At 58.6% G+C, this 44,616-nt stretch carries 54 protein-coding genes, 3 tRNA genes and 2 other annotated features (1 of these 59 only partly in view); of the genes, 32 read left to right on the top strand and 25 right to left on the bottom strand.

What is annotated here, in order from left to right:
• The first annotated feature begins 94 nt into the window (after positions 1–94).
• From ACTNB1_RS12535 to ACTNB1_RS12505, 7 genes are all read left to right on the top strand, one after another.
• A complete protein-coding gene (locus ACTNB1_RS12535; protein ID WP_002578724.1) occupies positions 95–892 on the top strand; it encodes a helix-turn-helix domain-containing protein in 798 nt (265 codons plus the stop codon).
• 24 nt (positions 893–916) lie between these two features.
• Positions 917–1,687 (top strand): nucleoside phosphorylase, encoded by a 771-nt coding sequence (locus ACTNB1_RS12530; RefSeq protein WP_002578723.1) that lies wholly within the window; start codon positions 917–919, stop codon positions 1,685–1,687.
• Between the two features lie 24 nt (positions 1,688–1,711).
• Entirely contained in the window at positions 1,712–2,488 is a 777-nt protein-coding gene (ant(9), locus tag ACTNB1_RS12525) for an aminoglycoside nucleotidyltransferase ANT(9) (RefSeq protein WP_087304113.1), read from the top strand.
• Between the two features lie 199 nt (positions 2,489–2,687).
• Entirely contained in the window at positions 2,688–2,819 is a 132-nt protein-coding gene (locus ACTNB1_RS12520) for a zeta toxin family protein (RefSeq protein ID WP_132587467.1), read from the top strand.
• A gap of 87 nt (positions 2,820–2,906) precedes the next feature.
• On the top strand, positions 2,907–3,944 hold the full coding sequence (locus tag ACTNB1_RS12515; protein ID WP_002837184.1) for an IS1595-like element ISSag10 family transposase: 1,038 nt from the start codon (positions 2,907–2,909) through the stop codon (positions 3,942–3,944).
• 23 nt (positions 3,945–3,967) lie between these two features.
• Positions 3,968–4,462 carry a lincosamide nucleotidyltransferase Lnu(C) gene (gene lnu(C) / locus ACTNB1_RS12510; RefSeq protein ID WP_019543803.1) on the top strand — a complete coding sequence of 165 codons (495 nt, stop codon included), beginning with the start codon at positions 3,968–3,970 and terminating at the stop codon, positions 4,460–4,462.
• Positions 4,463–4,966, top strand: coding sequence for a phosphotransferase-like protein (locus ACTNB1_RS12505; protein ID WP_441169890.1), 504 nt, complete (start codon positions 4,463–4,465; stop codon positions 4,964–4,966).
• A 526-nt stretch (positions 4,967–5,492) separates the two neighbouring features.
• On the opposite strand, the gene ACTNB1_RS12500 is transcribed toward ACTNB1_RS12505, so the two are convergent.
• Positions 5,493–6,074: a hypothetical protein gene (locus ACTNB1_RS12500; protein ID WP_441169885.1), complete on the bottom strand. Its 582-nt coding sequence runs from the start codon at positions 6,072–6,074 to the stop codon at positions 5,493–5,495.
• Positions 6,075–6,229: 155 nt separating this feature from the next.
• Here ACTNB1_RS12500 and ACTNB1_RS12495 point away from each other — a divergent pair, with 155 nt between their 5' ends.
• Together ACTNB1_RS12495 and ACTNB1_RS12490 are read left to right on the top strand one after the other, a co-directional pair.
• Complete coding sequence (locus tag ACTNB1_RS12495) at positions 6,230–6,703, top strand: RNA polymerase sigma factor (RefSeq protein WP_441169883.1); 474 nt, start codon at positions 6,230–6,232, stop codon at positions 6,701–6,703.
• On the top strand, positions 6,700–7,362 hold the full coding sequence (locus ACTNB1_RS12490; protein WP_441169881.1) for an anti-sigma factor family protein: 663 nt from the start codon (positions 6,700–6,702) through the stop codon (positions 7,360–7,362). Before ACTNB1_RS12495 ends, ACTNB1_RS12490 begins: the two co-directional genes overlap by 4 nt.
• 63 nt (positions 7,363–7,425) lie before the next feature.
• Here the strand turns inward: ACTNB1_RS12490 and ilvC are convergent, their stop codons facing one another.
• The 3 genes from ilvC to ilvB all read right to left on the bottom strand — a co-directional run bounded on the left by ilvC (position 7,426) and on the right by ilvB (position 11,077).
• Entirely contained in the window at positions 7,426–8,445 is a 1,020-nt protein-coding gene (ilvC, locus tag ACTNB1_RS12485) for a ketol-acid reductoisomerase (protein ID WP_441169879.1), read from the bottom strand.
• A 349-nt stretch (positions 8,446–8,794) separates the two neighbouring features.
• Entirely contained in the window at positions 8,795–9,352 is a 558-nt protein-coding gene (gene ilvN, locus ACTNB1_RS12480) for an acetolactate synthase small subunit (protein WP_441169878.1), read from the bottom strand.
• 15 nt (positions 9,353–9,367) lie between these two features.
• On the bottom strand, positions 9,368–11,077 hold the full coding sequence (gene ilvB, locus ACTNB1_RS12475) for a biosynthetic-type acetolactate synthase large subunit (RefSeq protein WP_441169877.1): 1,710 nt from the start codon (positions 11,075–11,077) through the stop codon (positions 9,368–9,370).
• 50 nt (positions 11,078–11,127) lie between these two features.
• Positions 11,128–11,347 (bottom strand) — a binding site (T-box leader).
• Between the two features lie 367 nt (positions 11,348–11,714).
• Here ilvB and rsxC point away from each other — a divergent pair.
• The 6 genes from rsxC to ACTNB1_RS12445 are packed head-to-tail and all read left to right on the top strand — an operon-like array spanning position 11,715 to position 16,859.
• On the top strand, positions 11,715–13,061 hold the full coding sequence (gene rsxC, locus ACTNB1_RS12470) for an electron transport complex subunit RsxC (protein ID WP_441169876.1): 1,347 nt from the start codon (positions 11,715–11,717) through the stop codon (positions 13,059–13,061).
• Complete coding sequence (locus ACTNB1_RS12465) at positions 13,058–14,122, top strand: RnfABCDGE type electron transport complex subunit D (RefSeq protein ID WP_441169875.1); 1,065 nt, start codon at positions 13,058–13,060, stop codon at positions 14,120–14,122. The genes rsxC and ACTNB1_RS12465 overlap by 4 nt, the downstream gene beginning before the upstream one ends.
• Before the next feature lie 3 nt (positions 14,123–14,125).
• Positions 14,126–14,683 (top strand): FMN-binding protein, encoded by a 558-nt coding sequence (locus tag ACTNB1_RS12460; RefSeq protein ID WP_441169874.1) that lies wholly within the window; start codon positions 14,126–14,128, stop codon positions 14,681–14,683.
• 14 nt (positions 14,684–14,697) lie between these two features.
• Entirely contained in the window at positions 14,698–15,342 is a 645-nt protein-coding gene (gene rsxE, locus ACTNB1_RS12455; RefSeq protein WP_441169873.1) for an electron transport complex subunit RsxE, read from the top strand.
• Positions 15,342–15,932, top strand: a complete 591-nt coding sequence (gene rsxA, locus ACTNB1_RS12450) for an electron transport complex subunit RsxA (RefSeq protein ID WP_130870965.1) — start codon at positions 15,342–15,344, stop codon at positions 15,930–15,932. Before rsxE ends, rsxA begins: the two co-directional genes overlap by 1 nt.
• Positions 15,933–15,947: 15 nt before the next feature.
• A complete protein-coding gene (locus tag ACTNB1_RS12445; RefSeq protein ID WP_441169872.1) occupies positions 15,948–16,859 on the top strand; it encodes an RnfABCDGE type electron transport complex subunit B in 912 nt (303 codons plus the stop codon).
• A 63-nt stretch (positions 16,860–16,922) separates the two neighbouring features.
• Here ACTNB1_RS12445 and ACTNB1_RS12440 read toward each other — a convergent pair whose 3' ends face one another.
• Genes ACTNB1_RS12440 through ACTNB1_RS12430 form a run of 3 tightly spaced genes read right to left on the bottom strand, consistent with a single transcriptional unit; the run spans position 16,923 to position 18,523 of the window.
• On the bottom strand, positions 16,923–17,093 hold the full coding sequence (locus ACTNB1_RS12440; protein WP_087343945.1) for a DUF1540 domain-containing protein: 171 nt from the start codon (positions 17,091–17,093) through the stop codon (positions 16,923–16,925).
• 57 nt (positions 17,094–17,150) lie between these two features.
• A complete protein-coding gene (locus ACTNB1_RS12435) occupies positions 17,151–17,990 on the bottom strand; it encodes a hypothetical protein (RefSeq protein ID WP_441169870.1) in 840 nt (279 codons plus the stop codon).
• Between the two features lie 14 nt (positions 17,991–18,004).
• Complete coding sequence (locus ACTNB1_RS12430) at positions 18,005–18,523, bottom strand: gamma carbonic anhydrase family protein (protein WP_441169869.1); 519 nt, start codon at positions 18,521–18,523, stop codon at positions 18,005–18,007.
• 126 nt (positions 18,524–18,649) lie between these two features.
• Here ACTNB1_RS12430 and ACTNB1_RS12425 point away from each other — a divergent pair, with 126 nt between their 5' ends.
• Positions 18,650–18,862: a hypothetical protein gene (locus ACTNB1_RS12425; RefSeq protein ID WP_441169867.1), complete on the top strand. Its 213-nt coding sequence runs from the start codon at positions 18,650–18,652 to the stop codon at positions 18,860–18,862.
• Positions 18,863–18,907: 45 nt separating this feature from the next.
• Here ACTNB1_RS12425 and ACTNB1_RS12420 read toward each other — a convergent pair whose 3' ends face one another.
• Positions 18,908–19,450, bottom strand: coding sequence for a putative ABC transporter permease (locus tag ACTNB1_RS12420; protein WP_441169866.1), 543 nt, complete (start codon positions 19,448–19,450; stop codon positions 18,908–18,910).
• Positions 19,451–19,643: 193 nt separating this feature from the next.
• Here ACTNB1_RS12420 and pyrB point away from each other — a divergent pair, with 193 nt between their 5' ends.
• Entirely contained in the window at positions 19,644–20,702 is a 1,059-nt protein-coding gene (pyrB, locus tag ACTNB1_RS12415) for an aspartate carbamoyltransferase (RefSeq protein WP_441169865.1), read from the top strand.
• A gap of 62 nt (positions 20,703–20,764) precedes the next feature.
• Here the strand turns inward: pyrB and ACTNB1_RS12410 are convergent, their stop codons facing one another.
• Entirely contained in the window at positions 20,765–21,196 is a 432-nt protein-coding gene (locus ACTNB1_RS12410; RefSeq protein WP_441169864.1) for a hypothetical protein, read from the bottom strand.
• 136 nt (positions 21,197–21,332) lie between these two features.
• Positions 21,333–21,546 (top strand) — a binding site (T-box leader).
• Between the two features lie 49 nt (positions 21,547–21,595).
• Between ACTNB1_RS12410 and ACTNB1_RS12405 the strand changes: the two genes are divergently transcribed.
• The 5 genes from ACTNB1_RS12405 (at position 21,596) to ACTNB1_RS12385 (ending at position 26,699) form a co-directional block, all read left to right on the top strand.
• Positions 21,596–24,229 (top strand): valine--tRNA ligase, encoded by a 2,634-nt coding sequence (locus tag ACTNB1_RS12405; protein WP_441169863.1) that lies wholly within the window; start codon positions 21,596–21,598, stop codon positions 24,227–24,229.
• Positions 24,230–24,391: 162 nt separating this feature from the next.
• A complete protein-coding gene (locus tag ACTNB1_RS12400; protein WP_441169861.1) occupies positions 24,392–25,132 on the top strand; it encodes a hypothetical protein in 741 nt (246 codons plus the stop codon).
• Positions 25,133–25,227: 95 nt separating this feature from the next.
• Complete coding sequence (locus tag ACTNB1_RS12395; RefSeq protein ID WP_441169860.1) at positions 25,228–25,533, top strand: anti-sigma factor antagonist; 306 nt, start codon at positions 25,228–25,230, stop codon at positions 25,531–25,533.
• Between the two features lie 15 nt (positions 25,534–25,548).
• Complete coding sequence (gene spoIIAB, locus ACTNB1_RS12390; RefSeq protein ID WP_441169858.1) at positions 25,549–25,992, top strand: anti-sigma F factor; 444 nt, start codon at positions 25,549–25,551, stop codon at positions 25,990–25,992.
• Positions 25,989–26,699, top strand: coding sequence for a sigma-70 family RNA polymerase sigma factor (locus ACTNB1_RS12385; RefSeq protein ID WP_441169856.1), 711 nt, complete (start codon positions 25,989–25,991; stop codon positions 26,697–26,699). The genes spoIIAB and ACTNB1_RS12385 overlap by 4 nt, the downstream gene beginning before the upstream one ends.
• Positions 26,700–26,704: 5 nt before the next feature.
• On the opposite strand, the gene ACTNB1_RS12380 is transcribed toward ACTNB1_RS12385, so the two are convergent.
• Positions 26,705–26,983, bottom strand: a complete 279-nt coding sequence (locus ACTNB1_RS12380; protein WP_441169855.1) for a hypothetical protein — start codon at positions 26,981–26,983, stop codon at positions 26,705–26,707.
• 127 nt (positions 26,984–27,110) lie between these two features.
• On the opposite strand from ACTNB1_RS12380, the gene ACTNB1_RS12375 reads away from it, so the two are divergent.
• From ACTNB1_RS12375 to ACTNB1_RS12360, 4 genes are all read left to right on the top strand, one after another.
• Positions 27,111–27,311, top strand: coding sequence for a helix-turn-helix domain-containing protein (locus tag ACTNB1_RS12375; RefSeq protein WP_441169853.1), 201 nt, complete (start codon positions 27,111–27,113; stop codon positions 27,309–27,311).
• 60 nt (positions 27,312–27,371) lie between these two features.
• Entirely contained in the window at positions 27,372–28,337 is a 966-nt protein-coding gene (locus tag ACTNB1_RS12370) for a glycosyltransferase family 2 protein (protein WP_441169852.1), read from the top strand.
• A complete protein-coding gene (locus ACTNB1_RS12365; protein WP_441169850.1) occupies positions 28,321–28,737 on the top strand; it encodes a GtrA family protein in 417 nt (138 codons plus the stop codon). Before ACTNB1_RS12370 ends, ACTNB1_RS12365 begins: the two co-directional genes overlap by 17 nt.
• A 97-nt stretch (positions 28,738–28,834) precedes the next feature.
• Positions 28,835–29,224 (top strand): serine proteinase, encoded by a 390-nt coding sequence (locus ACTNB1_RS12360; RefSeq protein ID WP_441169848.1) that lies wholly within the window; start codon positions 28,835–28,837, stop codon positions 29,222–29,224.
• A gap of 43 nt (positions 29,225–29,267) precedes the next feature.
• Here the strand turns inward: ACTNB1_RS12360 and ACTNB1_RS12355 are convergent, their stop codons facing one another.
• From ACTNB1_RS12355 to ACTNB1_RS12330, 6 genes are all read right to left on the bottom strand, one after another.
• The gene (locus ACTNB1_RS12355; RefSeq protein WP_441169847.1) at positions 29,268–30,422 is read right to left on the bottom strand and encodes a DUF362 domain-containing protein; all 1,155 of its coding nucleotides are present in this window, start codon (positions 30,420–30,422) and stop codon (positions 29,268–29,270) included.
• Entirely contained in the window at positions 30,419–30,820 is a 402-nt protein-coding gene (gene cdd / locus ACTNB1_RS12350) for a cytidine deaminase (protein WP_441169845.1), read from the bottom strand. Before cdd ends, ACTNB1_RS12355 begins: the two co-directional genes overlap by 4 nt.
• Positions 30,821–31,074: 254 nt before the next feature.
• A complete protein-coding gene (locus ACTNB1_RS12345) occupies positions 31,075–32,334 on the bottom strand; it encodes a polysaccharide deacetylase family protein (protein WP_441169843.1) in 1,260 nt (419 codons plus the stop codon).
• A gap of 87 nt (positions 32,335–32,421) precedes the next feature.
• Positions 32,422–32,937, bottom strand: a complete 516-nt coding sequence (locus ACTNB1_RS12340; protein WP_441169841.1) for a Gx transporter family protein — start codon at positions 32,935–32,937, stop codon at positions 32,422–32,424.
• A 51-nt stretch (positions 32,938–32,988) separates the two neighbouring features.
• Entirely contained in the window at positions 32,989–33,396 is a 408-nt protein-coding gene (locus tag ACTNB1_RS12335) for a NusG domain II-containing protein (RefSeq protein ID WP_441169839.1), read from the bottom strand.
• A complete protein-coding gene (locus ACTNB1_RS12330) occupies positions 33,371–34,399 on the bottom strand; it encodes an FAD:protein FMN transferase (RefSeq protein ID WP_441169838.1) in 1,029 nt (342 codons plus the stop codon). The genes ACTNB1_RS12335 and ACTNB1_RS12330 overlap by 26 nt, the downstream gene beginning before the upstream one ends.
• A 196-nt stretch (positions 34,400–34,595) precedes the next feature.
• Between ACTNB1_RS12330 and ACTNB1_RS12325 the strand changes: the two genes are divergently transcribed.
• Complete coding sequence (locus ACTNB1_RS12325) at positions 34,596–35,369, top strand: hypothetical protein (protein WP_441169837.1); 774 nt, start codon at positions 34,596–34,598, stop codon at positions 35,367–35,369.
• A gap of 52 nt (positions 35,370–35,421) precedes the next feature.
• On the opposite strand, the gene ACTNB1_RS12320 is transcribed toward ACTNB1_RS12325, so the two are convergent.
• Both ACTNB1_RS12320 and ACTNB1_RS12315 read right to left on the bottom strand, forming a co-directional pair.
• A complete protein-coding gene (locus ACTNB1_RS12320; RefSeq protein WP_441169836.1) occupies positions 35,422–36,453 on the bottom strand; it encodes a threonine aldolase family protein in 1,032 nt (343 codons plus the stop codon).
• A 62-nt stretch (positions 36,454–36,515) separates the two neighbouring features.
• Positions 36,516–38,198 (bottom strand): glutamine--tRNA ligase/YqeY domain fusion protein, encoded by a 1,683-nt coding sequence (locus ACTNB1_RS12315; RefSeq protein WP_441169834.1) that lies wholly within the window; start codon positions 38,196–38,198, stop codon positions 36,516–36,518.
• A 173-nt stretch (positions 38,199–38,371) separates the two neighbouring features.
• On the opposite strand from ACTNB1_RS12315, the gene ACTNB1_RS12310 reads away from it, so the two are divergent.
• Genes ACTNB1_RS12310 through trxA form a run of 3 tightly spaced genes read left to right on the top strand, consistent with a single transcriptional unit; the run spans position 38,372 to position 39,863 of the window.
• Positions 38,372–38,683: an ArsR/SmtB family transcription factor gene (locus ACTNB1_RS12310; RefSeq protein ID WP_441169833.1), complete on the top strand. Its 312-nt coding sequence runs from the start codon at positions 38,372–38,374 to the stop codon at positions 38,681–38,683.
• Positions 38,665–39,519 carry an NAD(P)/FAD-dependent oxidoreductase gene (locus ACTNB1_RS12305; protein WP_441169831.1) on the top strand — a complete coding sequence of 285 codons (855 nt, stop codon included), beginning with the start codon at positions 38,665–38,667 and terminating at the stop codon, positions 39,517–39,519. Before ACTNB1_RS12310 ends, ACTNB1_RS12305 begins: the two co-directional genes overlap by 19 nt.
• A gap of 29 nt (positions 39,520–39,548) precedes the next feature.
• On the top strand, positions 39,549–39,863 hold the full coding sequence (trxA, locus tag ACTNB1_RS12300) for a thioredoxin (protein ID WP_441169830.1): 315 nt from the start codon (positions 39,549–39,551) through the stop codon (positions 39,861–39,863).
• 43 nt (positions 39,864–39,906) lie between these two features.
• On the opposite strand, the gene ACTNB1_RS12295 is transcribed toward trxA, so the two are convergent.
• The 4 genes from ACTNB1_RS12295 to ACTNB1_RS12280 form a co-directional block, all read right to left on the bottom strand.
• Positions 39,907–40,362 carry an AlbA family DNA-binding domain-containing protein gene (locus ACTNB1_RS12295; RefSeq protein WP_441169828.1) on the bottom strand — a complete coding sequence of 152 codons (456 nt, stop codon included), beginning with the start codon at positions 40,360–40,362 and terminating at the stop codon, positions 39,907–39,909.
• A gap of 14 nt (positions 40,363–40,376) precedes the next feature.
• On the bottom strand, positions 40,377–41,216 hold the full coding sequence (locus ACTNB1_RS12290; RefSeq protein ID WP_441169826.1) for a patatin-like phospholipase family protein: 840 nt from the start codon (positions 41,214–41,216) through the stop codon (positions 40,377–40,379).
• A gap of 60 nt (positions 41,217–41,276) precedes the next feature.
• Positions 41,277–41,364: transfer RNA gene (locus ACTNB1_RS12285), tRNA-Leu, on the bottom strand.
• Between the two features lie 3 nt (positions 41,365–41,367).
• Positions 41,368–41,453: transfer RNA gene (locus ACTNB1_RS12280), tRNA-Leu, on the bottom strand.
• 176 nt (positions 41,454–41,629) lie between these two features.
• Between ACTNB1_RS12280 and ACTNB1_RS12275 the strand changes: the two genes are divergently transcribed.
• A tRNA-Leu gene (locus tag ACTNB1_RS12275) sits at positions 41,630–41,717 on the top strand.
• A 90-nt stretch (positions 41,718–41,807) separates the two neighbouring features.
• Here ACTNB1_RS12275 and ACTNB1_RS12270 read toward each other — a convergent pair.
• Positions 41,808–43,163: a permease prefix domain 1-containing protein gene (locus tag ACTNB1_RS12270; protein WP_441169825.1), complete on the bottom strand. Its 1,356-nt coding sequence runs from the start codon at positions 43,161–43,163 to the stop codon at positions 41,808–41,810.
• Entirely contained in the window at positions 43,150–43,497 is a 348-nt protein-coding gene (locus tag ACTNB1_RS12265) for a PadR family transcriptional regulator (protein WP_441169824.1), read from the bottom strand. The genes ACTNB1_RS12270 and ACTNB1_RS12265 overlap by 14 nt, the downstream gene beginning before the upstream one ends.
• 134 nt (positions 43,498–43,631) lie before the next feature.
• On the opposite strand from ACTNB1_RS12265, the gene ACTNB1_RS12260 reads away from it, so the two are divergent.
• A complete protein-coding gene (locus ACTNB1_RS12260) occupies positions 43,632–44,273 on the top strand; it encodes a YesL family protein (RefSeq protein ID WP_441169823.1) in 642 nt (213 codons plus the stop codon).
• A gap of 38 nt (positions 44,274–44,311) precedes the next feature.
• On the opposite strand, the gene ACTNB1_RS12255 is transcribed toward ACTNB1_RS12260, so the two are convergent.
• Positions 44,312–44,616: the end of a GDSL-type esterase/lipase family protein gene (locus tag ACTNB1_RS12255; RefSeq protein ID WP_441169822.1), read on the bottom strand. It continues 337 nt past the right edge of the window; only the last 305 of its 642 coding nucleotides appear in the window; its start codon lies off the right edge, out of view; it ends in the stop codon at positions 44,312–44,314.

Here is a 44,616-nt window from a genome sequence, read left to right as displayed (position 1 = left end):
TGCGAGAATTGCATTTTGATGAAGTTTACACTTTGGAAATTGCATTTTTGCAATCATTCTGTATAATGGAAGTATGCGGAGGAGGTGCGTATCTATGGCTTTACCCGGAACACCCGGACAGCGGATTTCCGATTTATGCAACGGGAACCACATCACACAAAAGGAACTTGCGGAGAAGATAGGGGTTTCCGCTTCCCAGTTGAGCCGCATTGTCAGCGGCGAAACGAGAACGGTCAGCAGTGATATTCTCATAGGCGTGGCAAAGGAATTTAAGGTATCGACAGACTACATACTGGGCTTATCCACCGTGAGCGTCCGTAAAAGCTACGATATTTCTGAATTAGGCTTGTCCGAGGGAGCCGTGAGGGGGCTCGTGACGGGTGCTGTTGATGTGCAAATCCTCAACCGCCTGTTGGAACACAGGAATTTTCCTAAGCTGATAGATTTGATACGGATTTATTTTCAGGACACAGCGGCAAAAGGCATAACAGCAAGAAACCAGCTTATCGAGATAGCAACGGCTTCCCTGTCCGACCTGATGAAAGAACACCCGGAACACCGGGCGGAAGCAAAGCAGGATTTACAGCTTTTGAACGCCCAGAAGATGGGGGAACATGAGGCGGAGATTGAGAAAATCAAAAATGTGTTCCTTGCTATCCTGCGGGATATTAAGAAAGACATTGACAACGGGGAACAGCCGGGAGAAGCTGTGACCGCCGCGATGTTCCAAGCCATGCGGGACGCATTGGCGGAACAGAAGCAAAACCCGCTTTCCATTGACGATGTAGCGGCGATGGTTGCCGGACAGATCGGACAGCTTACGCCGATGGATGAAGAAACTGCCGACCTGTTCAAGCAGTTGGCAAAAAAGATGATGAAAGGAATAGAATAATAGCCTGTTATTCGAGATAATAATATGCCATTAGTAAAGCATGACTACCCTGTTTTAGAGTACGATACCGCATCAAAAGCTGTTTTTCAGCCGGGAAATGGGAAAAAATGTTTTCCTGCAAAAGCAGTGTTTGCTTTTTTAGGAGACGAGGTTGAAAATTATGCACATACCCATGATGGAATACAGATAGATGAATTTGAAAGTGCAACAAGACGATATCCTATTTATGAATGTCTTTATAATCAGGAGAAAATATGTCTATGTCCGGCTCCTGTGGGAAGTGCTGCTGCCGTCCAAGTTTTAGAATATTTAATTGCAGGGGGTGTAACAAAGATTATTTCCGTCGGCTCCTGTGGCGTATTGGAAGACATCCCGGAAAATAGATTTTTGATACCTGTTTCTGCATTGAGAGATGAGGGAACATCTTACCATTATCTTCCTCCCTCCCGAGAAGTAGAGATTTCAAAGGCTGGTATAAATGCGATTGAATCTGCTTTAAGCCAAAAGAATATACCATATTGGGAAGTTAAAACATGGACAACAGACGGTTTTTATCGAGAAACAGTAGAAATGGTTCAGTATCGGAAAGAAGAGGGATGTCAAGTAGTAGAAATGGAATGTTCCGCATTGGCGGCGTGTGCAAAATTTAGAAAAGTTACATGGGCTATGCTGCTTTTTTCAGCCGATACTCTTGCAGACCCTCATAAATACCAAGAAAGAGAATGGGGAAAAACAAGTATATCCATAGCCTTAGAATTAGCCTTAGACGCTGTTTTATCAGTTGTTGAGGAGTAAAAATAAATACATATAGGAGTTACAATGAATATAAATGAATTTCCACAACAAGTAAATCAAGTTATTTCAATAGCAGAAACCATATTACAAGATCAAATATTGGGGATATATTTATATGGTTCAGCAACAATGAATGGGCTGCGTCCAGATAGTGATATAGATATACTGATAATTACTAAACAAGAATTGAGTAATTCAATCAGAGCAGATCTAACAAAGCAATTATTGAAAATTTCTGGCTCCGTAGGCTGTATTGAAAAAAGACCTTTAGAGGTAACTATTATCAATCAATCTGATATTGTTCCGTTGCAATTTCCGCCAAAATGTCAGTATATGTATGGTGAATGGCTAAGGGGAGAGATGGAAGCAGGAGAATATCCGCAAGCCTGCAATGACCCAGATATAATGATTTTATTATGGCAAGCAAGAAAAAATAGCATAACTTTGAAGGGGGCGGAAAGCAAAGAGCTTATTCCCGCTATCCCATTTCACGAAATTAAAAAAGCAATTCGGTTTTCTTTACCTGGTTTGATTTCCAGCTTTAAGGGTGATGAAAGAAATGTGTTATTAACCTTATCACGAATGTGGTTTACTTTAGTAACAGAAGAAATCACGACAAAAGATGTTGCCGCAAAATGGGTAATTTTAAAATTGCCGGAGAGATTTTCCCCCCTGCTAACAACGGCAAAGGAAGCTTATTTGGGAAATTTGTCTGATGAATGGGAGACAGTAGAAAAGGAAGCGATGGCACTTGTAGAATATATGAAAAAACAAATTGAGGAATTACTTAGAACAGAGTAGCAAAGTTAGCGGGGCCAATCAACGGTCAAGATGAACGGCGCATAAATGCGCCGCCGTTGACAGTCCCGCCCGTCTTTGCTGATGGGCAATCAAGGCGGGAAAGCCCTAAAATGGCTTCCCGCCCATTTCAATCTTGAGAGAAGAAACGCTCCAAAATCAGAAAGAGAGCGGTAAATCTGAATTGCGAGGGAGAATGTAGATGAATCAAGGAAGAATTATTGTGATTACAGGTTCGCCGGGAACAGGAAAGACAACAACTGCGTCGATTGTCGCAAAAGAATCGAACATGGATAAATCTGTGCATATGCACACAGACGACTTTTTTCATTAGGCTCTGTCACAACAAATGGTTGATTTTTGACGAGAAATAGCGTATAATAATAGTAAGAAACAGTACCACCGAAGGAGGTAATTGGATATGCCTACTATCAAAGACGCATTAGATATTATCGGTAAGTTGACTGTCGCAGAGCAGGAAAGCCTTAAAACAATGCTTTTAAGTCCTGCCTTTGTAAAGTCTTTGAATATTGAAGATTTCGTAGCAAAGGAACGCTTTGCAAATGGTCGTGTATGCCCTCTTTGTGGCTGTATCCATGTGGTTCGCAATGGTCATCGTAAAGATGGCACACAGCGATATGTATGTAAGGATTGTGGCAAGTCCTTCGTGATTGCTACGAACTCCATTGTGTCTGGTACAAGAAAAGACTTGTCCGTGTGGGAGCAGTACATTGATTGTATGATGAATGGCTTATCCATTCGTAAGACTGCTGTTGCTTGTGGGATTCACAGAAACACCGCATTCCTTTGGAGACACAAGATTTTGGATGCACTTCAGAATATGGCAGACGATGTTACCCTTGACGGCATTATTGAGGCTGACGAAACTTTTTTCGCCATCTCGTACAAGGGCAATCATAGCAAGAGTAAGACATTTGCTATGCCACGCAAGGCTCATAAGCGTGGTCATTCTACACATATCAGAGGCTTGTCCCAAGAAAAGGTATGTGTTCCTTGTGCGGTTAATAGGAATGGCTTGTCTATCTCCAAGATTACGAATACTGGTAGAGTTTCTACAAGAGATTTACATCATATTTATGATGGTAGGATTAAGACCAATTCCACTCTTGTTACGGACAAGATGAACTCCTATGTGAGATTTACAAATGCCAATGGCATTGACCTTGTGCAGTTAAAGACTGGCAAAGCCAAGAAAGGCATTTATAATATCCAACATATCAATAGCTACCATAGCCAGCTAAAGAGGTTTATGCGTGGCTTTAACGGTGTTTCTACCAAGTATCTGAACAACTATCTTGTGTGGAATAACCTTGTAAATTACGCCAAAGAAAGCGACATGGAGAAAAGGAACATCTTCTTAACTTTCGTTTTGGCAACATTGAAAACTGCTAAATGCAGAGATTTATCAAACAGACCAGCAGTTCCTCTGGTCGCCTAATTAGAATTTGTGGAGATGATAAGATGGTCAATATAACAGATGTAAAACAGATTCTTCAATTTGCAATAGATGCGGAGATTAAAGTCTTTCTTGATGGTGGCTGGGGTGTAGATGCTCTTCTTGGATATCAGTCAAGAGCCCATAATGATATTGACATTTTTGTAGAAAAGAACGATTATCAGAACTTTATAGAAATAATGAAAGCTAATGGCTTTTATGAGATTAAGATGGAATATACAACATTGAACCATACTGTATGGGAAGATTTGAAAAACAGAATTATTGATTTGCATTGTTTTGAATATACGGACGAAGGTGAAATTCTTTATGATGGGGATTGTTTTCCGGTAGAAACTTTTTCGGGTAAAGGAAGAATTGAGGAAATAGAGGTTTCCTGTATTGAACCATATAGTCAAGTAATGTTCCATCTGGGATACGAGTTTGATGAAAATGATGCACATGATGTGAAGTTATTGTGTGAGACACTTCATATCGAAATTCCAAATGAGTATAGATAACTGCAAATAACAGTTTGTAGGGGAGTTCTGATACTCCCCTATAAAAATGGCTATTTATCAACTGTTTGTTGTGACATAGCCTTTCATTATTTAAGCAAAGGAGCAATACCGCCGCATTTACCAGAGTCCAACGAACAAAATTTAGTTGTCATTGAAGCCTTTTTAGAAGCTGCAAAGCGCTATGCCCGCGGCGGATATGATGTAATTGTAGATGGAATTGTCGGGCCGTGGTTTTTAGAACCATGGAGAGCCCTTGTTCGAGAAGATTATGAAGTACACTATATTGTTTTAAGAGCCAGTAAAGAAGAAACTATGAAACGAGCTGTGGAACGCTCAAAATTAGACAGAAAAACAAATGTTGAATTAGTAGAAACAATGTGGGAGCAATTTTGTAATTTGGGGATATATGAATCGAATGTTATAGAAACGACAACCTATTCTATCCAAGAGGCTGTTTTTGCAGTAAAAGAAAAAATTTCAAGTGGAGCCGCATTGCTATCTTAAACGATTTCTAAAAATCGAAATTTCATTTATCAGAGAAATAGCAAAGGCAGCCAAGCCAGTCAACGGTCAAAATGAGCGGCGCATTTCATGCGCCGCCGTTGACAGTCCCGCCCGTCTTTGCAGATGGGCAATCAAGGAGGGAAAGCCCTAAAATGGCTTCCCGCCCATTTCATTATGAGAAAAGAAACGCTCCAAAATCAGAACGAGAGCGGCCAAGCACTTTGAGGGATTGGCCGCCTTGTCCACCCATTCAGCGGGACGGCGGGTGGCGGTCAAGGCCGGGTGTAAACCCGTTCATTTCAGCCTTGACGGTTGCCCGCTGTCCTGTTACTTTTCCGGGAGTGTAGCCACAACTTCGGGACACTTTGTCCACAAGTCGGAGCGTAGGACGAGGGACGGGGGCTTTCATATACGCCCAGTCTGCTGTTGAAACCAGACCTGTGCTTGCGGCTCCACGCCACGCAAGCACAGCCCTGTTTTCCTGCCGCTTCAAATGCCCTTGCCCTCCCCGGCGGCAACGGCATTTTCACGGCAACGCCGGCAGAGCGTATAACACACTACACTTTGCTTCGCAAAGTCGTGTGCCAAATGGGGGCGTTGCCCCCTTTGGAAACCCCCACAAGAAAAGGCGGTACGCTACCCCTCCACGGGGCGCATACCGCCTTTTCTTGTTATCCAGCCCTCCGGCTGTATCGGTTGAGCAAAAGTCCGCGTGGGATTGATGTGGTATCTTTAACTTTGGGAAACTCGGGGAGCGGTCCTGATACCAGTACCAGCCCTGGGTGGGCACCGTGTAGTCCAGCCCATCGTCCTCCAGCAGGGGGATGATGGACTCCATCACAGTGGTGGGCAGGTCGTCCAAAGGCAGAGCCTGCCAGTCCGTCCGCCCGGCCAGCTCCGCCGCCAGAGCCTCCCCGTTCTCCGGGGCGAAAGCCAGGACGATACAGGATTCTCCATCTCCGTGGAAACCTCCGTGGGTGTCAAGGTCAGTGATGACGTCTCCCTCCGGCAGGGACAGGTCCAGTACCTGAGATACCTCTTTGACCGGCGAGGCGGTACATGCTGCCAGCAAAAGCACCGGCAGGAGCAGCAGCAGTCGTTTCAGCATGGGCGAAGCCCCCTTTCTGCCCTACAGGATACCACAGACTATATCATAAATCAATGAAAATTTATTGAAAAACAATATAACATCCGTGAGAGGAATTTGTTTTGTAACGATCGGACGACATGCGCGTCATATAGGCGGAAAGCGAGGTGGTGTGGATGGATTTTGACCAGCTGTATGAGGAGCAATTCCCCATGGTGTACCGCTATCTGATGGGGCTCTGCGGGAACCGGGCGCTGGCGGAGGAACTGGCCCAGGAGACCTTCTGCCGTGCCATTGAACACAGCGGCTCCTTTCAGGGGAAATGCAGGCTGTCGGTCTGGCTGTGCCAGATCGGGAAAAACTGCTGGCTCTCCTATCTGCGAAAAACCAAACGGCAGGCGGGGGACGGGGCGCTGGAGGGAATGACCTCTCCTCAGAATGTGGAGGAGGACTTGCTGGTCCGGGAAAGCGCCCGGCAAATCCACCGGCGGCTCCACGCCCTGCCGGAGCCCTACCGTGAGGTGTTCACCCTGCGGGTCTTTGCGGAGCTGCCCTTTGGACAGATCGGGGAGTTGTTCGGAAAGTCGGAAAACTGGGCCAGAGTGACCTATTACCGTGCCAAACAGAAAATCAAGGAGGGATTAGGATGAAATGTGAGATCATTCGGGATTTATTGCCCCTGTACTGCGACGGGCTGTGCAGCGAGGCCAGCAGGCAGGAGATCGAGGCCCATACGGCGCAATGTGAGGGGTGCCGCACCTGCCTGGCGGAGATGAAGGGTGAGGATGCTCCGGTAACTCTGCCCGACCCGGAGCCGGAGACGGAGGCCCGTGTGCTGCGGGGCGTGAAAAAGAAGTTTTCCCACCGGCGCCGTCGGGCGGTTTTGCTGACTGCGGTGGTCATGCTTCTCTTTTCCATCGTTCTGGTGGGCGCGGCCGATGTGCAGCAGCCGGTGCCCTATACCGACGGTCTGGTGACGGCGGAGCTGGCGGTGGATGAGGTGATCGACCTCTACTATCATGGAGGAAACTATGACTCCTTCCACGGATTCAGCCGGGAGGTGGACGGGCGGAACGCGGTTTTCCTGTATTTTGACCGCACCATCCTTTCCAACGTGACGCCGTCTGGGGAGAACCATTTGTGCATCGGAAACGGGCTGCTGACCGACTTCAGAACGGCCTGCTATCAGGTAGACCGGGAGGTGGACGCGGTCTACTATCTGGTGGGGGACTATGTAGAGCTGCCCGGCCTGAGCCAGGCGGAATTTGAACAGGCGATGGAGGGCGCCGTGCTCCTGTGGGAGCGCTGAAGCGCCCGAAGGTAAGAAAAAAGGGTACGGCCGCGGCCGTACCCTTTTTTGAATGGCTGTCAATTAGTTGGAAGCGGTGTCCAGGTCCTTGTCGCCGCCCCAGATCATGTTCTTGCGCAGCTCCTCGCCCACGATCTCCATCTGGTGCTTCTTCAGCTGAGCACGCTTGGAGTTGAAGAAGGTGCGGCCGTTCTTGTTCTCGGCGATCCACTTGCCGGCGAAGGTGCCGTCCTGGATGTCGGAGAGTACAGCCTTCATGTTCTTCTTGGTCTCCTCATAGGGGAGGACACGAGGACCGGAGACGTACTCGCCGTACTCAGCGGTGTCGGAGATGGAGTAGTTCATAGCAGCCACGCCGCCCTTGTTGATCAGGTCGATGATCAGCTTCATCTCGTGGATGCACTCGAAGTAGGCGTTCTCGGGCTCGTAACCGGCCTCCACCAAAGTCTCGAAGCCGCAGCGCATCAGATCCACCACGCCGCCGCACAGAACAGCCTGCTCGCCGAACAGGTCGGTCTCGGTCTCGTCGTGGAAGGTGGTCTCCATCACGCCGGCCCGGGCGCCGCCGATACCGGCGATGTAAGCCAGAGCGATCTTATAGGCGTTGCCGGTGGCGTTCTGCTCCACAGCAACCAGGCAGGGCACGCCCTTGCCGGCCACATAGGTGGAGCGGACGGTGTGGCCGGGGCCCTTGGGGGCAGCCATGAACACGTCAACGCCGGCGGGAGGAACGATCTGCTGATAGCGGATGTTGAAGCCGTGAGCGAAAGCCAGGGCCTTGCCCTCGGTCATGTAGGGGGCGATGTCCTTCTTATAGACCTCAGCCTGGACCTCGTCGTTGATGAGCATCATCACGATGTCGCCCCACTCAGCGGCCTCGGGAACGGTCTTGACCTGCAGGCCGGCCTGCTCGGCCTCAGCCCAACGCTTGGAGCCCTGACGCAGGCCCACGCAGACCTCGCAGCCGGAATCCTTCAGGTTGAGGGCATGGGCGTGGCCCTGGGAGCCATAGCCGATAATCGCGATCTTCTTACCATTCAGGTAGGACAGGTCACAGTCCTTCTCGTAATACATCTTAGCCATACGCTTTGCACTCCTTTATAATATGGTGTGGATTCTTTGTTCCCGATGATAGCACAGCGGGGACAAAAAGAATGATAAGCATGATACAATCTGCAAAAAGATTTCGCAGGTGTGGAAAAGTTACAGGAAATTCTTGCCCAGGTTAAACTCGGCCTGTTCCTTGTTCTCGTCGCTGATGGTGTAGGCGCCGCGCTCCAGGGCCGTTCCCAAATGCGCAGGCGCATTTGGGAGCCCTCCAGGCGGATTTGACATCCTCGGCGGAAGTGAATTCCGCCTGCGGCAAGGTTTTGCTGCGCAAAACGCTTGGACGCCGCACAGCGGCGGGCCGCCGTTGGCGGCCTGGTGGCCCTTACAGGAAGTTCTTGCCCAGATTGAACTCGGCCTGTTCTTTGTTCTCGTCGCTGATGGTGTAGGCGCCGCGCTCCAGGGCCACCATGCCGGTACGCACCAGCTCCAGAATGCCGAAGGCCTCCAGCAGCTTCTGCATGGCCTCTGCCTTGCTCTCGTCGCCGATGAGGGCCAGAGTGAGGGATTTGAGGGACACGTCGATGATGGAAGCCCGGAAGATGTTGGCGATCTGGATGACCTCGTTGCGGATATCATGGGTCTCGGCCTTCACCTTGAACATGACCAGCTCACGGCGGATGGACCGCTCAGGCAGCAGCTCCTGCACGGAGTAGACGGGGAACTGCTTGCGCAGCTGATTCATGATCTGCTCGATCATGGGCGCGTCGGCCATGACCTCGATGGTGATACGGGACACGGTGGGGTCGTCGGTGGTGCCCACGGCCAGAGATTCGATGTTATAGCCCTTCCGGGAGAACAGCCGGGAGACCTGGCTCAGCACGCCGGCGGAGTTTTCGACCAGCACCGAGAGGGTGCGGCGGGTCACATTGGTTTCACTCATGTTCCACGCCCTCCTTTAATCCAGAATGAAGTCGGTGACCGGAGTACCGGCGGAGACCATGGGGTGGACCATGGCGTCCTTGTCGATGGCGCACTCGATCACGTAGGGTTTGCCCGCGGCCACCGCCCGGCGGAAAGCGGCCTCAAATTCAGGCTGGCTAGCAGCCCGCTCTCCCTGGATGCCGTAGGCCTCCGCCAGCTTCACGAAGTCGGGGCCGCGATCCAGGTCGGTCTGGGAGAAGCGCTTATTGTAGATCAGGTTCTGCCACTGACGGACCATGCCCAGGGTGCGGTTGTTGAAGATCACGGTGATGACGGGGATGTTATAGTGCTCGGCGGTGCACAGCTCATGGCAGTTCATGCGGAAGCAGCCGTCGCCGGTGCACTGGACCACCACCTTGCCCGGGTTGCCCACGGCGGAGCCCATGGCGGCGCCCAGGCCGAAGCCCATGGTGCCGAAGCCGCCGGAGGTGATGAACTGGCCGGGACGGGAGAAGTGGTAGTACTGGGCGCACCACATCTGGTGCTGGCCCACGTCGGTGACGATGATGGCGTCCCCGTCGGTGACGTCCTGGATGGTCTCCAGGATCTCGTGGGGGTGGAGGATGTTGTCCTTTTTCAGCGGGATCTCCTTGTGGGAGAACACCCACTCCTTCCACTCGGGGTAGTCGTGGGCGGGCAGCTTGGCGTTGAGCAGCTCCAGTACCCGGCGGGCGTCGCCGATGATGTGGTGGTCGGTGACCACGTTCTTGTCGATCTCCGCCCGGTCAATATCAATATGTACGATCTTGGCGTTGGGAGCGAAGGTGGCCGGGTCGGTGGCCACCCGGTCGGAGAACCGGCAGCCGATGGCGATCAGCAGGTCGCACTGGTCGCTGGCGTGGTTAGAGGCGTGGGAGCCGTGCATGCCGATCATGCCGGTGAACAGGGGGTGATTGCCCGGGCAGGCGCCGCCACCCATGATGGTGGAGGCCACCGGAGCGTTGAGGGTCTCAATAAACTTGCGGAACTCGGGTACAGCGCCCCGGGAGCGGATCACGCCGCCGCCCACCAGCACCAGGGGCCGGCGGGCCTCCTCGATCATGTCCAGCAGGGTCTGGATATCGCCGGCGTCGGGCTCAGGAGCCTTCAGGTCGTGGCTGGCCCGGCGGAGCATGGCGCCCAGCCGGCCGTGGTTGGCGTGCTCAGCCAGAGGCAGAGGCTCGTAGTCGGCTTCGGCGGCGGTGACGTTCTTGGCGATGTCCACCAGAACAGGGCCGGGCCGGCCGGAGCGGGCGATGGCAAAAGCCTCCCGCAGCACGTCGGCCAACTGGTTGGGATCCTTCACCAGGTAGTTGCACTTGGTGATGGGCATGGTAATGCCGGTGATGTCCACCTCCTGGAAGGAGTCCTTGCCGATGAGGTTCTCGCTGACGTTGCAGGTGATGAACACGACGGGGGAGGAGTCGTAGTAGGCGGTGGCGATGCCGGTGGTCAGATTGGTGGCGCCGGGGCCGGAAGTGGCGAAGCACACGCCCACCTTGCCGGTGGAACGGGCATAGCCGTCGGCGGCGTGAGAGGCGCCCTGCTCATGGGCGGTAAGGATATGGCGGATCTTCTGCTTGTAGCCGTGAAGTTCAAACTCGTCGTATACATTTAAGATCGTGCCGCCGGGGTAGCCGAATACCGTGTCCACCCCCTGCTCAAGCAGGCACTCCATCAAAATCTGGGCAGTTTTCATTCTCATGGGTTGGTAGACCTCCTTTGATCTAGAATAAAACATGGCGGCTTCGTCCCTGATAGGACGAAGCCGCCATGTGCTCCGTGGTACCACCTAACTTCGCGGGCCAGGCCCGCGCACTCGTGCCCCGATAACGGAGGGTGACCGTTTCCGCCTACCGATCTTCGGCGGAACTGCTCCCGGGTGACCTTCCGGATCGGCCTCACGGGAGCTTACACCAGCCGCTCCCTCTCTGCGCTTGCGCGCCGCCCGTACTGTCCCGGTCATCGCTTTTGACCTTCGTGTGGTGCACGAAAGATAGATTGTAAAATATGATAGCCTTCCCCAATAAGTTTGTCAATCCAATCCAGGACAGTTTTTGAACTTCTACATTTTAAACAAGTAAAGTGCGGCTTTAGCGGACAAAAATTTTCGCATCCATCAAAAAGTAAACTGTGCGGTGTAGTGCCTTCTGAGCAGGATATTTTATGGAAAAAACCGAAAAAGAAAATAAAACTAAGCGGTTTAAAAGAAAAACGAAAGAAAAATGTTAGATTTGGCTAGACATTTTCGAGTGATTGCGATATGATTATTCTGTTTGAAATACCGGTCAAACGACTCAGAAAAATGACCCGTGTGTGGGTCAGATTTGCGAGGTGGACCTATGAAGCAAAGCTTTTACGGCGGCGTGCACCCCCATGACCGGAAGGAGCTGGCACGCCACAAGGAGATAGCGCCGCTGAGCGCGCCTCCCAAGCAGGTGGTCATCGCTATGGCGATGCACATCGGCGCCCCCTGTAAGCCCATCGTTGCGGTGGGCGACCATGTCAAGGTGGGTCAGAAGATCGGCGAGATCGCCGGTCTGGGTGCCCCCATCCATGCCTCCGTCTCCGGCGAGGTGAAGGCCATCGAGCCCCGTCCTTATGTGGGCGGCGGCAAGATGATGTCGGTGGTGATCGAGAACGACTTCCAGGATACCTGGGGGAGCGAGCTCGAGCCTCATCCCGACTACTCCAAGCTGAGCACCGACGAGATCGTCAACATCGTCAAGGAAGCCGGCATCACCGGTATGGGCGGCGCCGGATTCCCCGCCCATGTGAAGATCAGCTCCGGTATCGGCAAGGTGGACACTCTGATCCTCAACGGTGCAGAGTGCGAGCCCTACATCACCGCTGACCACCGCCTCATGCTTGAGCAGGGCGAGCGGGTCATCGGCGGCGCCCGGATCCTGATGCAGGCCTTTGGCCTGAAGAGCGCCGTTATCGGCGTGGAGGCCAACAAGGAGGACGCCATCGAGCACCTGAAGGCGCTGGTTGGCGGCAAGGGCGATGTGCAGGTGGAGAGCCTGCGCACCCGTTACCCCCAGGGCGCTGAGAAGCAGCTGATCCAGCGGATCACCGGCCGCGAGGTGCCTCCCGGAGGCCTGCCCGCCCATGTGGGCTGCGCCGTGTTCAACGTGGGCACTGCCGCCGCGGTGTATGACGCCGTGGTGGAGGGCAAGCCTGTGACCCACCGTGTGCTCACCGTCACCGGCGACGCCATCAAGGAGCCCAAGAACCTGCTGGTTCCCCTGGGCACCTCCTTCCAGTACCTGATCGACGAGGCCAAGGGCTTCAAGGAAGATCCCGACCGCATCCTCACCGGCGGCCCCATGATGGGTATCGCCCAGTACAACCTGGACGTGACCTGCATCAAGGGCACCAACGCGGTGCTCTGCCTCACCAAGCATGAGGCCGCTCCCGTTGTGGAGGAGGAGGTCTGCCTGCGCTGCGCCCGCTGCGTCAACGTCTGCCCCATGCACCTGACTCCCGTGTACATGCATCTGTACGCCGAGAAGGGCATGTGGAAAGAGGCTGAGGCCCTCAATGTCATGGACTGCATCGAGTGCGGTTCCTGCAACTACATCTGCCCCGCCCGCATCCACCTGGTCCAGTCCTTCCGCGTGACCAAGGGTGAGCTGCGCAACCTGGCGGCCAAAGAGAAAGCGGCAAAGGAGGCGGCCAAAGCATGAACGAAGAGAAAAAGCTCAATCTGACGGTGGCTTCGTCTCCCCACGTGGCCTCCCCCATTGATACCCAGAACCTGATGCGGGACGTGCTCATCGCCCTGGTGCCCGCTCTGGTGTTCGGCGTGGTGTTCTTCGGCCCCCGTGCCCTGGTCGCCACCATCATCTCCGTGCTGGCCTGCGAGTTCTTCGAGTGGGCCTACCGCAAGCTGATGCACAAATCCTGCTCCAACGGAGACCTGTCCGCCGCCGTCACCGGCGTGCTGCTGGCCTTCGTGTGCGCGCCCACCCTGCCTTACTGGATGCTCATCATCGGTGACTTCTTCGCCATCGTGGTGGTCAAGCAGCTGTTCGGCGGCCTGGGCCAGAATTTCATGAACCCCGCTCTGGGCGGCCGTGCCTTCCTGATGCTGTGCTACCCTGTGGCCATGAGCGCCAACTGGATCGTGCCCGGCATCGGCGCCGACAAGTGGGCCGGTCTGCTCTCCGGCTCCGTCACCATGACCGGCGCCGACGTGGTCACCGGCGCCACTCCTCTGGGCGCCGACTTCATGCACAAGGGCCTGCTGCCCGACGCCTCCATCCTGGACGCCTTCGTGGGCAATGTGGGCGGCTGTATCGGTGAGATCTCCGCCCTGGCTCTGCTGGTGGGCGGCCTGTACCTCATCGCCCGGGGCGTGATCCGGGCCCGCATCCCCGTGGCCTACATCGCCACCGTGGCTGTACTTACCTTTATCTTCCCCAAGGGCGACGCCGACCGCCTGACCTGGATGGCCTATCAGCTGTTCTCCGGCGGTCTGTTCCTGGGCGCCTTCTTCATGGCTACCGACTATGTCACCAGCCCCGTCACCAAGAAGGGCGAGATCATCTTCGGCATCGGCTGCGGCCTGCTGACCGTGTTCATCCGCTACTTCGGCGGCTATCCCGAGGGCGTGAGCTACTCCATCCTGATCATGAACTGCTGCGTGTGGCTCATTGACAAGGTGGGCAAGCCCAACCGCTACGGCGTGACCAAGGAAATGATGGCTGCCGCCAAGGCCGCCAAGAAAGCCGGGAAGGAGGGCTAAACCATGAGCGAAACTGCAACCAAGAAGAAAGAGCCTGGGATGGCCACTCTGGTCGTCGTGCTCTTTGCCATCTGTGCGGTCACGGCCCTGCTGCTGGGCCTGACCAACTATGTGACCGCTCCCTTTATTGCGGCCAACAACGAAAAGACCACCCAGGCCGCCATGGCCGCGGTACTGCCGTCCGACAGCTATGAGAAGGTCACCGATCAGTACACCGGCGGCGACGCCACGGTGGAGGATATCTACAAGGCCGGGGACGCCGGCTATGTAGTGCAGGTGAAGCCTGCCACCTCCTTCAGCGGCACGCTGACCGTCATGGTGGGCGTGGGCCCCGACGGCGCCTGCACCGGCATTTCCATCGTCAAGACCGGCGAGACCTCCGGCCTGGGCTCCAACGCCAGCAAGCCTGACTGGCAGGCCCAGTTTGTGGGCAAGACCGGTGAGGTCAAGGTGACCAAGGACGGCGGCGAGATCAACGCCATCACCGGCGCCACCATCACCTCCCGCGGCGTGTCCGAGGCCGTTACCAGCGCCATCGCCGCCGCGGCCAGCATGGGCTAAGGAGGTAGTGTGAAATGAACGTGAAAAAGCAATTCATGGACGGTATGTTCTACCAGAACCCCGTTACCGTCCAGCTGCTGGGCATGTGTTCCACCATGGCCATCACCACCACGCTGTTCAACGGCCTGGGCATGGGTGTGTCCGTGCTGGTCATTCTGACCCTGGCCAACATCATCATCGCCGCGCTGCGGAAGATCATCCCCAACAACATCCGGATCGCCTGCTTCATCGTGGTCATCGCCGGCTTCGTTACCATCGTTGACCTGTGCCTGCAGGCCTTCCTGCCCTCCCTGTCCGCCAGCCTGGGCCTGTTCATCCCGCTGATCGTGGTGAACTGTATCATTCTGGGCCGCGCCGAGTCCTTCGCCTACAAGAACGGCGTGGTGGCTTCCGCCATTGACGGCATTTTCCAGGGCCTGGGCTACACCGTGATTCTGGTGATCATGTGCGTCATCCGTGAGTTCCTGGGCAACGGCACCTTCGGCGGCGGTATCCTGAACGGCGGCGACGGTATCCGTATCCTGCCCGAGAGCATTCCCGCTCTGGGCATGATCCTGCCGGTGGGCGGCTTCATTACGCTGGCCTGCCTGATCGCCGCCATGCAGTACATGCTCCGCCCCAAGGACAACAAGAAAAAGACTGAGGAGGTGGCCAAGTAATGGATTGGGCACAACTGTTTACCGTGGCCCTGGGCGCCATCCTGGTCAATAACTTCATCGTGGCCCAGTTCCTGGGCATCTGCCCCTTCATGGGCGTCTCCAAGAAGGTGGAGACCGCCTCCGGTATGGGCATGGCCGTTATCTTCGTCATGGGCCTGGCCTCCGCCATCTGCTGGCCCATCAACGCCTTCATCCTGGTGCCTCTGGGCCTGACCTTCATGCAGACCGTGACCTACATTCTGGTCATCGCCGCCCTGGTGCAGTTCATCGAGATGTTCCTGAAGAAGTCCATGCCCTCCCTGTACGAGGCCCTGGGCGTGTACCTGCCCCTGATCACCACCAACTGCGCGGTGCTGGGCGTGGTGCTGCAGAACACCCAGAACAGCTATGATTTCATCACCAGCGTGGTGTACGGCATCACCGGCGGTATCGGCTTCCTGCTGGTCATCGTGATCTTCGCCAGCATCCGGGAGCGGATGGAGTTCTCCGAGTGCCCCAAGGCCTTTGAGGGCTTCCCCATCGCCCTGATGGCCGCCGGTCTGGTGGCCCTGGCCTTCCTGGGCTTCTCCGGCCTGAAGGTCTTTGGTTAAGGGAGGCGGAAGAGTATGAATACAGTTATTTTTGCCGTTGTGGTCCTGGCTGTGCTGGGCGCCATCTTCGGCCTGGTGCTGGCCATTGCCGCCAAGGTGTTCGCCGTTGAGGTGGACCCCAAGGAAGAGGCTGTGCTGGCCTGCCTGCCCGGCGCCAACTGCGGCGGCTGCGGCTACCCCGGCTGCTCCGGCTACGCCGCTGCCGTGGCCAAGGGCATCGCTCCTGTCAACGCCTGCGCCGCCGGCGGCGAGGCTGTGGCCGCCCAGATCGGTGAGATCATGGGCGTGTCCGCCGGCGCTGCGGTGAAGCAGATCGCCCAGGTGCACTGCACCGGCTGCGGTCAGAACTACAAGCAGTACAAGTATGTGGGCCTCCACGACTGCGTGGCCGCCTCCAAGCTGCCCGGCGGCGGCGACCTGAGCTGCTCCTACGGCTGCCTGGGCCTGGGTTCCTGCGAGAAGGTCTGTCCCTTCGACGCCATCCACGTCATCGACGGCGTGGCCAAGGTGGACGAGGAGAAGTGTAAGGCCTGCAACAAGTGCGTGGACGTGTGCCCCCGGCACATCATCGCCCTGGAGCCCTACAAGACCAAGCGTCACGTCACTATTCCCTGCTCCTCCCACGATAAGGGTGTGGATGCCCGGAAGGTGTGCGACAACGGCTGTATCGGCTGCTCCCTGTGTGCCAAGAACTGCCCCAAGGAAGCCATCACCATGGTCAACAACCTGGCCGTTATCGACTACGAGAAGTGCATCGGCTGCGGCATCTGCGCTCAGAAGTGCCCCCGCAAGCTGATCACCGTGGACGGCAAGGTGCCCGAGGTGAAGCCCGCGGCTCCCAAGGCGGCTCCCGCTGCTGCCGCCAAGCCCGCCGCTCCCGCGGCGGAGGCTCCCAAGGCCGAGGCTTCTGCTGAGACCAAGGAGTAAGAAACAATAAAAAATCAGGACCTGCAGATTGACTTGCAGGTCCTGATTTTTTTGTTCAGGCGCTCAGTGCTGGCCCAGCTGGAAGGAGGCGCACTCGGTGGAGGCGCACTTGGTGGCGTTGGGCTCGCAGCAGCCGACCTTGATCTCGTTCAGGGTGCAGTAGTTCTGGCCCTGGCAGTGATGGGCGCAGCTGGACACGGAGCACTTGATGCTGTTGTTAGGGGTCTGATTCATGGAATAATTCCTCCTTGTTTCCGTGGTACGCTACTAGTGTGCCCGGAAAGGGAGGGATTATTCCGTTTCTTTTTTCTCCGGCTCCTGGGGCAGCGCTTTGGGGATAAAGCGCCGGGCAAACCAACCCTTGCCCCGGTTTTTCACATAGAAATAACCGATAAAGGAGAAGACCACCGCGCCGATGAAGTTGACGAAGAGGTCCTTCATGGTGTCCAGAATACCGATATCCAGATAACCGCCCAGCCCCAGGGGGATCTGTGAGCCGTCTGCGGTGACCACGATCACGTCGGTAATGTTATGGATGGCCACGGGATTGTTGCCGCCCTTGGGGTCCAGCATCACCGAGCCGATGGAGTGGACGATGGTGTCCTTCTGCATGTCCAGCAAAAACAGCTGATCCATGGTACACTCAAAAAATTCCCAAAGCACGCCGATGGTCATGGAGAAACAGAATGCCACCACGGCCAGATAGACGGGGGAAAGGCTGAAGGTGAGGCGCTCGTCCCGGTTGAGAATGTCCAGCAGCGAGAAACCGATGGCGGCGCAGAGGAAACCGTTGAGGGTATGGAGCATGGTGTCCCAGTATGGAAAAGTGACGTAATAGGCTCGGATCTCACCCAGAATCTCAGCGGCGAAGATGAACAGAAGGATGATGATCTCCAGCGTGTTGGGGATGTCGATGCGGATCTTCCGCTCCAAAAAGCTGGGCAGAGTAAAGAGAAACAGGGTAAGCACGCACAGGAAGACATTTTCAAAGTTGCGGTTAAAGACCTGAGCCACCAGCATCAGAATAACCAGCAGGCGCAGAATAAAATAAACGGCGGCCAGCCGGGGATTTTCCCGGACCTGTTCCCGGAACCTTCTGCGCCGTTCGGCGCGGTCTGGCTTTCCTTTCATATCAGCCCCTCCTTTTAGGTTTCCGTGGCCAGAGGCAGCTGCAGGGCCGCCAGATGGCGGTACTCTTCGGCAGAGGCAAGATTGGATTCTGCCTCTGCCGGCCTCAGGGGACGGGTGACCTTGGCGGGCGAACCCATCACCAAACTGCCGGGCGGGACGATCATGCCCTGGGTGACCAGAGCGCCGGCGGCCACCAGGCTGCCTGCTCCGATGACGCAGCCGTTGAGGAGGATGGCGCCCATACCAATGAGGCAGCGATCCTCGATGGTGCAGCCGTGGATGATAGCGCCATGGCCTACGGTAACGTCGCTGCCGATGGAGACAGGGGCGTCCGCATCGCAGTGGATCACCACGTTATCCTGAATATTGGAGCCGGCGCCTACCTGGATAGCGGCGGCGTCGCCTCGCAGTACAGCGCCAAACCAGACATTGGCCTCTTCCTCCAGACGAACCTTTCCCAGCAGGGTGGCGTTTTCTGCGATCCGCGCGCTGGGGGCCAGAGAGGGCCATGTATCTTGATAGGGATGGATCATAGCCAGATTCACACTCCTTTTTCTGCTATGGTCAAACAGATGTACCTTTCATTATAGCGGCTGTGCCAGAGGCTGGCAAGTCAAATCTCCGGGAGTGCGGCATAGGATAAGGGGGAGGTGAACACAATGGATCTCAAGCACAACAAAATCACCGTGGGCGAGCTTCTGGACCACCCCAACACCCGCGCAGTGCTCCAGAAGCGCTTTCCCATGGTGATGAAGCACCCCATGATGGGCGCGGCCCGTACCATTACATTGGAGCAGATCCTGTCGGTGGCCCAGGCCTATGTACCCCAGAAAAAGATCGATGAAACCCTGAATGAACTGCGCCGGGCCTAACTGCGGCAGCGGGGGGGGGGGCACGGTCTCCCGCCCCGAAACCATTTATGCGGCGCTGCGCCGGACAGGGCGGAGATACCAGCGCAGCGCGTCGGTGGTACCTGCCCGCCGCAGCACCAGTGCAGTAAGAATGGTATCCGCCGCCCACAGCGCGGCCGCCGGAAACACGAGCCAGGGCGGAATGGCGGATACCAGCGGCGCCAGCCGAGGATGGATTAGTCCCAGCACCAGCACGGCCAGGGCACCCCAGCACAGGCTGAAGGGGGGACATACCCGCCCGCTCAGATTCAGAGGCAGATGGGAGTAGTCCCAGAACGTCACCCGAAACACCTTTTCGTAAAAGAGGCCCACGGCGTACTCCACCCCGGTGCAGGCCAGAGCGGCGGCAGGGAAGAGCAGCAGCGGGTTGCTCTGTATGCCTGCCGGCAGCAGCAGGATGGCCAGAGCGCCCAGCCCGTATACAGGGCAGACCGGCAGGATCAGCCGGCACTTCCGGTCCCGCTTGGCCTCACCCCGCAGACGGACGTAGACCACCTCCACCAAAAACCCCAAAAAGCTGTAAAACAGAAAGTACCAAAACCAATCCATCGGGTCCTCACTCCTTTGGATTAGCATGGGTCTGGGGGGCAAAATCATGCCAAGCAGTTTTTAGCAGACCGGGGCTTTTCGTCTCTGCCAAGGGGCAGCAGGAAAAAGTGTGGAAATTTGTCCATTCTGCTCTTGCCGGAAGGTGGGGAAATATGATACGATAGAAAAAATTCAAAAGGGGTAATGAAGCGTCATGCGGCATCTGATCGACTTTGGAGACCTGACGAGGGCGGAGTGGGATTCCCTGTACCAGCGGTGCAGTGATATTATGGACCACCCCGCCGATTTTATGGACGCCTGCCGGGGGCGGGTGATGGCCAGTCTGTTCTATGAGCCCTCCACTCGCACCAACTTTTCCTTCCAAACCGCCATGCTGCGGGTAGGCGGCACGGTGTTCGGCTTTGCCGATCCCAAGTCCACCTCCACCGCCAAGGGTGAGACCCTGAAGGACACCATCAAGATGGTGTCCGGCTACGCCGACGTGGTGGTGATGCGCAATCCCAAGGAGGGCGCGGCCAAGGCTGCCTCTCTCTATTCCGACGTACCGGTGATCAACGCTGGTGACGGCGGCCACATGCATCCCACGCAGACCACTGCGGACCTGACTACCATCACCCGCCTGCGGGGCGGGGTGGACGGCCTGTCCGTGGGCCTGTGCGGCGACCTGAAAAACGGCCGTACCGTCCACTCTCTCATCAAGGCCCTGGCCAAGTTCAAGGGCATCAAGTTCTTCCTCATCGCGCCCCGTGAGCTGGCGGTGCCCGAGTACATGCGGGCCTTTATGCGGGAGAACAACATGTGGTTCACTGAGGTCACCGGCCTGGAGGCTGTTATTCCTCAGCTGGACGTGCTGTATATGACCCGTATCCAGCGGGAGCGCTTTGTGGATCCTCTGGAGTACGAGCGGTGCAAGGGTGTGTACGTTCTCACCCGCCGGAAGCTGGACCGGGCCCGGAAGGACCTGCTGGTGATGCATCCCCTGCCCCGTGTGGACGAGATCTCCATCGACGTGGACGACGATCCCCGGGCGGTGTACTTTGAGCAGGCCCGGTACGGCATGTATGCCCGTATGGCCCTGCTCACCGATCTGGCCAACCAGGAGCGCATGCGCCCCGACGCGGTGGAGATCGGCACCAAGCCGGTGTGTTCCAACCCCAACTGCATCACCCAGACCGAGCACTACCTGCCCCCTCTGGTGAAGCAGAACGGCGGCGTGGACTGCTGCGCCTACTGCGACAAAGAACTGCGGTAAATACGGATAAAGGCCCTCCCTGCTGTTACCGTACAGCGGGGAGGGCCTTTTGATGTTTCGGCTTACGGTTCTTCAGCGGATTCTTCTGCGTAGTACTGATATTGCGCTGCCGCCCAGTCCAGAAGCTTACTGTACGACAGCCCCTCTTCCGCTGTATAGGTGGCGCCGTCCACAGAGAGATTTTCCGCTCCAAACAAAACGACGATTTCCACGCTGTCGCCGTTTGTGTCATGCACCATCTCTTTCGGATCATAAGTAAAGCGGTAGAGCCAAGGTTCCGTAAATTCGTCGTCGGAGGGAACAATGCGAAGGCTGCCCACATCCATTGTGCCGGTGTGATAGAGAAAGAGGGGTTCCGCATCTGGTACCTGGCTGCACTCCAACTTAACGACCGTGGAATCCTGGATCCGCTCCAGAGCGGTAGGCTCCTTCGGACCACAGCCGGACAGCAGGCACAGCGCAAAAACAAGCGTCAGACATGAGAGCTTCCTCATGATGCACATCTCCCCCCAGAGCTTTCAGCAATAGATTTCTAACAGTAAATTCATACTAGCACATCCCAAAATCCCGGTCAAGAACGGTTTCTCTTGACTTTTTCGACGGTTATGACTATACTATAACCAATCGCGTGCAAAGACAGCGAAGGGAAGGAGTACCCCCGCGGAAGGTACAGAGAGGAGCCGGTTTGGTGCAAGGCTCTCCGGCGGTGGGGGGAAGGTCGTCCCGGAGTCCCGTTTCTGAATGGAGTAGGAAGCGGCGGAATCCTCCCGTTACAGAGGCAATGAGTGTCCTCCCTTGAGGAAATTCAGGTGGTACCGCGGACTGAATTCGGTTCGCCCTGAGCAACAGCTTGGGGCGGACCTTTTGTTTTGCCCCGAAAAGGAGTGTTTTGAATGAGCAAAGAGCTTCCCAAGGTCTATGAACCCCAGGAGGTGGAGGGCCGCATCTACGAGATGTGGGAGAAGAACGGCTGCTTTGAGGGCCACCGTGACCCCGACAAAAAGCCCTTCACCATCGTTATGCCGCCCCCCAACGTCACCGGCCAGCTCCACATGGGCCACGCCATGGACTCCACCCTCCAGGACATCCTGATCCGCTTCAAGCGGATGCAGGGCTACGCCGCCCTGTGGGTGCCCGGCACCGACCACGCCGGCATCGCCACCCAGATCAAGGTGGAGGAGGAGCTGCGCAAGAATGAGGGCCTGACCCGCTACGACCTGGGCCGGGAGAAGTTCCTGGAGCGTGTGTGGGACTGGAAGAACAAGTACGGCAACCGCATCGTGGAGCAGCAGAAGAAGCTGGGCGCCTCCTGTGACTGGAGCCGCTCCCGGTTCACCATGGACGAGGGCCTCTCCAAGGCCGTCCGCCATGTGTTCGTCTCCCTGTACAAGAAGGGCCTCATTTACAAGGGCTCCCGCATCATCAACTGGTGCCCCAACTGCGTCACCGCTCTGTCTGACGCCGAGGTGGAGTATCAGGACAAGCCCGGCAGCTTCTGGCACATCCGCTACCCCATCCAGGGTGAGGAGGGCCGGTACGTCATCGTGGCCACCACCCGGCCCGAGACCATGCTGGGCGACACCGGCGTGGCCGTCAACCCCAACGACGACCGGTACAAGGACATCGTGGGTAAGAAGTGCATCCTGCCTCTGGTGGGCCGTGAGATGCCCATCGTGGCCGACGAGTACGTGGACATGGAGTTCGGCACCGGCTGCGTGAAGATGACTCCCGCCCACGATCCCAACGACTTCGAGGTTGGCCTGCGTCAGAACCTGGAGACCATCCGTGTGCTGGACGACAACGGCAAGGTGGTGGAGGGGTACGGCAAGTACTCCGGCATGGACCGCTATGAGGCCCGGAAGGCCATCGTGGCCGACCTGGAGGAGCAGGGCTACCTGGTGAAGGTGGAGCCCCACCAGCACAACGTGGGCACCTGCTATCGCTGCCACAATGACGTGGAGCCCCTGATCTCCGCCCAGTGGTTCGTGAAGATGAAGCCCCTGGCCGAGGAGGCCCTGCGGGTGGTGAACGAGGGCGAGGTCAAGTTCGTCCCCGACCGCTTCTCCAAGACCTACACCAACTGGATGGAGAACGTCCACGACTGGTGTATCTCCCGCCAGCTGTGGTGGGGCCACCAGATCCCCGCCTGGACCTGCCAGGAGTGCGGCCACATCACCGTGTCCGAGGACGATCCCACCGAGTGCGAGCACTGCCACTCCAAGAACATCAAGCAGGAGGAGGACGTACTGGACACCTGGTTCTCCTCCGCTCTATGGCCCTTCTCCACTCTGGGCTGGCCCGAGGAGACTGAGGACTATAAGTATTTCTATCCCACCGACGTGCTGGTCACCGGCTACGACATCATCTTCTTCTGGGTGGCCCGTATGATCTTCTCCGGCTGCGAGCACACCAAGAAGCCCCCCTTCCACACCGTGTTCATCCACGGCCTGGTGCGGGACGACAAGGGCAGAAAAATGTCCAAGTCCCTGGGCAACGGCATCGACCCCCTGGAGATGGCCAACCAGTACGGCGCGGATGCCCTGCGCTTCAACCTGGTCACCGGCAACTCTCCCGGAAACGACATGCGCTTCTACACCGAGCGGTGCGAGGCCATGCGCAACTTCGCCAACAAGATCTGGAACGCCAGCCGCTTCCTGATGATGAACCTGACCATCGACAAGTGTGAGCTGCCGGAGAAGCTGGAGCTGGAGGACAAGTGGATCCTGTCCAAGCTGAACAGCGTCATCCCCGAGATCACCGAGAACATGGAGCGCTATGAGCTGGGCGTGGCCGCCCAGAAGGTGTACGACTTCATCTGGGATTCCTACTGCGACTGGTATATCGAGCTGACCAAGACCCGCCTCCAGGGCGAGGACGAGGACAGCAAGATCCGGGCCCAGCAGGTGCTGTGCTACGTGCTGACCCAGATCCTCAAGCTGCTGCACCCCTTCATGCCCTTCATCACCGAGGAGATCTGGCAGGCTCTGCCCCACGAGGGCGACTACCTGATGCTCCAGCAGTGGCCGGAGCACCATGTGAACCTGGACTTCCCCGAGGAGGAGAAGGCCATGGAGCTGATCATGGACGCCATCCGCGCCATCCGGGCCCGCCGTGCCGAGATGAACGTGCCCCCCTCCAAGAAGGCGCAGCTCACCATCTCCACCCTGGAGCAGGCCGTGTTCCATCAGGGCATCCCCTTCCTGAAGCGCCTGGCCTACGCCAGCGACGTGAAGGTGGTGGAGGCCACCGAGGAGGTGGATACCCAGGGCATGGTGGTGGTCACCACCCACGCTGCCCGCCTGTATCTGCCTCTGGCCGAGCTGGTGGACCTGGATAAGGAGCGTGCCCGCATCCAGAAGGAGCTGGATAAGAACCGCAAGGAGCTGGATAAGCTGGAGACCAAGCTGAATAACCCCGGCTTCGTGAACAAGGCCCCTGCCAACGTGGTGGAGGCCGAGCGGGAGCGTGCGAACAAACTGAAGGCTCTGCTGGTCAAGCTGGAAGAATCTGCCGCCGCGCTGGGCTGATAAATCTGCCGAAAAACTGCGAAACGCCGCCATTGCTTTCGGATGGCGGCGTTTTCGTGTCCATATTGTCACTCTTTGTAACACGGTAGCAGTTGTACTTTCGGTGAGATTCAGCTAAAATACTAGAAAATGCCGTATTACGTGGAAAGGAGGCTGGCTGCGATGAAAAAACGATGGCTGCCTTTGCTGGCACTGTTTCTGCTGCTGGCGGGCTGTACCGGTTCCTGCGGGAACAATGATGTGACCGGGACCAGTCAACCGGAGCAGAGCGCGACGCCGCCGGCCAGTGAGTCGCCCGCCCCATCTTTTGTTCCTGAGGAGACAGAGAGCGTGGCTCCCGTTTCCACCCCCAGCCCGGAGGTGGAGGCTACGTCCAGCCCGGAGCCCAGCCCTGTGGAATCTGCCCAGCCGGAGCCGGAGGTGACGGGACCGACGGATGAAGAGGTGCTGGAGGCCTACCGCGCTGCCAAGGAAGCTTTTACCTGGTTCCAGGTCTCTCCCATGACCTTTGATCCCGAGGACAGCCGGGAGGTGGACGGCGTGGTGTACTACCGGGTGGACTATCCCGGGATCAACAGCCTGTCCACACTGCGCGGCTACCTGAAAACCCTGTTTTCCGACGCGCTGGTGGAAAAGCTGCTGCCCTACGAAAGCACCCAGTATATTGATATCGACAATGTGCTGTACGTGCAGGACGGCGGCCGGGGAAGCAACATCTACCTGGGCGCGGAGTACACCCAGGTGATCCGGGATGACAATCCCAACCGGGTGGTGGTCCAGGCCACCGTGGAGGTAGTGGACCCGGAGCAGGGCGGCGCGGTAACAGGGACCTCCACCTATCATTTCCCCTACGAAAAAGTGGGAGAGCGGTGGATTTTTACCGATTTTTCCCTGCTGAGTTGACGGCTTCGACAGAATCAGCACATCGCATATGATAGTATCGCGATATACCAGTATCTGGTATATCGCGATTTTTTTATACACAGGAGGGACGCGTTATGGCAATGAACTGCAGGGCGGAGGACCGGACCCTGTATGCCGCCATTGAAGGAGAGCTGGACCACCACCGGGCCAGGGAGATCCTGTCGGAGCTGGACCGGCAGATCGACCAGGCGCTGCCGCGGCGGCTCACGCTGGACCTGGGAGGAGTCAGCTTTATGGACAGTTCAGGCCTGGCCGTTCTGCTGCGGGCCCGGCGGCGGATGGAAGAGCTGAACGGCACGCTGCGGGTGACCCGGGTGCCTCAGCAGGCGGCCAGGGTGCTGCGGGCCGCCGGTCTGGACAAGCTGATAGAACTGGAATAAGGAGGAGTTTACATAATGAAACCAACCAATGAGGCTGTGGTAACCTTTCTCAGCCGGTCGGCCAACGAGGGCTTTGCCCGCACCACGGCTGCCTGCTTTGCCGCCCAGCTGGACCCTACTCTGGACGAGGTGAACGACATCCGCACGGCGGTGAGCGAGGCGGTGACCAACTGCATCGTCCACGCCTACCCGGACACCCTGGGGCCGGTGACCATGCGCCTGCGGCTGTTTGAGGACAATACCCTGGAGATCCAGGTGAAGGATAAGGGGGTGGGCATCCCCGACGTGGAGCAGGCCCGCCAGCCCATGTATACCACCGGCGGGACCGAGCGCAGCGGCATGGGCTTCACCATTATGGAGAGCTTTATGGACAAGCTCCGCATCCGCTCCGTACCCGGCAAGGGAACGGTGGTCACCATGCGCCGCCGGATCTCCCGCCGGGTGGGGACTGCGGGGTGAGGGTGGCAGATACCCCCCAGCTGCTGGAGGAGGCCAGACAGGGCGATAACGAGGCCTGCACCCGGCTCATTGAGGAAAACGGGGGCCTGATCTGGTCCATTGTCCGGCGGTACTACGGCCGGGGCGTGGAGCCGGAGGACCTGTATCAGCTGGGCTGCCTGGGGTTTCTCAAGGCGGTGCGGGGCTTTGACCCGGCCTTCGGCTGTCAGTTTTCCACCTACGCCGTGCCCAAGATCGCCGGGGAGATCCGGCGGTTTCTCCGGGATGACGGGGCGGTGAAGGTGAGCCGTGGCCTGAAGGAGCGTGCGGGGATGATCCGCACTGCCCGGGACCGGCTGTCCGCCCGGCTGGGCCGGGAGCCCACCCTGTCCGAGCTGGGGGCGGAGACGGGGTTGGAGCCGGAGGAGATCGCCGCCGCCGAGGAGGCCAATCTGCCGGTAGCCTCCCTCCAGATGGAGACGGGGGACGGCCTGACCCTGGAGAGCGTGCTGGGCACTGACGGCATGGAGGAGGGTATCGTGGAGCGGGAGTCCCTCCGGGCGGCCATCGGCAGCCTGCCCGACCGGGAGCGCCAGGTCATCCTGCTGCGGTACTACCGGGGGATGACCCAGGAACAGACCGCCCGGGTGCTGGGGGTGAGCCAGGTGCAGGTGTCCCGCATCGAGCGGCGCACCATGGACCGTCTGAGGCGTCGTTTGGAGGAGTAGGAGCGTTATGGTTCCGCTTCCCAGAATTCCGGCAGACGGCCCAGCTCCAGCCCCAGCTGGAGGCCCAGGCAGAAGGCGGCGTCCTGCTCCAGGCAGGAAACGGTGTCCCGATGATCCAAAAGCTCCAATACCTGATGCCGCAGTGCCGGAGGATGATCGGCACAGAAGCGGTTCCACAGGGCGTCACTGTCCTGCCTGGCCTGCGTGTAGGGGTCCAGGCAGGACAGTTTTTCGTGGAGCATAAAGGTTTTTACCCGCTCGAGAAGCGTGAAAGGATGTTCCATTCTGCTCACCTCAAATATAGCTTACAGCTATTATATTTCTGCCAGATAAGAAAGTCAATAGCTGAAAGCTATAGATGAAAAGAGTATTGCTATCAGCTATAATAAGAAAGAGCAAGGAGTGAAGAGAATGGACTATCGGACAGTCATCCGGGAGCGGAGAAAAGAAAAGGGGCTCAGCCAGGGCAAGCTGGCAGAGCTGGTACAGGTATCTCAGCCCTTTATTGCGGAAATCGAAAGCGGACGAAAAAAGCCCTCGGTGGATGTGCTGATGCGGATTTGCGAGGTCCTTGAAATATCTATGTTTGGAAAAGAGGAAACCAAACCGTAGCTTTTTACGTCTAAAGAGGGTATAATGGCTTCACGAAAAAAAGATAAGGAAGTAGGAATCATGGCAGATATTCTTTACATCGTGGTCCCCTGCTACAACGAAGAGGAAGTCCTGCCCGAGACCTCCCGGCGTCTGAAGGAGAAGCTGGAGAGTCTGATAGCGGCGGACAAAATCTCGCCGGACAGCCGGGTGCTCTTTGTCAACGACGGCTCCAAGGATAAGACCTGGGAGATCATCTCTCAGCTCCACGAACAGTGCTCCCTGTTCTCCGGGGCGGACCTGACCCGCAACCGGGGCCACCAGAACGCCCTGCTGGCGGGTCTGATGACCGCCAAGGACCGGTGCGACATGGCCATCTCCATGGACGCCGACCTGCAGGACGACATCGACGCGGTGGACGCCATGGTGGAGGAGTACTACGCCGGGTGCGACATCGTCTACGGCGTCCGCTCCTCCCGGAAGAAGGACACCTTCTTCAAGCGCTTCACCGCCGAGGGTTTTTACAAACTGATGAACGCCATGGGCGCGGAGACGGTGTTCAACCACGCCGACTACCGCCTCATGTCCAAGCGGGCTCTGGAGGGTCTGGCCCAGTTCAAGGAGGTCAACCTGTTCCTCCGGGGCATCGTGCCCATGATCGGCTATCGCACCGGCACCGTGACCTACGAGCGGGGCGAGCGGTTTGCCGGTGAGAGCAAGTATCCCCTCAAGAAAATGCTCTCCTTCGCCATGGAGGGCATCACCTCCCTGTCGGTGAAGCCCATCCGCATGATCACCGGCCTGGGCTTTCTGGTGTTCCTGATCAGTATCGCCATGCTGATCTACTCCATCGTCCGCTGGGCCATGGGGGAGACCATCATGGGCTGGGCCAGCCTGATCTGCTCGGTGTGGGCCATCGGCGGCCTGATCCTCCTGTCCCTGGGAGTCATCGGCGAGTATATCGGCAAGATCTATCTGGAGACCAAGGAGCGGCCCCGCTTCCTGCTCCGTGAGGTGCTGGAGGACAGAGATGGCAAAGCTGATTGATAACAGTATCCCCAAATTCCTGCTGGTGGGTGTGCTCAATACCATCGTGGGTGCGGGGATCATGTTCCTGCTGTACAACGTGGCAGGCTGGGGCTACTGGCCCTCCACCGCCGCCAACTACATTGTGGGCGGCATCGTGAGCTTTTTCCTCAATAAGTACTTCACCTTCCAGAACAAGGAGCGCAGCTGGTGGCAGGTGGTCAAGTTCATCATCACCGTGGCGGTTTGCTGGGTCATCGCCTACGCCATCGCCAAGCCTTTGGTGCTCTGGGTCCTCTCCGGCCAGAGCGTGAAGATCCAGGAGAACGTGGCCATGCTGGCAGGCATGTGCATCTATACCGGCCTGAATTACTTCGGACAGCGGTTCTTTGCCTTTAAGAAGGGCGGCAAAAAGGATTAAATTTGCATGAAATCTCCCCGACCGCTCTTGCGCGCCGGAGGGGAACGGGGTACAATAAGGCCATCATTCCAGTGACGAACCGTAAGGAGGTTAAGAAATGGCTTTTTTTGACGAACTGAAGGATCGGGCGATGGACCTGGGCCGGGCCGGCGTGGCCAAGTCCAAGCAGCTGGCTGAGATCACCAAGCTGAGCCTGAACAACGCCAGCGAGGAGGACGCCATCCGCAAGGCCTATATCGAGATCGGCAAGCTCTACTATGCCGAGCGGGGTATGGCTGCCGAGCCCGCCTATGTGGCTCTGTGCGAGCGGATCACCGCCGCCAAGATCAACATCGAGGAGAACAAGACCCGCATTGCTGAGCTCAAGCAGGAGGGCAACATCAGCGACGACGAGGCCGCCAGCTATGTGGAGACCAACGTGCCTCCCGAGGAGCCTGTGGCCGCCGACGAGCCCGCCGACAGCCAGGACGTTCCTCCTCAGGAGTAACCAGAAAAAAAGACCGCTGCATCGCAGCGGTCTTTTTTTGACCTTATTTCAGCAGCCTGCCCAGAGGACCACGCTTCAGCTCCACCGCCTTCTGAGGACAGAGCTCGTGGCAGCAGAAGCAGCGGATGCAGGAGCCGGGATGGACCTTGGCCTTGCCGCCCTCCAGGGTGATGGCTTTGCCGGGGCAGGCCTTTTGACAGATGCCGCAGCCAACACAGCGCCCCGGCTGGATCTTGGGGGTCTGGGAGAGGATGGCCTTGCACAGCTTTTTGGCCGGTCCGGCCAGAGGTCCCAGAAACTCCATCAGGTCCCGCCGCACGTTGGAGGGGAAGCGGTAGTCCGGGATGCAAAGCTCCTCCCAGCTGCCGCCCACGAGCTCCACATCCTCCGCCCGGTTGGGGGTGAGCCCACGCCGCTGAGCGGCCAGCAGGAGGGGGTTGGAGTCCCGGGGCAGACCCATGATCTCCGCCGCCGCCACATCCAGGGCCAGGGGATTTTCCGACACCAGCAGCAGGCCTACCTGACGGGGCGTGCCGGAGGCGCCGGGACCTTCTCCCTCCATGGCCAGGATGCCGTCCATAATGGACAGCCGGGGAGAGAGGAAGCTGGTGAGATCCAGCACCACGTCGGCAAAGGCTGTCCGGTCCGGGTGGCTGCCGTGGAAGCCCACCTTGGATAGGCCGGGGATGATGCCAAAGCTGTTCTTTACTGCGCCGGTCATGCCCATCAGCACATGGGTCTTCATTTTGCACAGGTCGAACACCCCGTCGGCCTCTGCCGCGGGGGTGATGACCTCCGCCTGATGCAGGGCCTTTCCCCGGGGAACGGAGACCTGCCGGGTGGACGCATCGTAGCTCAGCTCGGCTCCCGAGCGGGCGGCGGCCTGGGTCATACCCGTCTTTTCATACAGATGCCGGAGGGTGGACTCCTTTTGCAGAGCGCCGCCGGGGCTGTCGGTGATGATCGCCTGGCCGCCAGCCTCCCGCACCAGCTTGGCCACCGCCTCCACCACCGCCGGATGGGTGCATACCGCTGCTTCCGGCGGAGCGGGGCGCAGCAGGTTGGCTTTCAGCAAGATCCGCTCACCCGGCTTGACGAAGCGCTCCATCCCGCCCATTTGGGACAAAACGGAGCGCAGCGCCTCCTCCGTCTGCTCATAGCCGCCGCAGCGGATCACATAGACGTGGGTTTCTGTCATGCCTGATCCAGATCCTTGGGACCGAAGCCGTGGGGGAGCAGATCCTTCAGGGGCAGCTTGACGAAGCTGTGGTCACTCTGAGCCACCAGCACGGTGAGGTTAGGGGCGAACTCGTACAGCATCTGACGGCAGGCGCCGCAGGGCCAGCAGGGTCCGGCGGAGTTGCCCACCACGGCGATGCGGGTGAAATCATCCCGGTGACCCTCGCTTACCGCCTTCACCAGAGCGGTGCGCTCGGCGCAGATGGTGGAGCCGTAGGCGGCGTTTTCCACGTTGCAGCCGGTGAATACTGTGCCGTCGGCGCACTCCAGGGCGGCGCCCACGGGGAAGTGGGAATAGGGGACATAGGAGCGTTCCAGCATGGTAAAGGCCAGCTCTACCAGTTCTTGATCGGTCATATCGGCCGCCTCCTTCTATAAAAAAGTGGTACAATGGGTTTGGATACCCATTGTACCATAGCTGTAGGCCATTTTGGCCTGCCCGCCGCGAAGCGGCGGGAAAACCGGCACAGCCGGTTTTGGGTTATGGTGCAACAAGCGCAGCGCGCGGCGAACGAAGCCGCGCCAGGCCACCCGAAGGGTGGCCTCAAACAGCAAAGCTGTTTGTTCTGCGGTTATTGTACCACAGGGTGTTTTTTTCTGCAACGATGCTGTTACCAGGTGGTGCCCAGATCGGGCCGCACATCCAGGTCGATGATCTCCCGGGCGTCGTAGAACTGCTCGTACCACTTCAGAGCCTTGCCGTTGCGCAGGGTGGTTCCGTCGGGGTGGAGCCGGTCGCAGATGACAGCGGAGATGTCGTCCTTGATATAGGAGAAGGAGTTGATGCCCACGCTGGCGAAGATGCGGAAGCCCTGGCTCTGGAGATACTCAAAGACCGGGCCGGTCTTGTGCCAGTCGTCGCCGTCGGGGCGGCCGCCGTGGGGGTAGAACAGGATATTGGTGGGCCCAACCAGGCTGCCAACCTCCTCCGCCCAGCGGAGGGTGTCCCGCTGGACCGACTCAATGGGACGGCTGTCCAACCGGATGTGGCCCCAGGTGTGGGAGCCGAAGGTCCAGCCGGTCTCCTTCAGCCGCTCAATGATGGGCTTCACCGCCTCAATCTCCGCCTGGCGCTTGGCGTCAAAGGCAGGGCGGGCGGGGTCGTCGGCAGCGATGTCGATGTCGTTCTGAGTGCGGTAGCCGAAGATGCCCTCATACCCGGTGAGGGAGTAGATGGCCTTGGCGCCGTTGAGGGAGAAGTCGGGGTGCTCCAGCACGAAATCGTCCAGGATGGGCGTGGCGTCCAGATCCCGGGTGAGGGAGACCTCCCCGGTAAAGGGGTCCTTGGTCTCCGCCCAGATCTGGCCGTCGTCCCCCAGCACCAGCTTGGAGGTAAAGCCCTCCTCCAGCATATACTCGTAATAGTTCACATCGTCAAAGGAGATGATCAGCGGCTTCTTGCCCTCGGGCAGCATCAGGGTGTTGCGCTGCATGCGGGTGACGCCGTTCTCGTCGGTGACCTCGCTCCACACGTCGCCCATGTTCACCAGGATGTAGCCCTTGTCATAGACGCTCTGGATGATCTTCTTGAACTCGTCGGCGGTGACCATCCAGTCGTCCAGGCCCTTCTGCCGGTCGGCGGAGATGGCGTCGGAGAAGGTGTACTCGGGATAGGCGATAACGGGGTGGAAGAACAGGTGCTCTACCACCTGATCGGGACCCCAGGCCTGGGTGAGCTGATCCTCGCTCCAGTAATTGCGCACCGCGTCATAGGGGTCGGGGGTAGGGGTGGGTTCCGGAGTGGGTGTGGCCTCTGCCACAGGGCTGTTCTTGGGATCCTCGGTATCCTTGCCGCCGCCGCAGGCCGCCAGGGGAAGCATTAAAACAGCCGCCAGCCCCAGCGCGGCGGCGCGCTTCATCAAACCGTTCATTGGGATCGAACCTCCTGCATATTTTCTATCTGGAAACCATCTTACGACACAGCACAGGAAAAGCAACTACAAATCGGTGACAAATCCTTAAGATTTTATGTCACCCAAAGCGGGCACCCGATGGACCAGCAAAATGGACACTCCGCCGGTGACCGCTCCCGTGACCAGGGAGCAGAAGAGCAGGGGCGGCAGATAGACCAGGGGTGCCTTTCCGCCCAGCACCACCATGGCGGCCAGGATCTGACCGGTGTTGTGGGCGGCGGCTCCGGCGATGGATACGCCGAACAGGGACAGGCAGCTCAGCCGCAGCAGCAGGGCCATGACGGCCAGAGCCAGCAGTCCGCCGGTGAGGGAGAAGGCCAGGGCCATCAGATTTCCGCCCAGCAGGGAGCCCAGCAGGCACCGTGCTACCAGGATCAGCAGTGCTTCCCGGCCGGACAGGCGGCACAGGGCGTACACCGTCACCAGATTGGCCAAACCCAGCCGCAGGCCGGGCAGAGGGAACAGGATGGTCAGGGGCACCAGCCCCTCCGCCACCGAGAGGGCCAGGGCCAGAGCGGTAAGGACCGCGCAGCGGGTCAGCCGCCGCAGGGATGTGGACAAGAGGCGTCACCTCCGATTGATTGGAAAAATCTTCTCCGGACAGGGGAACTTTCAGCCTGTGACAGCGTCAATATCTCCGGATGAAGTTCCCTCCAGAGAGATCACCAGGCGGTTGGGCAGGCAGATGATCTGCTGTCCCGCCCGGTCGGCCCAGCCGGTGTGGACGCAGTCCTGGCCGGGGCAGCTGCTCTCCAAAATGCAGATGCGGCCCGGCTCAGCCTGGATGGTCAGGGGATAGGAGGCGCCGTCCACCTCCAGGGTGACCGGTTCGGTCAGAGCACTTAGGTCGTACTGTGCGATGGTCTCACCATCTAAGACGACGGTAGCCGACAAAAAGTTTCCGCTTTCCTGCCGGAGCGCAAAAAGCAGCGCCACGGCGGCAGCGACCACAAGGACCACCACCAGCAGGTCCCACGGTGTGGGGCGCTGCCGGTCAGCGGCGGGCGATCTCGCAGACATAGCCCAGCTCCTCTCCCGTAAACTCAGATCCGTTCTCCAGACCCTCGGTTATGATGACACGTCCGTCGTTGGTGCACAGCACCAGCTCAAAATCATCCCGGCTTCTCCAGAAGTCCAGGGCATCCTCCTCGCCTGCCACGAACAGGGTGGTGGACAGGGCGTCTGCCAGCAGATGGTTTTGGGACACCACCGTGACGGACTTCAGACCGGAGTCAGCGGGATAGCCGGTCTTGGGGTCGATGATGTGGTGGTAGCGCACGCCGTTTTCCTCAAACCACCGCTCATAGCCGCCGGAGGTGGAAAGGGTGACGTCCTCCAGGGAGAGAACGCACAGGTACTGGCTGTCGTCATCCGGATCGGCCACACCTACCCGCCAGGCGGTCCCGTCAGTCTTGGGTCCAATGACCGTGATGTTGCGGCCCAGGTCCAGCAGGGCGGAGCTCACCCCCGCCTCCCGCAGCACGGCTTCCGCCCGGGAGGCTGCGTAGCCCTTGGCGATGGCGCCCAGGTCCACAGCCATCCCGGCCTCCTCCAGCCGGGCGGTGCCTGCGTCCTCGTCCACCAGCAGCTTATCGCTGTCCACCAGAGCCATAGCGGCCGCCAGCGTGTCGTCGTCGGGCACATGGCGGTCCTCCCCGGTAAAGCCCCAGGCGTCCATCACCGGGGCGATGGTGATGTCAAAGCAGCCGGGCAGCAGCTGGGATACCGACTTGGCGAAGGAGAGCAGCTCCAGGGTGTCCTGGTCCATCTCCACTGCCGTGCCGTCCCCGGCGTGGGCGTTGAGCTGGGAGATCAGACTGTCCGGATCGGTGCGGGAGAGCAGGTCGTTGAGGCTCTCCACCTCCTGCCGGGCGGCGGAGGCCGCTTGTTCAGCCCCTTTCCCGTACACGGTGATGGACATGACGGTGTCCATGGTGAAGAACTGCTCCTGGGCCTGGGACGCGCCGCAGCCAGCGAGCAGGAAAAAAATCGGGATCAGGAAGAAAGAGATCACACGTTTCATGGCATACTCCTATTGTATGAAAGAATGCGGATGGTCAAACGACATTTTACCACATTTTCTTCTCCCGGAAAAGAGGGCGGGGATTCTTGACTTGCAATATGGCGCGAATTCTGGTAAACTATACGAGATTGATGATTTCAAAGGCGTCGATATCCCAGGAAACTGGCAGTGGATGCCGCGCACAGGAGATGGATGCATGAATAGAAAAGAACAGCAGGCGCAGCGTGCCAAGCAGGAGGACGAGATCCTCAACAAGGTCCTCTGGTGGATCGTAGGATCTGTTATCCTGGAGATGCTGCTGCTGCTCCTCAATAAGGTGTATGTCAACTATACGGTGGATCAGATCGAGCTGGCCTATTCTCTGCGGGGCGTGTTCCAGGTTCTGGCCATCGTGCTGCCGATCTGTTTTGTAGTGATGCTGGCCCTGTGGCTGGCGGCCCGGAAGGCCGGTCATCTGGTTCGGCTGGCCGGTGGGCTGGCCCTGGTGTTCCTGGTCCTGGCGGTGTGCGCAGTAGTGATCCGGATCTTTGACAACAGCGGTGTCAAGTTCCTCTATCTGGCGGTCCCCGCGGTGGCGGTGCTGGCCCTGATCTACTACCTCTATCAGCGGGAGTTTTTCTTCTCCGCTCTGCTCAGTGCCCTGGGCCTGCTGGGCATCAAGCTGCTGCCCCGGATCAAGGGCGCGTCTGTCATCGGCTATGGCTACGCGGTGGCGCTGGCCGTGATCGTGGTGGCTGCACTGGTGGTCTTCCGCATGCTTCAGAAGAACGAAGGCAAGCTGTCTGTAAAGGGTAAGCTGACCCGGATCCTGCCCAAGAATGCCAACTACGCGCTGCTGTATGTGACCTGCGGCGTGGTGGCAGTGGCGGCTATTGCCGCCGTGGTGCTGGGTGGCCTCACCGTTCTGTACGGTGTGCTGGTGGCCTGGCTGCTGATCCTGGCGGTGTATCACACCGTCCGGCTCATGTGATTGAAACGAAAAAAGTCCCCGGAGCAAACGCTCCGGGGACTTTTTTGCTGTTTTACAGGTTGGGCAGGGCGGCAAGCAGGCCGTCCACATCCTCCTGGCTGGTGTGGAAGCAGGTGACGAAACGGATGACGGTGTGGGTGGCGTCGTAGGGGCACCACACCTCGCAGTCGCACACCTCGTCCACCTGGGCCTTGATCTCGTTGGGGATGACGGCGAACACCTGATTGGTGGGGGACTCCACCCACAGCGTCCAGCCCTTGGCCTTCAGCCCGTCCTGGAGGCGGGCAGCCATCTCGTTGCCCTGGCGGGCCATCTTGAAGTACAGGTCGTCCTCAAACAGGGTGAGGAAGGTGACGCCCTGGATCCAGCCCTTCTCCATCACAGCCCCCATCCGCTTCTTCATGCGGAAGAAGCCGTCGGTCAGCTCCGGGCGGGTGATGACCAGAGCCTCGCCGAACATGGCGCCGTTCTTGGTGCCGCCGATGTAGAAGGCGTCCACCAGATGGGCGAACTCCGGCAGAGTCAGGTCGTTGGCGTCGGAGGTGAGGGCGGCACCCAGCCGGGCGCCGTCCACGAAGAGCAGCAGGCCGTTGGCGTGGCAGAACTCAGACAGGGCGGTGAGCTCCGCCTTGGTGTATACCGCGCCGTTCTCGGTGGAGTTGGAGATGTACACCAGGCCGGGCTTGGTCAGGTGGGGATCCTGATGGAGCTCCAGCAGGGGAGGCAGCATGTCAGGGGTAATCTTGCCGTCGGGATTGGCGGGCACAGTGAGGATCTTGTGGCCGGTAGCCTCAAAAGCGCCCACCTCGTGGCCGTTCAGGTGCCCGGAGTCAGGGCAGATGGCCGCCTCCCAGGGCTTGAGCAGGAAAGAGCAGGCCACCACATTGGTCTGGGTGCCGCCGATGAGGAATTCCACCATGGCGTCGGGGCAGCCGCACACCTCACGGATGCGGTCCTTGGCCCGGGCGGTATAGCCGTCGTCGCCATAGCCCCAGTTGCCCTCCAGATTGACGGCGCACACCGCGTCCATCACCTTGGGATGGGCGCCGAAGGAGTAGTCATTGCGGAACAGATACCGTTTCATGGTCATAACCTCCCAATGAAAGTGAAGCGGGCGGCCTGGGGCCGCCCGCTATTAGAATAGGCTCAGAATTTGAAAGAATCCTTCAGGCTCACAGAGCGGTTGAACACCAGGTGGCCCGGCTTGGAATCCTTGTTGTCCGCGCAGAAGTAGCCCTGACGCAGGAACTGGAAGGAGGCGGGAGCCTCCACACCGGCCAGACCGGCCTCCACCTTGGCCCCGGTGAGCACCTCCAGGGAGTTGGGGTTCAGGCAGTCCAGGAAGTTCTTGTCGCCGGCGTCGGGGTCGGCGTCGGTAAACAGGTTGTCGTACAGACGGATCTCCGCGTCCACGGCAGTGGCGGCGTCCACCCAGTGGATGGTGGCACCCTTGATCTTCCGGCCGTCAGCGGGATCGCCGCCCCGGCTGTCGGGATCATAGGTGGCGTTGATCTGGATCACATTGCCGGCCTCGTCGGTCTCGCAGCCAGTGCACTTGATGACGTAGGCGCCCTTCAGGCGGCACTCGGGGCCGTCGGGATAGAGACGCTTGTACTTGGGCACCGGAGCGGGCAGGAAATCGTCCGCCTCGATATACAGCTCCCGGGAGAAGGTGACCTCACGGGTGCCGTCCTCAGGCCGGTTGGGGTTGTTCTCCACGGTGAAGGTCTCACTCTGCCCCTCGGGATAGTTGGTGATGACCAGCTTGACGGGGCGGAGCACCGCCATCCGGCGCTGAGCGGTCTCGTTCAGGTCCTCTCGCAGGCAGTGCTCCAGGAAGGCGTACTCCACGGTGGAGGCAGCCTTGCTGACGCCGTTGCGCTCGGAGAAGTTGCGGATAGCCCGGGGAGTGTAGCCACGGCGGCGCAGGCCGCACAGGGTGGGCATACGGGGATCGTCCCAGCCGGACACCCGGTTCTCCTCCACCAGCTGGCGCAGCTTCCGCTTGCTCATCACGGTGTAGTTGATGCCCAGCCGGGCAAACTCGATCTGCCGGGGCTTGGCGGGAACGGGGCAGTTGGCAATCACCCAGTCGTACAGGGGCCGGTGATCCTCAAACTCCAGGGAGCACAGGGAGTGGGTGATCCCCTCCAGAGCGTCCTCAATGGGGTGGGCAAAGTCGTACATGGGGTAGATGCACCACTTGTCACCCTGGCGGTGATGGTGCATGTGGTTGATGCGGTAGATGACCGGGTCACGCATGTTGAAGTTGCCGCTGGCCAGGTCGATCTTGGCCCGCAGGGTGTACTTGCCGTTGGGGAACTCGCCCGCCCGCATCCGGGCGAACAGGTCCAGAGACTCCTCCACCGGCCGGTCACGCCAGGGAGAGCGGGCGGGGGTATTCACGTCGCCGCGGTACTCCCGGAACTCCTCCGGAGTCAGCTCACACACATAGGCCAGGCCCTTCTTGATGAGCTCCACGGCGTACTCGTACATCTTTTCAAAGTAATCCGAGGCGAAATAGAACCGGTCGCCCCAGTCGTAGCCCAGCCAGTGAATATCCTCCTGGATAGCCTCCACGTACTCCACGTCTTCCTTGGTGGGGTTGGTGTCATCCATACGCAGATTGCACAGGCCGCCGTACTTCTCCGCCGTGCCGAAATCCACAAAAATGGCCTTGGCATGGCCGATGTGCAGATAGCCGTTGGGCTCCGGCGGGAACCGGGTGTGGACGGTCATGCCTTGGAACTGACCACCCTGGGCGATGTCCTCATCAATAAAGTCGTGGATAAAGTTCTGCGTCATGGTGGGCTTCAGTTCTTCTGGCATCCTTTTCACTCCTTATATATCTTGATACGAACCAATATTTTACCCCTAATACGGAAAAAATGCAAGAGCGGAAGGGCTTTCCGCCGGGGGATAAAAAATTTTTTTAAAAGCATTGACATATTAGAATGTTTGAATATAATAATATTAGAAACAGCGAATGAGGTGAGACCAACATGGAACAGGAAGTCTGCTATGCCCGGAAGGCGGAGCTGCTGAAGGCCCTTTCCCATCCTCTGCGGCTGCAGATCGTCCGGGGCCTGCTGGTGAACGGCTGCCGCAATGTGGGCTGCATGGAGAGCCATACCGGCCAGTCCCAGTCCTGCATCTCTCAGCATCTGATGCGGCTGAAGGCGGCGGGGATCGTGCGGGCGGCCCGGTCCGGGAACGAGGTCTACTATGAGGTAGCCGATCCTGAGGCGGCGGCGGTGGTCGCGGCGCTCTTCGGCGATAGGGAGGAGGAGTACCAGTGTACGATGTTGCGGTGATCGGCGGAGGCCCTGCGGGGCTGTCAGCGGCCATCCAGACCCGTGCCCGAGGCAAGTCGGTGCTGGTGGTCAGCGGCGACGACCGGGACAATCCGCTCTATAAGACCCAGCGCATTGACAATTATCTGGGCTTTTATGATGTGACCGGCAAAGAACTGCTGGAGCGGTTCCGTACCCACGCCGCTCAGATGGGCGTGGAGCGGAAAGAAGGCCGGGTACTGAATATCATGGCCATGAACGGCACATTCTACCTGAGTATCGGCAGCGACATGGAGCAGGCCCGGGCGGTGGTACTGGCCACCGGCGTGGTGCGCTCCGCCAAGTACGCCGGGGAGGAGGAGCACCTGGGCGCAGGGGTGAGCTACTGTGCCACCTGTGACGGGATGCTCTACCGGGGCAAGGAAGTGGCTGTGGTGGGCCTGGCGGCCGACGCTCCCCAGGAGGCCAACTGGCTGAAGGAGATTGGCTGTAAGGTCACCTATATCAGCCCCAATGAGCCCGACGCTCTGCGGCCCGATATCCCGGCGGTGAAGGCCGGGAAGGTGGAGGTGCTGGGCGGACAGAAGGTGGAGGGCCTCCGGGCCGGCAGTACCACCATCCCCTGTGAGGGCGTGTTCATCCTCCGCGCCTCCATGGCTCCGGCGGACCTGCTCCCCGGGCTGGAGCTGGACGGAAATTATATCAAGGTGGACCGGAACATGGCCACCAGTATCCCAGGCGTGTTTGCTGCCGGAGACTGCACCGGCCTGCCTCTCCAGGTCTCCAAGGCCGTGGGGGAGGGCCAGGTGGCGGGCCACCGGGCGGCGGAATATATCGATCACAATCCGATTGCATGACATACACACAGAGAAAGGAAGATTTTATTATGGCGATCATTCATCTGACTCAGGACGGTTTTGACAAGGCGACTGCCAACGGCATTTCTATGGTGGACTTCTGGGCCTCCTGGTGCGGCCCCTGCAAGATGCTCTCTCCCGTGATGGAGGACCTGGCCGGTAAATACGAGGGCAAGGCCCTGGTAGGCAAGGTGAACGTGGACGACGAGCCCGGCCTGGCTATGCGCTTCGGGGTCATGAGCATCCCCACTGTGGTGTTCCTGAAGGACGGCAAGGAGTTCGACCGGAAGGTGGGCGTCATGCCTCCCGCCGCCTACACCGCTGTACTGGACGCTAATCTGTAAACAAAACAACCGCCCGCCGGCATTGCCGGCGGGCGGTTTGATTTTAATGAGAGCGGCCGGAGAGCATGGCGTTGAGCTCCGCCTGGGTGCAGTGATAGTCCCCGTCGCCGCTGCGGCGGTAGGAGCCCCGCACCAGGTCGCCGCCGATGTACACCGGCAGCTGATCCTGCTCCGCCATGGGGACGCAGATGGCGATGATGTCCTTTCCGTCCACAGAGAGGATCTGGATGTCGTTCTCGCCCAGCAGATTGACGCTGACCACCTTGGGGTCGGAGAGCAGGGCGGTGAACTCCTCGATCAGCTCCTGGGGATCCAGTAGACCCTGGGCCCGGAGGGAGTGGTCGGGCAGCTCCTCCACCCCCAGCAGGATCACCCCGCCGTAGGAGTTGGCGAAGGCGGAGTAGGTCTCCCAGATGCTGTGGGGCAGGCCGCCGGTAGCCAGCTTGGCCTCCAGACGGTTGTTTTCCCGGTAATGGGGGATCTGACTGACGTCAAACATGAGCGCTTCTCCTTTCAGTGGTTCAGGAAGGCCTCCAGCTTGGCGCCGTCCTGATAGCCGTAACCGTACAGCCGGTCCATAGCCAGACCGTTGCGCTTCAGGGTGCTGATGCCGTCGATATCGGCGGGAGCCAGCAGCAGGGCCTTGCCCTGCATTTCCAGCTCAATGACTTCCTCCACCGCCTGGTTGTACCGCAGGTGACGCTGGAGCAGGGCCTCCAGCGCCTTGGGATAGGTGTGGAGAGCCAGCTGTGCCACATGGGGATGGCTGAGGGGCGGACGGCGGAAGTCCCGGGGGCGGGTGAGCAGGACGATGATCTTGTCGCAGCCGTCCTCCAGGGCCTTGCGATAGGGTACCGGGTCGGCCACGCCGCCGTCGAAATAGGGAATCCCGTCGATCCGGTAGGGACGGCAGGCAATGGGCAGGCAGCAGGAGGCCTTGACCACGGAGAAATCGTCCGGGTGGACGTCCGCCCGGGTAAAATAGCGGGCCATACCGGTCCGTGCGTCGGTAGCCACCGCCACATATTGGCTGGGATTGGCCTCAAAGGCGGCGTAGTCGATGGGGTCCTCCCCGTGGGAGTCACTGAGGGTGGAGTAGATGTAGTCCACATCCACATAGGAGCCGGTGGTCACGAAGTTGTGCAGGCTCATATACTCCCGGCGGTTGGCGTAGTTGGTGTAAAACCGGCGGTTGCGGCCCCGCTGCCCGGCCAGATAGGAGACCAGGTTGGCGCTGCCTGCCGAGACGCCCAGGCAGTAGTCCAGAGAAATATTGTGGTCCAGCAGATAGTCGTATACGCCCGCAGTGTAGATGCCCCGCATCCCGCCGCCCACGTCAATGATGCCTGTCATAAATTCCACCCCCTGCAGAATAGTAAAAAAGCCTTGAAACCAAATGGTTTCAAGGCTTTGTGGTGCGCGAGGCGGGACTTGAACCCGCACGTGCGTAATGCACACTAGAACCTGAATCTAGCGAGTCTGCCAATTCCACCACTCGCGCATATGGTGCGGATGACGGGACTCGAACCCGTACGGCCGTGGGCCACTAGCACCTCAAGCTAGCCAGTCTACCAGTTCCAGCACATCCGCAAAAACAGCCTGTCAAAAGACTGCTTGATTATTATAGCGGCCCAGGGAGCATTTGTCAACCTTGAATTCTCGCAAGCCCTGGGAAAAATTTTGGAGAAAGAGCAAAAAAACTGTTGACAAGTGGAAAGATGCGTGGTAATATAAATCTCGCGCTGAACGACAGCGCAAAACAAGATGCGCGAGTGGTGGAATTGGCAGACTCGCTAGATTCAGGTTCTAGTGTGCATTACGCACGTGCGGGTTCAAGTCCCGCCTCGCGCACCAACAAAAAGGACATCCGTAAGGATGTCCTTTTGTTTTTGTTTTAGTCAAAGGGAAGACGCGGTATCAACCGCGTCTTCCCTTTTTTGCTTGTCAGACTTTTTGAATGGAAATTTTGATCCGGTATTTAGGAAATGAAATCTTATCGCATACATTCTCCCGGGCGATGCGCTCCTCCCGAAAGACCGATAGACACAGCCCGATGAGAAACATGGCCAGCACCGTGTTAATATTGCTGGTGATGAGAGGAAAGGGGCTGCTGAGCAGGGTGAGGCCCAGGTTCCAGGCGATGCTGAACAGGGCCTGGAGGCACAGGGGGAGCAGGGTGGCCAGCACCACCGCCTTTCCCAGCTGGCTGCTCTGCCGCAGGCAGCGCAGCAGGATCCAGACCGCCAGCGTTGCGAAGGCCAGCACCACCAGCAGGAAAGGCAGCCAGCCCAGCCTATGAATCAGTGTGGTGAGAAAGTTGTCGGTGCCGGAGCCCGGTACTGATAGTGCATAGGGCCGGGAATCCGCTGAATTCCAGATTCCTTCTCCCAGCCATTTGGCCCCGGCAATGGCGTTTTGGATCTGGATGGCATGATATCCGACACCATCCGCGAACTGTTCCGGGTGGAAGGCTGCCGCCAGCCGGGCGGAGGCGTAGACGTCCCGGAAGGTATACCAGACTGTCCCGATGGCTGAAGCTCCGGCGCAGGCTGCCGTTACCCACAGAGTTTTCCAACGCCCAATGCCGAACCAGTCCTGCCAGGCCGCGATAAGCAGCACCAAAGTGCCCGTGGACAGCAGCAGGAGAGTGCCGAACAGGTAGGGGGCAGTCTGACAGAACCAAAACAGGGGGAAAACGCCCGCCATGGCAGCCAGCAGGCCGGGCCACCCCTTTTTCCGGCAGGCGTACACCCAGAAGGTGTAGGCCAGAGGGTAGAGCAGCACCACGCAGCGGAGGTAATAATGGACCCCGTTGGGCATCCGATGGGGGAGAACCAGCAGTAGAAAGCTGACGACCAGTGTGCCTAGGTAGACCCAGCCGCCCCGACGGCCCAGCCAACCGTAATCCAGAAAATACCCCACCAGCAGCGCGCCGCTGCCCAGAAGAAAGGCCAGGCCCGCCCGGTAGGGGTTGATTGCCATGTAATAGGCATCCCAGTCCGCCGTCAGCCACACCCGGAGGACGGTTCCGGCCAGAGCCAGCAGGATGGCCAAGGCCAGCAGACCCCATTGAGGCTTGGGCCGATGCATCCGGTCCAGCTCCGCCCCTACGGATACCGGGTCCCCCATTTCCGCCACCGCCATCGCCTCGGCGTCCTCATGGCCCTCGGCGGCAAAGGCGTCCCGCTGGTCCTCCAGATGGCGCTCCAACTCCCAGGTCACCACCGGCCGGGCCCGCCGCCAACGGATCTGCTCGGCCACCGCATCCAGATAGCCACGGATGGTATCAGGCTTCTCCACAGCAGATCCCTCCCTTCAGCACCCGCTGCACCGCCCGGGCGTATTCATTCCAGGACGCCTCTTTTTCCGCCAAGGCGGCATGACCATCCTCTGTCAGGTGGTAGTAGCGCCGGGGCTTTCCCGCAGCGGCCTCCTGCTCGTAGGCGGAGACCAGCCCCTTTTCCTCCAGTCCGTGGAGCAGGGGATAGAGGGTCCCGGCTTTCAGACGAAAGGTATCGTCAGACCGCTGCTTTAAGGTCTCAATCATCTGATAGCCGTACATGTCCTGCTCTTCCAGCAGCTTCATCACCAGCAGCGCCATACTGCCGCTGACCAGACTCCTGTCCAGTTCCATACCCAGCCTCCTATATATAGGTTATCGATATATTGGATTATATATCGGCGGCCTATATATGTCAAGGGAGTTGCGCCTTGTATTTTCATGGAAAATACCCTATAATATAAGAATCATTGACGGCGAAAGGTGAGATGTGCGTGGCAGGAGGCATCTTTAATCCGGAAAACGGATTTTACCAGGTGACAGGAAAAATCGTGGATCTGTTCCTGCTCAGCGTGTTCTGGCTGTTCTGCTCCATCCCGGTGGTGACCATCGGACCGTCCACTGCGGCCCTGTACAATACGGTGACCCGGTGCATCCGGGGCAACGAACGCAACAGCTGGGTCATGTTTTTCCGCACGTTCCGGGATAATCTGAAGGTAGGGGTGCTGACTACCCTGGTCATCCTGCCGGCGGGGGTGCTGCTGGTGTTCCTCCAGGGACTGCTGTACCAGACGGCTGTGGTGGGGCAGGCGGGGTATGTGCTCTATGTAGCCTATCAGATCTTCCTGCTGCTGCCGTTGGGGGCGCTGTGCTATGTGTTTCCCGTGCTGTCCCGCTTCACCTTCCGCACGGGAGGGCTGCTGCTCAACTGCTCCAAGCTGGCTATGGCTCACCTCCCCTCCACTGTGGGGATGGGGCTGCTGCTGGCTCTGTCTATCTGGATCTGTTCTTACATCCCGGTACTGGCCGCTGTTCTGCCGGCGGTGCTGGCCCTGTTTCATTCCTTTCCGCTGGAGCGGATCTTCCGCCCCTATATCCAGGCTCAGCGGGAGGAACAGCAAGAAGAGTAAAAAAGGAGACCGCCTCAAGGCGGTCTCCTTTTTTATCTTTATAATAATGTAGGGATCAGCTGGGCCAAAGCCTCAGCCAGTAGCCGGTGGCTGTCCCGGGTCAGGTGCATGTGGTCCACCTGGTTCTGCTCCAGTCCCAGCGTGTTGGCGTCCAGGAAGGCGCAGCCCAGCTCTTTGGCGGCGGCCCGGAACTGGCCGGGCAGCCGGAGGGACTTCTCCACGCAGCCCTGGCCCATCTCCTGAGCCACCGGAGAGCGCTCCACGCCCTTGCCGATGGCCAGGGGAGCGATCAGCAGGATGTTGGGACCCTTTTCTCCCCAGCAGTCGATGCTCTGGGCCTTCC

The organism is Flavonifractor sp. HCP28S3_F3 (assembly GCF_052065355.1).
In the GTDB taxonomy this organism is placed as follows: Bacteria; Bacillota; Clostridia; order Oscillospirales; family Oscillospiraceae; genus Flavonifractor.
The sequence above is the reverse complement of the archived record's forward strand: the minus strand, read 5'-3'. Positions and strand labels throughout refer to the sequence as shown.

Bases quoted from the DNA above. Each gene is read 5' to 3' on its own strand.
- spoIIAB (WP_441169858.1), top strand. From the start codon at position 25,549: ATGAAACCAACCAATGAGGCTGTGGTAACCTTTCTCAGCCGGTCGGCC.
- ACTNB1_RS12410 (WP_441169864.1), bottom strand. From the start codon at position 21,196: ATGAGGAAGCTCTCATGTCTGACGCTTGTTTTTGCGCTGTGCCTGCTG.
- ACTNB1_RS12530 (WP_002578723.1), top strand. From the start codon at position 917: ATGCCATTAGTAAAGCATGACTACCCTGTTTTAGAGTACGATACCGCA.
- ACTNB1_RS12425 (WP_441169867.1), top strand. From the start codon at position 18,650: ATGGATCTCAAGCACAACAAAATCACCGTGGGCGAGCTTCTGGACCAC.
- ACTNB1_RS12345 (WP_441169843.1), bottom strand. From the start codon at position 32,334: ATGAACGGTTTGATGAAGCGCGCCGCCGCGCTGGGGCTGGCGGCTGTT.
- ACTNB1_RS12400 (WP_441169861.1), top strand. From the start codon at position 24,392: ATGAAAAAACGATGGCTGCCTTTGCTGGCACTGTTTCTGCTGCTGGCG.
- ACTNB1_RS12320 (WP_441169836.1), bottom strand. From the start codon at position 36,453: ATGAAACGGTATCTGTTCCGCAATGACTACTCCTTCGGCGCCCATCCC.
- pyrB (WP_441169865.1), top strand. From the start codon at position 19,644: ATGCGGCATCTGATCGACTTTGGAGACCTGACGAGGGCGGAGTGGGAT.
- rsxC (WP_441169876.1), top strand. From the start codon at position 11,715: ATGAAGCAAAGCTTTTACGGCGGCGTGCACCCCCATGACCGGAAGGAG.
- ACTNB1_RS12370 (WP_441169852.1), top strand. From the start codon at position 27,372: ATGGCAGATATTCTTTACATCGTGGTCCCCTGCTACAACGAAGAGGAA.
- ACTNB1_RS12260 (WP_441169823.1), top strand. From the start codon at position 43,632: ATGTGCGTGGCAGGAGGCATCTTTAATCCGGAAAACGGATTTTACCAG.
- ACTNB1_RS12420 (WP_441169866.1), bottom strand. From the start codon at position 19,450: ATGGATTGGTTTTGGTACTTTCTGTTTTACAGCTTTTTGGGGTTTTTG.
- ACTNB1_RS12500 (WP_441169885.1), bottom strand. From the start codon at position 6,074: ATGCTGAAACGACTGCTGCTGCTCCTGCCGGTGCTTTTGCTGGCAGCA.
- ACTNB1_RS12405 (WP_441169863.1), top strand. From the start codon at position 21,596: ATGAGCAAAGAGCTTCCCAAGGTCTATGAACCCCAGGAGGTGGAGGGC.
- ACTNB1_RS12395 (WP_441169860.1), top strand. From the start codon at position 25,228: ATGGCAATGAACTGCAGGGCGGAGGACCGGACCCTGTATGCCGCCATT.
- ACTNB1_RS12310 (WP_441169833.1), top strand. From the start codon at position 38,372: ATGGAACAGGAAGTCTGCTATGCCCGGAAGGCGGAGCTGCTGAAGGCC.
- ACTNB1_RS12335 (WP_441169839.1), bottom strand. From the start codon at position 33,396: ATGTCTGCGAGATCGCCCGCCGCTGACCGGCAGCGCCCCACACCGTGG.
- ACTNB1_RS12380 (WP_441169855.1), bottom strand. From the start codon at position 26,983: ATGGAACATCCTTTCACGCTTCTCGAGCGGGTAAAAACCTTTATGCTC.
- ACTNB1_RS12520 (WP_132587467.1), top strand. From the start codon at position 2,688: ATGAATCAAGGAAGAATTATTGTGATTACAGGTTCGCCGGGAACAGGA.
- rsxE (WP_441169873.1), top strand. From the start codon at position 14,698: ATGAACGTGAAAAAGCAATTCATGGACGGTATGTTCTACCAGAACCCC.
- rsxA (WP_130870965.1), top strand. From the start codon at position 15,342: ATGGATTGGGCACAACTGTTTACCGTGGCCCTGGGCGCCATCCTGGTC.
- cdd (WP_441169845.1), bottom strand. From the start codon at position 30,820: ATGACCGATCAAGAACTGGTAGAGCTGGCCTTTACCATGCTGGAACGC.
- trxA (WP_441169830.1), top strand. From the start codon at position 39,549: ATGGCGATCATTCATCTGACTCAGGACGGTTTTGACAAGGCGACTGCC.
- ilvC (WP_441169879.1), bottom strand. From the start codon at position 8,445: ATGGCTAAGATGTATTACGAGAAGGACTGTGACCTGTCCTACCTGAAT.
- ACTNB1_RS12355 (WP_441169847.1), bottom strand. From the start codon at position 30,422: ATGACAGAAACCCACGTCTATGTGATCCGCTGCGGCGGCTATGAGCAG.
- ACTNB1_RS12460 (WP_441169874.1), top strand. From the start codon at position 14,126: ATGAGCGAAACTGCAACCAAGAAGAAAGAGCCTGGGATGGCCACTCTG.
- ACTNB1_RS12325 (WP_441169837.1), top strand. From the start codon at position 34,596: ATGAATAGAAAAGAACAGCAGGCGCAGCGTGCCAAGCAGGAGGACGAG.
- ACTNB1_RS12490 (WP_441169881.1), top strand. From the start codon at position 6,700: ATGAAATGTGAGATCATTCGGGATTTATTGCCCCTGTACTGCGACGGG.
- ACTNB1_RS12445 (WP_441169872.1), top strand. From the start codon at position 15,948: ATGAATACAGTTATTTTTGCCGTTGTGGTCCTGGCTGTGCTGGGCGCC.
- ACTNB1_RS12465 (WP_441169875.1), top strand. From the start codon at position 13,058: ATGAACGAAGAGAAAAAGCTCAATCTGACGGTGGCTTCGTCTCCCCAC.
- ACTNB1_RS12515 (WP_002837184.1), top strand. From the start codon at position 2,907: ATGCCTACTATCAAAGACGCATTAGATATTATCGGTAAGTTGACTGTC.
- ACTNB1_RS12430 (WP_441169869.1), bottom strand. From the start codon at position 18,523: ATGATCCATCCCTATCAAGATACATGGCCCTCTCTGGCCCCCAGCGCG.
- ACTNB1_RS12435 (WP_441169870.1), bottom strand. From the start codon at position 17,990: ATGAAAGGAAAGCCAGACCGCGCCGAACGGCGCAGAAGGTTCCGGGAA.
- ACTNB1_RS12440 (WP_087343945.1), bottom strand. From the start codon at position 17,093: ATGAATCAGACCCCTAACAACAGCATCAAGTGCTCCGTGTCCAGCTGC.
- ACTNB1_RS12265 (WP_441169824.1), bottom strand. From the start codon at position 43,497: ATGGAACTGGACAGGAGTCTGGTCAGCGGCAGTATGGCGCTGCTGGTG.
- ilvB (WP_441169877.1), bottom strand. From the start codon at position 11,077: ATGAGAATGAAAACTGCCCAGATTTTGATGGAGTGCCTGCTTGAGCAG.
- ACTNB1_RS12365 (WP_441169850.1), top strand. From the start codon at position 28,321: ATGGCAAAGCTGATTGATAACAGTATCCCCAAATTCCTGCTGGTGGGT.
- ACTNB1_RS12315 (WP_441169834.1), bottom strand. From the start codon at position 38,198: ATGCCAGAAGAACTGAAGCCCACCATGACGCAGAACTTTATCCACGAC.
- ilvN (WP_441169878.1), bottom strand. From the start codon at position 9,352: ATGAGTGAAACCAATGTGACCCGCCGCACCCTCTCGGTGCTGGTCGAA.
- ACTNB1_RS12360 (WP_441169848.1), top strand. From the start codon at position 28,835: ATGGCTTTTTTTGACGAACTGAAGGATCGGGCGATGGACCTGGGCCGG.
- ACTNB1_RS12290 (WP_441169826.1), bottom strand. From the start codon at position 41,216: ATGACAGGCATCATTGACGTGGGCGGCGGGATGCGGGGCATCTACACT.
- ACTNB1_RS12330 (WP_441169838.1), bottom strand. From the start codon at position 34,399: ATGAAACGTGTGATCTCTTTCTTCCTGATCCCGATTTTTTTCCTGCTC.
- ACTNB1_RS12535 (WP_002578724.1), top strand. From the start codon at position 95: ATGGCTTTACCCGGAACACCCGGACAGCGGATTTCCGATTTATGCAAC.
- ACTNB1_RS12375 (WP_441169853.1), top strand. From the start codon at position 27,111: ATGGACTATCGGACAGTCATCCGGGAGCGGAGAAAAGAAAAGGGGCTC.
- ACTNB1_RS12495 (WP_441169883.1), top strand. From the start codon at position 6,230: ATGGATTTTGACCAGCTGTATGAGGAGCAATTCCCCATGGTGTACCGC.
- ACTNB1_RS12295 (WP_441169828.1), bottom strand. From the start codon at position 40,362: ATGTTTGACGTCAGTCAGATCCCCCATTACCGGGAAAACAACCGTCTG.